This is a genomic window from Chryseobacterium sp. TB1-D10 (genome assembly GCF_059803555.1).
This window is the reverse complement of sequence record NZ_JAPFHB010000014.1, coordinates 1-57,671: the sequence shown is the minus strand read 5'-3', so window position 1 is coordinate 57,671 and position 57,671 is coordinate 1. Positions and strand designations below refer to the sequence as shown.

The following is a 57,671-nucleotide window of genomic DNA, read 5'->3' as shown; positions in this document are numbered from 1 at the left end:
TGCAAGAACTGATAAGCAGGTTTATATAGACGGAGACAGCAACAAAGCGATCTGTATCAGAAAAGGAAGCCTGAAATCTTCTACTATTTCCGGTGGAATCGGTTCTTTGACAGTTAAAACTTATCTTCCTTTTTCAGATGCATCAGGTAACTATACTTTGAAAGTCAACGGCGTTGCGAAAGGACAGATTCCTTACTCTAAAACAGCTGCAACTGTTACAATTAATGACATTAATGTTTCAGGAAACATCGTAATAGAATTGGTGGATGATACCACAAGCAACCGTGTATCGTTTGATAATCTTTCCTGGACTTGCTATTCGAAACTGGCAACAGAAGACAGCAGTGCAAAAAATCAGAAACTGTCCATCTATCCAAACCCTGTGAAAAACAACCAGTTTTACATCAGCGGCATCGATAAAAACGAAACAGTGAAGATCTACAGTCTGAACGGACAATTGGTTCAAACCATCGATAAAGTTGAGGACAAAGGAAAAGTGAACCTTCATAAATTACCAAAAGGTGTTTACGTGGTGAAAACTAAAAACCAGTCTTCTAAAATTATTGTTGAGTAGTTTTTGACGAGCACTATTTTAAATAATAAAAACCCGGGAGATTCGTCTTTCGGGTTTTTGTTTGTTAAAATATTTTGGGCAGTTTTATGCGTCTTCCGCTCCCAAACCTAACGAAGTGGTTCGACGAAGTCAATCTTTTTGCCGTAACTTTTCCCTCAGCAAAAAGGATTTCCGCTCAAACCTAACGAAATGGTTCATCGATTCAAATAAAGAAAATATAAAACTGAGATAAGCCGGGCTGCAGATCAGTATAATAAATGTATTATAATTAACACGAAGGGTTCAATATCAGTAGCTGTAGGTGAAACCTATAGGAATAATTGGCAGACAAAAATACAAAAGCCTGAGAAATTCTCAGGCTTTTGCGATCTGGTATTATAATTAAAATAATGAATTTACTTCAAAGTAAACTTCACTTTAGTTTTGATGTTATCAGAAGAATTTCCAATCAGCGCTTCAAAATCCCCGGATTCAGCAACCCAAGCGTGCTTATCAGCATCGAAGAAGCTTAAAGCGGCTTTGTCAACCGTAATGCTTACTTCTTTTTCTTCACCAGGATTCAGGAACACTTTTTCAAATCCTTTCAGTTCTTTTGTTGGTCTTGGAAGAGAGGATTTCAAATCAGAAATATAAAGCTGAACTACTTCTGCACCAGCTTTTTTACCAGTGTTTTTCACTGTAAATGTAAAAGTAATTTTATCATCCTGACCAATTGTCGTCTTATCTGCTTTTGCTTTTCCAAACTCAAAAGTTGTATAGCTCAACCCATGTCCGAAACTGAAAAGCGGTTTGATATTCTTCGTATCGTGCCAACGGTAACCTACGAAGATTCCTTCATTATAAGTAATGTTGATCGGATTTTTCTGATCTGCACCTTTTCCGGCCGCCAGTTCTTCTTTGTTTCCAGGATATTCACCCAACTGATGTGCAGAATTATCTTCCAATTTCACAGGAAAAGTAAATGGCAATTTTCCGGAAGGATTCGCATCGCCTGCTAAAATTGCTGCTAATGAATTTCCGGCTTCAGAACCCAAATACCAGGATTCTACGATTGCAGGAACATCTTTGATCCAAGGCATGGCCACTGCATTACCCGAAACCAGAACAACAGCGAAATTCTTATTCGCTTTTGCCAATGTTGCAATGACTTTGTCCTGATCGTAAGGCAAACCGTAGCTTGTTCTGTCAACGCCTTCTGCATCCTGATGATCCGCTTTGTTCAGTCCGCCAACGAAGATGACGAAGTCGGATTTTTTAGCTAATTCAACCGCTTCATTTAGAATGACATCTGCAGGACGGTCGTCTTTCAGGTCTTGTCCGGATTTCACGCCGTTGTATTCGCCGCCCGGATCACCGACATAACCTCTGGCATATTTCACTTCAGCTTGTTTTCCGAAACGTGATTTGATACCGTCTAAAGGTAAAGTTTCGTATTTCGCTTTAAGAGAAGAAGAACCACCGCCGACAGTCATCATTTTGATGGCATTTTCACCAATGACTGCGATGGTTTTAACTTTGTTAAGATCAATAGGTAAAACATTGTTCTGATTTTTTAAAAGAACAATGCCTTCTTCACCCACTTGTTTTGCAACCGCTTTATGATCTTCAGAAGCCACGTTTCCGAAAGGCTTGTTCTTGTTCATTGTGGTTTTGTAAGCCAGATTCAGAAGTCTTGTAACTTTGTCGTCCAGTTCTTTGGTGCTTACTTTTCCTGATTTAATCAAATTAAGATAAGGCTGAGCCAGATAATAATTGTCATAAGCATTTTTAGTTCCGGCAGAAAGTCCGTTGGTCCAGCTTCCGAATTCCAGATCCAGTCCGTTTTTGATGGCCTGCTCTGTGTTATTCACTGCACCCCAATCGGAAACCACAACACCTTTGTAGTTCCATTCACCTTTCAGGATGTCATTCAAAAGATATTGATTCTGGCTGGCGTATTGTCCTTTGTACATATCATATGCACCCATAATTGTCCAGGAATCGCCTTCTGTAACAGCTGCTTTGAATGGTGGAAGGTAAAGTTCGTATAATGCTCTGTCATCTACTTTTACATTACTGCTATGTCGGAACATTTCCTGATTGTTCAAAGCATAATGTTTTACCGAAGTCGCAACACCATTAGACTGAACACCCTGAATGTAAGGCACTACCATTTTGGAAGTCAGGAAAGGATCTTCTCCCATATATTCGAAGTTTCTTCCATTAAGCGGTGTTCTGTAGATATTAACACCTGGCCCAAGAAGAATATTTTTTTTTCTGTATCTCGCTTCTTCTCCAAGTGCTTTTCCGTAATTCCAGGACATTTTCTTGTTCCAGGTTGCGGATAAAGCGGTCAAAGCGGGGTAGGCGATGATGGAGTCATTTGTCCAGCCGGCCTGATCCCATTCGTCCCATTTCACTTCAGCACGTACGCCGTGAGGGCCGTCTGTTGTCCAGAATTCAGGGATTCCCAGTCTTGGAACACCGGAAGAACTGAACTTGGACTGTGCGTGCAGCATGGCCACTTTTTCCTCCAGAGTCATTCTGGAAAGTGCATCTTTTACCCGTTGTTCAACAGGTTTTGATTCATCAAGATAAACCGGAATTGTTTTGGTTTGGGCTGTGGAAGCCGTATATGAAAGTGTTATAAGACTAAGAAATACAATTTTCTTTAACATAAAATATATTTAGTGGTTGTTGACAAATGTAATAAAATCTTTATTATCCCACTATGAGAAAATAAAGATATTTGAATTAAATCAAAACTTTACAGTGTTTTTTGATTTTACAAAAGTATGATTTGTTCATATTTAATTCATCCAAAACCATAAAAAAAGACCCGAATAATTCAGGTCTTAAATATATAGTAGTATCGATTTGAAGTTCAAATTAAATCCTGCTTATTGTATGATTCTGATTGTGTCGGGATCGTTAACGTCCAGTTTATCAATCAGTTTCTGGATGTTTTCTAGGTCTTTAAGTACTTTTTGATAAGAAGATCTGGCATAGTCTGAAAATGATGCGGTCGTATTCATATCATCTACACTTTTGAACACATTAATCTCAGGATTCTCAACCGTATCATCTCTGTAATTATCCAGACATTCATCAATAGCTTTTCTTTTTTTCTTGCAAATAACTTTGCTTCGTAATTTCTGAAGAGAACTGATCAGGTAAGGACTGTCATTATAAGGATTGACGAAATCTGCGTTTCCAGACTCTTCCTGGTAAACATGGTACGAGTTCTCACTAGTTGGTTTTAGAAAATTTTTGTCGAATATCATAGCAATGCAGATTTAGAATTGTGAATCAATAATGAAGTTTGTTTGAATTTTCATTATCAATTTTAAGACCATAATTCTATTTTGATGATAAATTGATTTTAATAAATGGAAATCAGTGTCATTTTCTATTTTACAAGATCAAGGTCGGGCTGCGCATATTTATGAACTTTCATATAAAGTGTAGTTTTGGTCTGGAATACGCCTTCTATTTTCGCAATTTTCTGATTGACCAATTGATGAAGCTGTTCATTATTCTTACTCATAATATCGACTTCTATATCGAATTCCCCGGCCGTATTCGCAAGGAAACTGACTTCCGGCATTTTCATCAAAGTTTCGATAACATCAGGAATCAAATTAGCAGGACGCACAGATACGGCAATATTGGCGTAAGCGTTGAAGCCGACATTCTGCGGATTGATTCTCCCGACAATCTGTATGGTCTTTTCTTCAATCAATTTGGTTATCCTTGTTCTCACATTACTTATAGAAACCTTGAGTTTATCCGCAATCTCCGTAAAAGAAGCACGCCCATCTTTCTGAAGTTCTTTCAAAATCAGGTAATCCAAATCGTCCAGTTTGTTTTCCATTTAAAAATAAATTTTACACAAAACTATTAAATTTCTGCAAATTTTCTTAGAATTATTATAAATTAAAGTCAATATTGCATTATTTAAAAATTATTTATTAGCTTAGCTTTTATTAAAAACATTATTAAATAAATAATAAAAATGTCAAATAAGTACGGAAAAGTTAAAAATTATATTAATGGAGCCTTAGTCGATACAATTACAGACCGCTGGTTGGACGTAGAATCACCATTGACAGGCGAAGTGATTGCGAAAGTTGCTGTTTCTTCAAAAGAAGATTTGGATAATGCAGTTGCCGCAGCAAAGGAAGCTTTCAAAACCTGGTCAAAGACGCCGATTAAAGATAGAGTACAAGTCTTTTTCAGATACAAAACCTTACTGGAACAAAATATACTTGAACTCTCTGAACTGATTCAGGAAGAAAACGGAAAAACCCTTGGCGAGTCGAGAGCAGAAATAGAAAAAAGCATAGAACTCACCGAATTTGCAACGTCACTTCCACAATTGACACAGGGCGAAATTCTTGAAGTCAGCAGCGGAGTAGAATGCAGAACAGAGAAAGTTGCTTTAGGCGTTGTCGCTTCTATTGTTCCGTTCAATTTTCCGTCTATGGTTCCGAATTGGACGATTCCGAATGCGCTTGTTCTTGGGAATACAATGATTCTTAAAACCTCAGAATTGGTTCCGCTCAGCGCCATGAAAATTGCTGAACTTCTTAAACAAGCCGGACTTCCTGATGGTGTTTTCAATATCGTTCACGGTGAAAAAGAAATCGTAGAAGCTATTTGCGACCATCCCGATATCGAAGCCGTTTCGTTTGTAGGTTCTACGAAAGTGGCGAAGATTGTTTATCAACGCTCAACTTCTAATCTTAAAAGATGCCTTGCGCTTGGTGGTGCAAAAAATCACTTGTTGGTTTTACCGGACGCTAATCCGGATATGACCGCAGCTAATGTTACAGCTTCGATGTCAGGTTGTGCCGGACAACGTTGTATGGCTGCGTCTGCGATGCTTGCGGTGGGACAGACCGACCATATTATTGATAAAATAGTAGCGGAAGCTAAGACTGTAATTCCGGGAAAAAATTTAGGTTCTGTTATTTCCAAAGCAGCTAAAGAAAGAATTGAAAATTATATTTCCCAAGCCGAAAAAGATGGTGCTAAAATCCTTTTGGACGGTCGGAATTATAAGGTAGAAGGCAAAGAAAATGGCTATTATGTCGGCCCAACGGTTATAGATTTTGTAACACCGGAGATGTCCGTGGCTACGGAAGAGATTTTCGGACCAGTGGTTTCCATTATCAGAAGTAGAACTCTTGAAGATGCTATCAAAATAGAAAATGCAAATCCTTACGGCAACGCCGCATCCGTTTTCACGCAGAGTGGCGGTTTGGCAAGATATGTTATGGAGCACGCTTCGGCCGGAATGATTGGTGTCAACATCGGCGTTCCCGTTCCGAGAGAGCCTTTCTCGTTCGGAGGTTGGAATGAATCGAGATTTGGAGTCGGCGATATTACCGGAAAAAGTTCCATAGAATTCTGGACAAAACTCAAAAAAATGACCACGAAATGGAATCCCGAAGCGGGCATCAACTGGATGAGTTAGAATTTGAAAAATAATTTGGGCAGCTTAATCCGCCTTCCGCTCCCAATCTTTTTTGCAGAAAGTTTCAGTTTAGTTGAACCCGAAGACCACGCAAAAAAGGATTTCCGCTCAAGTCGGGCTGCGGAGATTCAACCTTTTTAGAAATTTAAAACTACAAAAATGTCAGAAACAGTCACAAATAAAATCAGCAGACAAGAAGTCGTAGATAACAGTCTGAACTACACGATAATGTCCTGGTCCAAACAAAAAGGCATTGACCCTTTTGCCATAGAAAGAGCAGAAGGTGTTTACTTATACGATTACAGCGGGCAAAAAGTCATTGATTTTTCTTCCGGTTTAATGAATTCCAACATCGGTTATGGCGACCAGCGTGTAACAGCAGCGGTTGTTAAACAGATGCAGGAAGTGGCATTTATTTCGCCAAGCTGTGTTTCCAAAGTTCGTGGAGATTTGGGAAAGAAATTAGCGGAGATCTGTCCCGGAGATTTGAATCGTGCATTCTTCACAGTCTGTGGCGCGACTTCTAATGAGAATGCGATTAAGCTGGCAAGACTTTACACAGGTCGTCACAAGATTTTCACAAGATATCAATCCTATCACGGTGCAACCATTGGCGCAATCTCAGCGGGTGGCGACCCAAGAAAAATCCCTGTAGATGGGCAGCAAGCGCCTAATTTTATTCATTTTGATTTGCCTTATGCTTACCGATACGAATATGGCGAAGAAAATCTTCTCAAAGACTCAATTGCTTCATTAGAAAGACAAATTGAATATGAAGGACCAAACACTATCGCAGCTATCCTCCTCGAGGGTGAATCCGGAACTTCCGGTTGTTTGCAGTATCCAAAAGGCTATCTGAAAAAAGTAAGAGAAATCTGTGACAAGCACGGTATTTTATTAATAATGGATGAAGTAATGTCAGGTTTCGGAAGAACGGGCAAATGGTTCGGATTCCAGAATCACGATATCGTTCCTGATATGATTGTAATGGCGAAAGGTCTTACCTGTGGCTATTTACCGTTAGGCTGTGTAATGATTTCTGAGAAAATCGCCAGCAAATATGATGATGCGGTTCTTCCGCTGGGTCTCACATATTCAGCTCACGCTGTTTCCTGCGCTGCCGCTTTGGAAGTTTTGAAAATCTATGAAGAAGACAATCTGATACAAAGGGCTGCCGAAATGGGAAAATACATCGAAGGCAGAATTGAAGAGATGAAAGCAATTCATCCATCTATCGGAGAGTTCAGAAATACGGGATTGCTTGGTTGTCTTGAATTGGTTAAAAATCGAGAAACCAAAGAACCAATGGCGCCTTTCAATGCAAAACCTGATGAAATGGCGGTGATGAATAAAGTAGCTGCAAAAATCAAAGAACTGGGAATGTACACTTTCGTAAGATGGGGTTATATTTTCATTGCGCCACCATTGATTATTACCAAAGAAGAAGTAGAAGAAGGTCTTGCTATTATTTCCGAAGCGCTTAAGATTGCAGATGAAGCGACTTATTAATTTAAAAACAAAAAATGTCCGAAATAAATACATCAACAGAAAATCCAAATCTTTATAACGAAGATTTAGCACCGATTCCCGTAAGCAAAAGAACTTGGGGAACCTGGAACTATGCGTCTTTATGGATTAGTATGTCGATGTGTATTCCGACTTATATGCTGGCCAGTTCCCTGATAGAAGGCGGGATGAACTGGTGGCAATCGGTTTTGACAATCTTTTTAGGAAATCTTATCGTTCTGATTCCAATGATTCTCAACGGTCACGCCGGAACTAAATATGGTATTCCGTTTCCTGTGTTTGCAAGAGCAAGTTTTGGAACAACGGGTGCAAATATCCCTGCGTTATTAAGAGCGATTGTCGCTTGCGGCTGGTTCGGGATTCAGACCTGGATTGGCGGTGTTTCGCTTTATCAGATTTTGAGAGTTTGGATCCCTTCGCTTTCTGAGCCTGCAGTGGTTGGATTTTTTCCACCGGTTTTGGAACTGATTTGCTTTTTGATTTTCCTGTTAATCAATATGGTTGTGGTTTATTTTGGTGTTGAAAGTATTCGTAAATTATTGGTTTTCAAAGCGGTGTTTTTGCCTGTTGCGGCTTTTGCTTTGTTGTTTTGGGCGATATATTCCACACAAGGTTTAGGCGAAATCCTTAATCAGCCATCAAAGTTTCAAAACATTTCCGAATTCTGGACTTTCTTTTTTCCTGCTTTGACGGGAATGGTCGGATTCTGGGCAACTTTATCACTTAATATTCCCGATTTTACAAGATATGCGACGTCTCAAAAAGCACAGATTAATGGACAAATGATTGGCTTACCCCCTTCGATGGCGGTTTTTTCTTTCATTGGTGTGGTAGTAACTTCTGCAACGGTCATTATTTACGGAACAACTATTTGGGACCCGGTGATTCTCGCTGGTAAATTTGAAAATAAAATATTGGTAACAATTGCGATGTTGGCCATTGCCATTTCTACATTAGCAACCAACATTGCTGCAAATATCGTAAGTCCTGCCAACGATTTTGCAAACCTTAATCCTCAGAAAATAAGCTTCAGAACTGGCGGTTACATTACCGGAATTATTGGTATTTTAATTTGTCCTTGGAAATTGATTGCAGACCCATCAGGCTATATTTTTACCTGGCTGGTTGGCTATTCCAGCTTGCTTGGACCGATTGGCGGAATTATGATTGCGGATTATTATTTCATCAGAAAAAAAGAATTAATTGTAGAAGACCTTTATCAACAAGGGAAAAGTTATTTCTACAAAAATGGATATAATTTGAAAGCCATCATTGCATTGTTGCTCGGTATTTTACCAAATATTCCAGGCTTTCTGGTTACCATAAAAGCGATTTCTACGGCCGCAGTTCCAGATTGGCTGACCAATCTTTACCATTACGGCTGGTTTGTAGGATTTTTTATCAGCGCTTTGGTTTATTTCATTTTAATGAAGAACAAAAAATCGTAATTAATAATTTTTAATTTGTAATTCAACATATGAGCATTTTAATCAAAAACGGAAACATCGTTACAGCTTCAGAGAATTTCATCGGCGATATTTTTATCGAAGGCGAAACCATTTCTGCAATCGGAAAGAATCTGAAATATGAAGCAGATAAGACCATTGATGCTTCCGGAAAACTGATTTTCCCTGGCGGAATCGACCCGCACGTTCATCTCGATATGCCTTTTATGGGAACATTTTCCAGCGATTCCTACGAAACAGGAACGCGCGCCGCATTGTTTGGCGGAACAACGATGGTTATTGATTTTATCCTTCAGACTCAAGGAAAATCCTTACGAAATGCTTTAGATGAATGGAAAGGCAGAAGCGATGGAAATGCTGTTGGAGATTATAGTTTTCATATGGCGGTGACCGATTTTAATGAAAATACAAAACCCGAAATCAAGGAAATTATAGAAGAAGGTATCACATCTTTCAAAACATTTATGGCTTATAAAGGTGCATTGATGGTGGATGACAGACAAATGATTGGTTTGATGGAAGAAGTTAAAGAGCAAGGCGGACTCATCAATGTTCACGCCACCAACGGCGATATGATAGATTATCTGGTTCAGAAAAACAGGAATGAAGGAAACAGAGCTCCGATTTACCATTATTTATCCCAACCGGAAGTTACGGAAGCTGAAGCCAGTGAACGTTTTGTGGATATGACGAATTTTACAGGTTGTCCCGGCTATATTGTTCACCTTACTTGCGAAGGCGCTTTGAATGCAGTCCGAAATGCAACCAAAAGAAATCAGCACGTTTTTGTGGAAACCTGTATTCAGTATTTGATTCTTGATGCAAGTTTGTATGAGCAGGATTTTGAAGGTGCAAAATGGGTGATGTCACCACCATTGCGGGAAAAGAAAGATCAGGAAACGCTTTGGGCAGGAATCAATCAAGGGTTGGTAAATGTAGTTGCAACAGACCATTGTCCGTTTTTCTGGGAACAGAAATTAATGGGAATTGATGATTTCTCCAAAATCCCCAATGGACATCCAGCTGTAGAAAACCGAATGGAATTGCTCTATTCCGAAGGCGTTAATAAAGGAAGAATTACATTAAGCAAATTCGTTGAAGTAGCTTGTACAAATCCTGCAAAAATTTTCGGAATGTACCCGAAAAAGGGAACAATTTCTATTGGTTCAGATGCAGATTTGGTCATTTTTGACCCAAATGAAAAACATACGCTTTCAGCCAAGACCCACCATATGAATGTGGATTATAGCGGCTATGAGGGTTGGGAAGTTACAGGAAAAGTAAAAACGGTTGTGCTTCGTGGGAAAGTCGCCATTGACAATAATGAATGTCTTGTAGAAAAAGGTTACGGACAATTTATTAAGCGAAATAAAGTATTAGACAAGATTTGAATCAATTAAAAATTAAAAATTACGAATTACATTCTTTTTGAGATGAAAACTGATAACGTTATTCAACAGAAAAGCTTTGAGTTTGCAATTAAGATTGTGAATTTGTACAAATTTTTAAAAATAGAAAAGAAAGAATTTGTTCTATCAAAACAAATTTTAAGGAGTGGAACTTCAATTGGGGCAAATGTAGAGGAGGCAATTGGTGGACAAAGTAAAGCAGATTTTTTATCAAAACTTTCTATTGCCTACAAAGAAGCTAGGGAAACGGTTTATTGGTTGAAGTTATTATTTGCAACAGATTTTATTACAAAAGAATATTTTGAAAATCTGATAATCGATGCGGAAACAATATGTAGAATAATTGGAAAAATTCAATTGACCATAAAGTCGCAATTATAATCGTAATTCATAATTATTAATTTGAAATTAAATGAAAATAAAATCAGGATTAATTCAAATGTCTCTAGCCAAAACAGAAGGCGAAGGAACAATTGACGAAATAAAGCGGGCGATGTTGGAAAAACATTTGCCTTTTATAGATGAAGCTGGCGAAAAAGGTGTTCAGATTCTTTGTTTTCAGGAGATTTTCAATACACCATATTTTTGTCCCGGTCAGGATTCCAAATGGTATGAATCTGCTGAATCTGTTCCGGGTCCGACTACAGATTTGATGTCGGAATATGCCAAAAAATACCAAATGGTCATCATAGTTCCGATTTATGAGAAAGATGGTGTGGGAATTCTATATAACACTGCTGCTGTTATCGATGCAGACGGAGAATATCTTGGGAAGTACCGCAAAAACCACATTCCTCAAACAGGCGGTTTTTGTGAAAAATATTTTTTCAAACCAGGAAATCTAGGTTATCCCGTTTTTCAGACTAAATATGCGAAAATTGGTGTTTACATCTGTTACGACCGTCATTTTCCGGAAGGTGCAAGAGCTTTAGGAATCAACGGTGCTGAGATAGTTTATAATCCGTCCGCAACTACAGTTGGACAATCTCAATATCTATGGAAATTGGAACAGCCTTCTCACGCCGTTGCCAACGGATATTTTATGGGATGTATCAATCGTGTTGGCATCGAAAAACCCTGGAATCTTGGCAAATTCTACGGAACATCTTATTTCGTAAATCCTTTGGGTGAAATTTTCGCCTGCGCTTCAGAAGATAACGATGAACTACTCATTGCAGAATTCGATTTGGATTTAATAGACCAGGTCCCTTCCAAATGGCAGTTTTATAGAGACAGACGACCGGAAACCTACGATGATTTGACCAAGCTTTAAAGCAATCATCAATCAATAATATTTTAAAATATAATAATGACTATCAACTAACAACTAAACTTATGATAGAAAATAATCGTTTGACTTTAGAACAATATCAACATAATTTCACAGATATCCATCCACCTTTTGAGAATAAAGACGGTGCGATAATAGAAGCCAACCGTTGCATTATGTGTTATGACGCGCCTTGCACAAAGATGTGTCCTACGCATATCAACATTCCAAAATTTATAAAACAGATTGCCACAGACAATGTAAAAGGTTCTGCTCATACTATTTTTACGGATAACATTATGGGAGCCAGCTGTTCCAAAGTTTGCCCTGTTGAGAAACTTTGCGAAGGTTCTTGTGTCTATAATTTGCTTCACGAGGAACCGATTCAGATTGCCCGTTTGCAAAGATATTCTACAGAAAAAGCGATGTACAACAATTGGCAGCTGTTTGAAAGAAAACCATCTTTAGGGAGAAAAGTTGCCGTTGTAGGAGCTGGTCCTGCAGGATTAGCCTGTGCATTTTATCTTGCGAAAGAAGGCGTGGATGTTACCATTTTTGAGAAAGAAGGAAAAGGTGGCGGATTGATGACTTATGGTATTGCAGCTTATAAAGTTACACCGGAGTTTTGCGAAGAAGAAGTGCAGTATATTATTTCCATTGGCGGAATTGATATCAGATATAATCAGGAATTAGGAAAAAATTTCGAACTGAAGGATTTGCAGAAAAACTTCGATGCGGTTTTTCTGGGAATCGGTGTTGGTGTTGCGAGACAATTGGATATCAATGGCGAGAATTCCTCTGGAGTAGAAGATGCCATTTCTTACATCTATAATCTTAGAACCAATGATTTTTCGACGATTCCGGTTGGAGAAAAAGTAGCAGTTATCGGTTTGGGAATGACAGCAATTGACGCTGCAACTCAAGCGAAAAGATTGGGTGCAAAAGACGTTACAATCGTTTACAGACGAACAGAAAAAGAAAAACCTTGTACAGATGTAGAACTGGATATTGCAAAATTAGATGGCTGCAATCTGGAATATCTTGCAGCACCAAAAGAAATTATCTCTGAAAACGGAAACGTAAAATCTTTGGTTTGCAGCAGAATGAGATTGGGCGAAGCCGATACTTCAGGAAGAAGAAGTCCTGTTGACACGGGCGAAACTTTCACCATCGATTGCGATATGATTATCAAAGCAGCCGGACAAACGCCTTTCGAAGATTTGATAACATCCAGCAAACTAGAAAACAAATACGGAAAAGTCTCTGTTAATTCACAATATAAAACCAACTGGAATGGCGTATTTGCCGGCGGCGATTGCATCAATGGCGGTAAAGAAGTCGTCAATGCAGCTCAGGATGGCAAATTAGCCGCACGTTCCATTTTAGAATATATTTTAAATTAATAAAAACACTAAATGAGTAAGATTAACAAAATTAAAACGCTTTCTATTTTTTGTACAACATTTTTATTTCAGTTGATTTTTGCTCAGGCTCCCATTATTCAATGGAAAAAATCCTTCGGCGGGACAGAGTTTGACGATGCTTTTTGTATTGAAAAAACCTTAGACGGAGGCTATATTGTTGCAGGACAATCAAATTCCAACAATGGTGATGTTACAGGTAATCACGGTTATGGAGATTACTGGATTGTGAAATTAAATAATAACGGCTCTATACAATGGCAAAAATCTTATGGAGGAAGCAATTACGATTTTATTAATTCTATTCAGCAAACATCTGACGGCGGTTTTATAACAGCGGGAAATTCTTATTCTAAAAATGGTGACGTTGATGGAAATAAAGGAAGTGATGATGCTTGGATAGTTAAATTAGGTTCTACAGGTAATATTCAGTGGAAAAAATCTATCGGAGGAAGTGGAAGTGATTCTGCTAATTCTATTCAACAAACATCAGACGGCGGCTATATTATTGCCGGATTTTCAAATTCTAACGATGGTGATGTTAGCGGAAATCATGGTAAAGGTGACTTTTGGATTATAAAACTAAGTACAACAGGAATCATAGAGTGGCAAAAAATGTTAGGTGGAAGTGATGATGATTTCGTTAGTTCTATTAAAACAACTTCTGACGGAGGTTATATTGCAGTAGGACAATCAATTTCTAATAATGGTAATGTCACCGGAAATCATGGTGATTTTGACATTTGGGCCGTAAAACTAGCTGGCAATGGCAATATTGAATGGCAAAAATCTATTGGAGGAAGTGAATATGAAGATGCGTATTCTGTTCAGCAGACAACAGATGGAGGCTTTATCATAGCAGGATACTCTAATTCTAACGATGGGGACGTAAGTGGTAATCATGGAGATTTTGATGCATGTATTGTGAAGCTAACAAGTAATGGTGTAATTCAATGGCAAAAATCTATCGGAGGAAATGCTTATGAAGAAATCGGATCCGTCATATGCACCTCAGATGGAGATTATGTCATAGCCGGATTTTCTAATTCCAATAACGGTGACCTAACGCAAAATTATGGGAGCTATGATGGTTGGATTGTTAAATTAGGTGACAATGGTAATCTTCTATGGCAAAAATCTTTTGGAGGAAGCAAATATGATAATATTTCTTCTATTCTGGAAACAGCAGACGGAGGCTATGTTTTTGCGGGAGGTTCTTATTCGAACGATGGTGATGCTACTGGAAACCACGGAAATTATGATTATTGGGTCGTGAAATTAGATTCAGATAAACTAAGTACAGTTGAAAATTACAACAATAAAATTCTCGTAGAAAATCCTGTTAGAGATAAATTTAATATTCAAACCACAGAAACTATTATTTCATTACAGTTATATACTACAGATGGTAAATTAATCAAGATTTCTGATAATAAAAATATGTCTGTTGCAAGTCTTTTAAAAGGAATTTATCTGTTGAAAATACAATTTAAAAATGGCAAAATTTACACAGAAAAAATAATAAAAGACTAAGTAATCAATAACCAAAATTCAATTTAAAATAAAAAAAATTATGGCAAATATTTCTTGTAATTTTTTAGGTATAAAATCTCCAAATCCTTTCTGGCTGGCTTCAGCGCCACCAACGGATAAAAAAATAAATGTAATGCGTGCTTTCGAAGCAGGCTGGGGTGGTGTTGTGTGGAAAACTTTGGGTTCTCAGGTAAAGAACGTTTCTTCCAGATATTCCGCAATCAATTTCAATGGCCAGCGTGTTGCAGGTTTCAATAATATCGAATTGATTTCCGACAGACCTTTAGATATTAATTTAAAGGAAATCGTGGAAGTGGTAAAAGAATTCCCTGACAGGGCAATGATTATTTCATTAATGGCTGATAATAGGAGGGAAGCCTGGCACGAAATGGTAAAACGTTGCGAACAAACCGGAGCGCACGGTTTCGAACTCAATTTCGGATGTCCGCACGGAATGACAGAACGAGGAATGGGAGCTGCAGTCGGACAAGACCCGGAAATTGCAGGCAGAATTGTAGAATGGGTGATGGAAGTCGCAACTCTTCCCGTAATTACAAAGCTCACGCCCAATGTTCATTCAGTAGTTCCGACAGGACGAGCCGCTGTAAATGCAGGGACTAATGCATTATCACTTATTAATACCATTCAGTCCGTTACAGGAATAGATTTGGACAGCTTTGTTCCGAACCCAAATGTCGGTGGCAAGTCCGTTTTTGGTGGTTATTGCGGACCAGCTGTAAAACCGATTGCGCTAAAAATGCTGACAACCATTTCTCAGGATTCAGTGACCAATAAAGTTCCTATTTCGGGTATTGGCGGCGTTTCCACTTGGCAGGATGCAGTGGAATTTATGTTGCTTGGTTCGACTTCCGTTCAGGTTTGCACCGCTGCGATGAAATATGGTTTCCGGATTGTAGAAGATCTGAATGAAGGTCTCAGCAATTGGATGGACGAAAAAGGCTTTGAAAAAATTACTGATTTTATTGGAAAATCTGTCCCGACAATGACAGAATGGGAAAAACTCGACCTCAATTTCCACATCGTTGCCAATATCGACCAAGACAAGTGTATTCATTGCGGTTTATGTCACATTGCCTGCGAAGATACTTCTCACCAAGCGATTTTCAAAACAGATGGTATGCCTTACAACGATTACACGATAAACGAACCCGAATGTGTGGGCTGCAACCTTTGCAAACTCGTTTGTCCGGTTGATGACTGCATAACAATGGTAGAACATCGTGTTGCCCCGGAATATCTCAACTGGGTTCAGTTTCAGGAACAGAGATTACCATTGAATAATCATTAGAAATATTTGGGCGCCTATTTCCGCCCTCCGTTCCCGCTATTTTTTGCCAAGCTTTTCCAGCCACAAAAAAATGAGCTCCACTCAGGTCGGGGCGCGGATTCATCCTAAAATGAAAATTTGTAGAAAGTAGAACTATTATGAACGTTAGTAATCTCTAATTTTTTTAATCATTTAATCCTTTAATTAAAAAATGAACATCAACTCCTCACGTCTCGAAAATTCCTTCTCAGAAATGAGCAAAATCGGAAAGATTGGCAAAACCGGGACCAACAGACCAGCGCATTCTCCAGATGAGAAAAAAGCTTTCGAGCTCGCTTCTTCCTGGATGAAACAAGCCGGAATGACAACCCGAATCGACAACTTCGGGAATCTCATCGGAAGATTAGAAGGGAAAAATCCTGATTTACCGGTTTTGATGGTTGGTTCACATCTGGATTCTCAACCTTACGGCGGAAGATATGATGGCGTTGCAGGCGTTCTTTGCGCAATAGAAGCTGCAATCACAATGCAGGAAAATGGAATAAAACCGGAGCGAACCTTAGAAATTATTTCTTTTGCAGATGAAGAAGGCTGGCGTTTTAATAAAGGTTTATTCGGTTCTCGAGGAATTTTAGGAAAACTGGAAGAAGGCGAACTCCAAAGAGCAGATGCAAACGGAGTCACAAGAGAACAGGCTCTCAAAGATTTCGGTTGCGATATTACAAAATTCAAAGAATCGGAATATAAAGAAGGTAGCATTTATTGCTATCTCGAACTTCACATCGAGCAAGGTCCTGTTTTGGATATTCAGGAAAAACCAATTGCTGTAGTTTCCGGGATTTCCGGACCAATTTGGCTGACAGTGAAATTGAAAGGAATGGCTGGTCACGCAGGTTCCGTTCCTATGCCAATGCGAAAAGATGCATTAGTCGGAGCTGCTGAAATCATTGTAGCTTTGAATGAAATTGCGAATCAGGTTCCGGGAAATCCAACCGTTGGAACTTGCGGCACAATCAAAGTTTTTCCCGCTTCCAGAAATATCATTCCTGAAGAAGTAGAGTTCACACTCGATTTGAGAGATATCGATCTGGAAAGAAGAAGCCGCTACGAAAAACAATTGCTAGAGAAGATAGATGAGGTTTCCAAAAAACACGGATTAACTTATGAAATTTCAGAAGACTGGAAATCAGAACCTCGATATTGCGCAGATTGGATAAAAAATATTATCCGAGAAAATTGCGAAAAAACAGGTTTGAGAGATACACCTGAAATTATGAGCGGTCCTTTTCACGATGCAATGGCGATTTCCTATGCCTGCGATTACGGGATGATTTTCGTGCGTTGTAAAGACGGAATCAGTCACAATCCTTTGGAATATTCGTCTCCGGAAGATTTGGCAATCGGGGCAGAAGTCCTGTATGGGACGATTTTAGATTTATTAGAAATCAAAAAATAACTATCCTACATCAATTCATTTGAATTTTAAAGTCAATACATTTGCTACTTTAAATTTAAACAATGAAAATATTAGCCTTTGCTGGAAGCAATTCCAGAGAATCAATTAATAAAACATTCGCTGAATACGCAGCAAAACAATTTGACGGAGCAGAAGTAGAAGTTCTTGATTTGAACGATTACGAAATGCCCATCTTCAGTGTAGACAGAGAAAAGCACGACGGCATCCCGACTTTAGCTTTGAGATTTGCTGAAAAAATAGATGTTTCTGATTTGCTGATCATCTCTCTTGCAGAATATAACAGCACCTACACAACAGCCTTCAAAAACGTTTTTGATTGGATATCAAGAATCAAAGATCGTAAGCACTTTGGTGAAAAACCAGTTTTTCTTTTAGCAACAGCGCCAGGGCCTGGTGGCGGAAAAAATGTGGTGGCAGCTTTCGAAGCGAGAGCACCTTTCAGCGGCGCAAACATTCTGCAAAGCTTTATTTTACCGAAATTCAAAGAAACTTTCGATCTTGAAACAGGTATTGTAAATGAGGAGAAAAAGACTGAGTTTGAGGAGAAATTATCTATTGTTAAAAACTTTTTTGGATAAGATTTTGGAATGTTATGTTAAGAATGCGTAACTTTGTCATCAAATAAGGACAATGAAAATTCAACAAGTTCATTTTGAGAAATATCCTAATTCTTGCCAAGAGAATTACAAAAACACCTCCGAACTTGTGGACTAAAATAACGGCCGATAATCTAAAAGATTGTCGGCTTTTTTATTTAAAAAATCTGAAGAAGTAAGTTTGAAATAAATCCAGTAAATTCTGATATTCTTTCAGGCCTCAAAAACCTGAAAGAGTTGATGAATGAGAATTTAAAATCTAAAAATGAGCAATACCTATAAATCCGCAGGAGTCGATAAGGAAGAAGGCTACAAAACCGTAGATAAAATCAAATCTGCCGTTGCCGAAACCCATAACAAAAATGTTCTCAACAATCTTGGAAGCTTTGGTGCTTTCTATGAAATTGCTGGTTACAAAAATCCGGTTTTGGTTTCAGGCACGGATGGTGTTGGAACCAAGCTGAAAATAGCTTTGGACACAAAACAATATGCTTCCATCGGGATCGACTGTTTCGCAATGTGTGCGAACGACATTCTTTGCCACGGTGCAAAACCATTGTTTTTTCTTGATTATCTAGCTTGCGGAAAACTCGATTCTGAGATTGCAGCTGAGATTGTTCTCGGAATGGTAAAAGCCTGTAAAGACAACAACTGCGCATTGATTGGCGGCGAAACTGCCGAGATGCCGGGAATGTATCAGCCAGGAGATTATGATGTGGCAGGTTTCTGTGTCGGAATCGTAGAAAAAGACCAAATTATCGACGGTTCCAAAATCAGAACAGGAAACAAAATCATTGTCATTCCAAGTTCAGGATTTCATTCCAATGGATTTTCATTGGTAAGAAAAATATTTCCGGATTTCGAAGAGCAATTTGAAGGAAAACCTTTGTATGAAACACTTTTGGTGCCTACAAGATTGTATTATCAGGACATTCACAAAGTGTTGGAAGAAGCACCGCTTTACGGTATCGCACACATTACAGGAGGTGGATTGTACGAGAATGTACCAAGAATTATCCCGGAAGGACTTTGCGCAACAATCGATGCTTCAAAAATCCAAATTCCAACTGTAATGCTGGAATTGGAGAAACGTGGCAATATCGCAAGAGAAGAGATGTTCGGAACTTTCAATATGGGCGTTGGAATGGTTCTAGTAACCGACGAAAATCACGTTGATAAAATCCTTGACCTTCTGGAAGACGCTTATGTAGTTGGAGAAATCACGGAAGGTAGTGAGAAAATCAATTTAATTGTATAAATGTATTCACGTAAAAAGTATTTACGATTTTAAAGAATCATTAATACATTAATACTTTTTACATTTTACAAAAAATGAAAAACATCACCATCTTAATTTCAGGTTCAGGAACCAATCTTCAAAGGATTATCGACTGTATTGACAACGGAGAAATCCGGAATGCAAGAATCATCCAGGTCATTGCTGACAGAGAATGCTACGGATTGGAAAGAGCACAGAAACATCAAATCCCGAATGAATTGATCAGACGTGGAAAAGACTTTGCCGAAAATCTCGAACAGGCCATTCCTGAGAATACAGATTTGATTGTTTTAGCGGGTTTTCTATCCATCTTGAAACCGGAATTCTGTGAGAAATGGGAAGGGAAGATTATTAATATTCATCCAGCATTACTTCCAAAATTTGGTGGAAAGGGAATGTGGGGACATCACGTTCATAATGCAGTCATAGAAGCTGGTGAAAAAGAAAGTGGAGCAAGTGTTCATTATGTAACCTCAGGAATTGATGAAGGCGAAGTGATTCTGCAAGAGAAATTTGAAATTGATGAAACTGACACCGTCGAAAAAATAGCTGAAAAAGTCCATCTTGTAGAGTACGATATTTTTCCAAAAGCCATTGATTTGGTTTTGAATAAATGATATTAATTGGTTAAAGTAAAAATTAATTAAATTACTTTAAGTATTTATTATATAAATATTTATAAATTTTAATTAAAACTGACTTTAATAAGGTAAATATAAAATCTAAGTAAAATAAAAAGTAAATCCGGAGGTGAAAGAACCGGTAAATCACAGTTTGGATAAAACTGTAAAAAGTAAAATTTGAAAGAGAAGGTATGAACAAAAAGAGAGCACTTATCAGCGTATCTGATAAAAGCGGTTTGGTGGATTTCGCAAGATTTCTGGAAGAACAGAACTACGAATTGATTTCCACCGGCGGAACATTCAAACATTTGAAAGACGCCGGATTGAATCCAATTCAAATCGATGAAGTGACAGATTTCCCGGAAATGCTGGACGGCAGAGTGAAAACACTGCACCCGAAAGTTCACGGCGGATTGCTGGCGGTTCGTTCCAACGAGGAACATATGAAAACCGTTCAGGAGTACGAAATCGGACTGATTGATATGGTCATCGTGAATCTTTATCCGTTTTTCGAGAACGTGAACAAAGAAATTTCTCTTGACGAAAAAGTAGAATTCATCGACATTGGTGGACCTTCTATGTTGCGTTCTGCGGCTAAGAATTTTAATTCGGTTGTGGTTTTGACAGACGTAAATGACTACGAAATCATCAAAAATGAAATTTCAGCAAATGGTGATTCGACCATCGAAACCAGAAAGAAATTGGCTGGAAAGGTATTCAATCTGACTTCCGCTTATGACGCCGCGATTTCCAGAATGCTTTTGGATGAAGAATATCCGACTTACCTGAACGCTTCTTACAAAAAGGTTTCAGATTTGCGTTATGGCGAAAATCCACATCAATCGGCGGCTTATTACACTTCGACTTTCGAAAACGGTGCGATGAAAGATTTTGAGATTTTGGGAGGCAAAGAATTGTCTTTCAATAATCTGAGAGATATGGATTTGTGTTGGAAAGTCGTGAATGAGTTCAAAGATGAATTGGCTTGTTGCGCTGTAAAACACTCAACGCCTTGTGGTGTTGCAGTTGGAACTTCAGCTTTGGAAACTTATACCAAAACATTCGAATGCGACCCGGTTTCCATCTTCGGCGGCATCATCGGAATGAATTATAAAGTAGATGCAGCAACGGCTGAGGAACTGAACAAAACTTTCCTCGAAATCGTGATGGCAACAGACTTTGACGAAGATGCTTTGGAAATCCTTAGAAAAAAGAAAAACCTTAGAATCATCAAAATCAAAAACCAAGTGACAGACAAACAAGCTTGGGTGAAAATAGATGGTGGGATGTTGGTTCAAAGCGCCGACGACCAATTCTCAGAAGATATAAAATTAGTGACAGAAACCGCTCCAACGGACGAACAAAGAAAAGCATTGTTGTTCTCTCAAAGAGTGGTGAAATATGTAAAATCCAACGCAATCGTAGTTTCAAATGGTGTTCAAGCCATCGGAATCGGTGGAGGGCAAGTGAACAGGATTTGGGCAACACAACAAGCGATTGAAAGAGCCAAAGAGAAATTCGATGGCGAGTTGGTTTTGGCTTCGGATGCGTTTTTCCCTTTCCGCGATGTGGTGGATTTCTGTGCTCAGGAAGGTATTAAGGCGATTATTCAGCCAGGTGGAAGTATGAGAGATAATGATTCTATCGAAGCGGCGAATGAGCATCAAATCCCAATGTTGTTTACGGGAATGAGACATTTTCTGCATTGATAAATTGCTTTTATTTTAATCATAAAAAATAACCCCCGACTGATATTCAATCGGGGGTATTTATTGTAATTATTTGAGTTTTCTTACTTCTTTATCACTTTGAATGATTTCACATTGGAGGATGTTCTTACATTCACTATATAAACACCGGAAGGTAAATTTCTCATATCAATGTTTGCCATTTTAGCTTTGGTATTTTCAGATTTTACCACGCTTCCTGCAAAATTGTAGATTGTAATATTATCAATCGTGTCGCCATTCATTTTTACTGTTAGGTTATCAACAACTGGATTCGGATAATATTGAAGTCCATTATCTTTCGTATTGTCTGCGGTTCCAAGTTTCTCTTCTACTTTCACAACAAAGCTGCAAGTATCAATAACCTCTCCGTTGAAAATAAGGTTATGCTTCACCGTTGTTTCTCCTACAGGGAAAATTGCGCCTGAAGGCAAACCTTCTGTCAATACTGAAAATACGCCTGTGGAGGATAATTCGCATGCAAAGCTTAAAGTATAGTTAACCACTGCACCAATATTACCAGGATTTGTATAAACAGTCTTATTTTCCGGGCAAGTGTATTCACATTCCGGTGCATCTGGCAAGCCTACGGTGTATACCTGAATGTCATCTATAAGCGCCGTTGTTCCCTTAGTTGCCAATGAATTGAATCCTAAGTAATAAACACCCGATGTTGGCGGCGTGAAAGATAAAATAGCTTCCTCGTACCTGTCGTTGCTTACGTTTTTGCTCCAGATAATGTTGTCTTTCTGAACAAACGCATAAGCTTTATTGGCAATGCTTAAACTCAATGGAACGTTGCTTCCTATAGATCTGTATTTGAATTTGATAAGAATTTCTTTTCCACCCTGCAGATTTAGTCCTCTGGAGAAATACCATGAATTAGCATCAAAATAATAATTAAAATTTTGAGTGCCGGCAAATTCCCCAGTAGCAGGATATGATTGGCCTATCATCCACTGATTGTTTCTTGATATGGATTGTGTGATCCACTGGTCATCGGTTTCAAATCCGTAATTGTAAGGTAAATTAACGGCTGATCCCGGATTTGGCAACGTCGTGAAATAAACCGGACCTGACCAAGAACTGAAAGTGTTCTCTCCACAATTGGATCTTACATAAACTTCGTAAGCTGTTTCCGGAGACAAACCTTCTACGTGAGTCAAATTAGTGCTTACAGCTATTCCTGATGATGGTGTTCCGGTGCCGACAGGTTGTACGACATACTCGTATCCACTTGCCGGTTGTGTAAGGAACTCCCAAGTCAAATCTACCGTCGTCTGTCCGTAGTTTGCTACTACCTTAGATGGTTTTGCGCAGTTCGGGCACGAAGCAATGATTGGTGTATTGATGTTTTGCTGGCTTTCACTTCCTACCACTTGACCATTTGAATCCAAAATTTCGTAACTGGTTTGATACCCGCTGTGGCTTCCGCCGTTCCAGACAGTCGTAATAGCGTCACCGGAATTTATTTTGAAAGGAAAATCCAATACGTCACCAATAGGTAATGTAAGGTCTGTAAAAACAGCATCACCGTTCACGTAAAGATTCATTGTATTGTTGTTCCAGCCGTCGCCCTCAGAATCTTTTAGACGAAGAATATACTCACAAGGAGAAGATTCTTTGTCTGAAACTTTGACATTGTCAAACATCAGATAACCGTAGTTTGCATCTGAATAGGCTTGATAGCCCAAGTAATAAACACCATTTTCCGGAACGGTAAATGTTACAGTAGCAGTCGTGTAATTTGAATTCTGGATAAAATTGTTATCCCAAATCTCGACCGCATTTCCAGATGGGAAAGCATCCTTGCTTACCACCACTTTCATTTTTTGAGGATAATACTCATCCTGACTCGATTTGTAATCAAACTGCAACGTAATTTCTTTCCCCGCCGGAAGATTGATTCCTCTGGAGATCACCCAGGAATTTGAATTATTATCGATGTCATCATGTCTCAGGTAATAATCGCCGTCTGATGGTCCATAAAGACCGCCAGCATCGGAATCACTTCTTACCCATTGATTTCCAACTACCGGTTCCAGAAGTGTCCACCGGCTTTCCCCTTCAAAGCTTTCATTGTAAGGTAAATTTGCAGGAATGGATGTTGTTGCCGGATAGGTTTTAAATGTCACAGGACCGGACCAATTTCCATACACTGAACCTGCACAAACAGATCTCAGGTAAAGCTCATATTGTGTTTGCGGCTGCAAATTCTGAGCAACTGCAGATGAACCTTGAACCGGAGTTCCAGATCCTGTAGGAATACCAGTTCCGGGACTTTGTATCACATATTCAAATCCGGCATCAGGCACAGAAGCGGATTCCCAAGAGATGTTTGCGCTGGTCTGGCCGGGAAGTGATTTGATATTAATTGGCTTTGGACACAATTCTTCATACAAATTGATATTGTCCAGACTTAAATAGCCCAGATTCGGATCCGGATAAAAGTAAAAAGCCAAATAATAAGTACCTGTCTGAGGAACTTCAAAAGTTTTGTGTACGTTTTGATACGTATTGATCTGGATCTCTTCATTCACCCATAATTCGGTAGAATTTTCCAAAGTAGGAATGGGTTGCTGTTTCAATACTACTTTTAATTTTACAGGAAAAGTAGTACTCAAACTGGAGCGGTAATCAAAATCAAGCGCAATATTGTGCCCTGCTTCGATCTTGATACCTTTGGAAATCAGCCATGCCGATCCTCCGTTTTCATAATCACTTTGTGCCCGGGCATAGTATTGACCCTGAGAAGGCTGGTAAACGGTACTCGTTTCATCGGTAATCACCCAGGGAGTGCCTGCGCCTGTGTTGATGTTGTACCAGTAATTTTGTTCAGCTGTTGTTTCAAAACCATTGGAGTACGGAAGAGAGACCGGATCCGTCTGTCCAAAGGTGAATAGAAAGCTGAGCAAAGAGAAAAAAGTTAATGCTTTGTTCATATAATTCATTTTGCAACAAACATAGAACGGAAGCCCTGTAATTCCTATTTTTATACTTTAAAAATGAAGAAATATTCACTGTTTTTGAAAGAACTTTGCGATTATATTATCTTGTAGAGCTGTCTTCGTCTTCGGAAATCTGTTTTTTCAGTTTTCGGATCTTGCTTCTGGTTTGGAATATCTGATAAAGAACCAAAGCTATCAAAATACAAAGAATGATGATGATCCAATATTTGCCGCTGTTGCCATTTATAGAATTTTCCTCAGCTGTTTTTTTTACAATAATTTGGTTGACGGATTTTTTTTTGGCGCTGATATCGGTATTCGTTTTTTGCTTATAAAGATTCAGATAGAAGGTGTGATTATCGATATCATTCAGGGCGTAATAATTTTCGGAAATATATTTGTAGACATCCGGGTTGGCATTTTCTACTTTGTTGGACTTTAAGATCAGGATGGCTTTATCAAATTCTTGTTTTGCTTTCGCATAATCTTTTTGCAAATAAAGAATTCTGCCCAGTCCCGCCAGACTCTCTGCGTTAAGAAGTGCAAAATCTCCGTTCACAGCATAATTCAGCGAATTTTCAAAGGATGTTTTTGCAGCTTCAAACTTGTTCTCTTCCAAATAACAGCCTCCAATTTCGTTATAAATGTCCGCTATTGAAAATCGCAGCATTTCCCGGTCTTTCATCGCCGGTATATAAACTTCAAGCGCTTTGTTGTAATAGGTTTTGGCAAAATCGCATCCCAGTTCGTCGCGATAAATTAGCGCTTTTAAAAAAAGAATGTTGCCTTTATAAAACTTCAGGGATTTGGGCAGAGGATGTTTTTCTATCAGTTCATAAGCCTCATCAGCGTAGTATTTTGCTTTGCTGTAGATGTTGAGATTGTGGTATTTTTCCCCAATGAATCCTGCTACCTGTATCTGCGTGGGATAATCATTAATTTTCTGGGAGATCTCTCTTGTTTTAAAGGCATATTCTATCGCTTTTTCATAATCCTTTTTCACAGAATAGCTGCTGCCGATAATTGTGAGGATAGAGATTTCCATTTTTGGATTTCCCTTATATTTTTTATAAAGCTCTTTCCCAAGAATGATCACCTTGTCAGGATTCGAGTTCATCATCAGAAACAGGGAGTCCAAATGTGGTTCTTTCGTCTTTTGTGCTGAGAGCGGCTGTGAATTAATGATCAAAAGAACACCTACGGCTATTAATACATTTTTATTTTATGAATAAAAATTTTCATGATCAATGGGCTGTGGAAAGTTCTTTTTTGATAAAGTTGATGAATTCTTTAGGAGGAATTCCTGTTACGGTTTTAAAAACGGTGGAAAACGAAGTATGGGAAGAAAATCCGCTTTCCTCTGCAAGATAACTTATTTTATAGTTTAGAAAAGAAGGTTCATAACGGAGCTTATTGATAATATAATTGATTCTCAATTCATTGATATACAAATTGAAGTTTTTCTGTTTGTGTTTATTTACAATTTCCGAAAGATATCTTGTATTGGTATCCAGTTCTTTTGCCATAGATTGTAAGGTAAGATTTTTTTTGGTAAAATCTTTTCCTTTCTCGAAGGCGAGCAGTTTTTCCAAGATAATCTGCTCGGTTTTTTCAGGAATAAACTGCGGGACTTTGGAGATTTCCTCTGCAGGTTCGTCACTTGGAATCATTATTTCCGCTTCTTTCTGAGTTTTTTTCAGCTTGCTGATATATTCTTTGTAGTAATTATAGTTTTGCCGCGTTCTGAGCCTAAACCAAAATACCAGACCAAGTATAACTACAGCGAGTCCGATCACCCAGATTAAAATATGATTGGTTTTGTACTGCTTATCGTCCTTTGTCTTCAGGTCGCTCTCCGTAAGCGAAAGTATGAGGTCACTGGCTTTTTGCTGAGCCGAATTGATGGATTCATTAAGTGAAAGATATTTCAAGTTATGTAACTGATAATTGGTATTATTACCTTCAGATAAGTAAACATCTGCCAAAAACTGGTGAATGTTTTTCTTCAAAACGATGTCATTCACTTTTTCAGACAAAATGAGAAGTTTTGGAATCTTAGCAAGATATTGCTGTCTGTTTTTTTTAATAAAATTTGCTTTTGCAACATCTAACTTGGCATAAGCGATAAAGTTTTCTTCCAAACCAGATTTTTCAGAAAGTTGCAAGGCTTTTTCGGCAAAATGTAAAGACTTGTCCCACTGCCGATTCATCCAATAAGCCTTCGCCAGTTGACTGTAAGATTGGGAAACTTGATAGGGAAATTGGTTTGCAAACTTTTTCAGCAGATCAATATCCAGGATTTTTACAGCGTCACTATACTTTTTTTGTTCACAAAGCAATATCGATTTTGTCGTAAGAAAATCAATGTAAAATCTGATTTTTTCAGGAATGTCATTCAGATTATAATTAATTTTTTTTTCAACCAGATTCAGTCGTTCTTCCGCTTTTGGTATAATTCCTAATTTTCTGTAAAGGTCACTGAGAATCAGATTGGTTCGCAAAAGCTCTGTAGAATCTTCATTTAAGGTATTTAAATGAAGGGATTCCAAAAGTGCGTTTAGTGCGACAATGTAATTTCCCTGCAAGATCTGGGCTTCAGCTTTTAGGTTCAAAGCCTTGGATCGTTCTTCGTCAGAATCTGCATTGATTGAAAGATATTCGGAAACTGTAATCGTCTTTTCCGGTTGAGTGTACAGATTTTCCAACGCATTTTTATAAATATCTTCAGTTTCCGACTGTTTTTGAGAAAACATAACACTTCCACAAGTCAGCATCAGCAGAAAAATAAACTTGTTGGCAAATAGAATCCTTTGTTTTAAAAACGCATTCCTCAATCTCATCTCAGCAAAGATATAATTTACAAAGATAAGATCAGAAATAATATTTTTTCACAGGATCAAAGTGATATTTTTGTTAATTCTGAAAGATTGGATTTTATAAATCAAATTTTATGTAATTTTCAAAAATAGAGTCGGACGTTTAAAGATTAAATGATGACAAAATTTAGCTTTAAAATTCATTTTCAAAACGAAATAATATTTACTTTTGGGACAAATTCTAAGAATGAGTATTTTCAACGATACAAAGCTCGCATTTGCCGATAAAACGGATGCTCAGCTGAGAAAAGCGTATTGGATGTTCAAGGCCATCGAACAACCTGCATTGACGAATATTGGCGTTTCACTGCTTAATTTCACAGTTAAGAACAACTTCCCGTTCGTGGACGGCATCGTGAAGCAAACTTTGTTCGAGCAGTTTTGTGGTGGTGAAACGCGGGAAGAAAGTATGTCTGTCGTAAAACAGATGTTCAAACGTGGCGTTGGAAGCATTTTCGATTACTCGATAGAAGGAAAAGAAGAAGAGGAAGTTTTTGATGCGGTTTGCAAGGAAATCAAAGATATCATCAGATTTTCAGTAGGAAATCCAGCGATTCCGTTTATCGTTTTCAAACCGACAGCTTTTGGAAGAATTAATATTTATGAAGAGGTAGGAAAAGGCAAAGAACTCACCACCAGCCAAAAAGAAGAATGGAATAGGGTAGTGACGCGTTTCGACGAAGTCTGCAAACTCTGTTTCGAGAACAACAAAAAAGTAATGGTTGACGCCGAAGAATCCTGGATGCAAGACGCCGCCGACCAACTTTGTGAAGAAATGATGGAAAAGTACAACCAGGAAAAACCCATCGTTTGGAACACCATCCAAATGTACAGAACCCGCCGTTTGGAATATATGAACGCACATCTTGAAAGAGCTAAAGAAAAAGGCTATTTCATTGGTTATAAGATTGTTCGTGGCGCTTATATGGAGAAGGAAAGAAAACGCGCCGAGGAGCAAAATTACCCAGACCCAATCCAACCAACCAAGCAAGCTTCCGATGATAATTACAACGCGGGAATTGATTTTGTGATGGCAAATCTGGATAAAGTTTCAGCCTTCTTCGGAACGCATAACGAGAAATCCTCCGAGTTGGTGATGGATAAAATGCAGGCTAACAATTTGGAGCACAACAATCCGCACATCTATTTTGGCCAGCTTTATGGGATGAGTGACAACATTACTTATTATCTTGCCGACAAACATTACAATGTCGCGAAATATCTGCCTTATGGACCTGTAAAAGATGTGGTTCCGTATCTTACGAGACGTGCTCAGGAAAATACCTCAGTTGCCGGACAAACCGGACGGGAATTGGGACTAATTGATAAAGAGTTGAAAAGAAGAAAATCGAAATAGAAAAATCCGCTGTGAGGCGGATTTTTTTGAATGGTTATAATCATTTATAAGTTATTTGATTGCATCAGAAAAATTTGGTCTTTTTTCTTTTTTTAAAATTACATTTTCAATTTTCTGTTTAATGCTTTTATTGATTTTATCTTCTGGATTTAATAATAGAGCTTTTTTTATTATCTCTTTAGCTTCATCATCAAATTCAGCAACTAGTAAATTCATCGCATGATTTCCAAGTAATGCAAAATTTTCAGGATTTATTTTAATTGACAATTTTGAATATTCGATAGCCTTTTCTATTTGATGCAAATGCATACAAACTAGTGACGCTTCTTGAGGAAGTACGTAATTTTCAGTCTCATATAACATCGCTTTTTCAAGAAATAGTAAAGATTTTTCATAATCTTTCAATCTCTGATAAATTTTGCCAATAAAAAATAATGATTGCCAACTTATTGGATAAATTTCTAGGGCTTTTTCAAAATTATTAATTGCTTTTTTGGCTCTTAATTTCGAAAAAAAACCAAGACTTTTTGGTCTGTAACCATCAAGTAAAATTATTCCTTTTTGTAATGAACAACCCTTACTATAAAAATTATTAAATTCTGAAATCTGCTTTTCTGTTAAATCCATTTTTATTTAAATCATTACGATAAATTACTTCTTCTCATTCTTCACAGCCTGCCTCGCCAACAATTTCCACCCACTTTTAGTCTTGTACCAAACATATAAAATATCCAGACTCACTTCGCTGGGTTCTTTTCCAAGATCTGCAGTTTTGGCGAACAAATGATTTCTAACAATTGCTGTATTATCAACAATTTGGATGAATTGATTTGTGTTTTCGATAGTCAGGAAATTGGATTGTTTGCTGACCAGTTTTTCTACGAATTCTTTTGCATTATCAATGTGACCGTTGGAATGTCCGTAAGTGAGTTCGGGGAGAATTAGAGATTCTAAAACGGTTTTGTCGCCACTTATCATTGCTAGTCTCAATTTTTCTGAAGCGTCGGAAATAGCCTTTTGGTCATTGTTTTTTTGTGAAAACATAAGTGATACGGTTAAAAAACTTAATGCTATTAATAATTTCTTGATCATAATTATAATATTAATTTCTAATTCAAAGATAATGAAGTTTCGTATGAATTCTTATTGAACTTATTTTCTATCTTTAATTAATAAATTTTTTAACCTTGGATCCAATTCTTGACATCGTTGTTCGTTCGCTTGCTGTTTACTTTTTTATGGTAATTGCTGTAAGAGTTTTTGGTAAAAATCAATTATCACAGCTTAATGCGGGCGATGTCATTCTTTTATTACTGATAAGTAATGCTGTCCAAAATGCGATGGTTGGCTCGAACAGCAGTCTACAAGGCGCAATTGTTGCTGCTTTGGTTTTGTTTGTAGCTAATTTTATTGTCAAAAAATTTATCTTTAAAAGTAAGTTTGTCAAAGAATTGATAGAAGATCAGCCTTACATTTTAGTTAAAGATGGTAAACTGGTTTTATTTAATCTGAAGAAAGTACAGATTTCGGAAGATGAAATTCTTGAGTCGGTTCACGAACACGGAATGGAAAATATCTCGGATGTAAAGCTTGCAATTCTGGAAGTTGATGGAAATATCAGTGTGATTTCGGTAGATAAAAATACCGAACAAACTCATTATTCAAGACATAAAACTAGAATTAAACGGAAATTTAATCCATAAAAAAAGACTGGAAATTTCCAGTCTTACCATTAAAATATTTTCCTGAAGAAAGCCAAAGTCATTTCTATTGATAGTTGTAAAAAATTAGTATCACCTACAATTTTCAAATCTCTATAACCTTTTCTTCTATTCTTAAATTTTTTGCTTTTCAAATTTCGTTCTATATTGAAGAGTTCAAACACAGAAAAGCCAAATCCAATTATAAAAATTATAATTAATAAGAAAGTTTGTAATGTCTCATTCATAATATTTCATCCAGATTCCAGGCTCGCAAATGTTTAATTTTAAAATTTAAGCTAAAATAGTGATTCCTTTCTCAACCAAATCGTAAATCGTATTTTTCGCACTGTCTGGTCTTACGTTCACCGCTTTTGTCCCATTAAAATGTAAACAAGTGATAAATCCAGCATTGAAAGCATCAATCGCAGTGAATTTCACGCAATAATCCAAAGCCAAACCAACAATTTCGACCAACTGAATGTCGTGGTATTTCAAATAATCCTCCAATCCTGTTTTCATAAAATGATTGTTATCCTGGAAACCGCTGTAGCTGTCTATCTCGACATTTTTTCCTTTCTGAATAATGTGTGTTACCTTTTCACGATTAAGATCCGGATGGAATTCTGCACCAAAAGTTCCCTGAACGCAATGATCCGGCCACATAAATTGAGAGACACCATTTAGATTGATAGTTTCGCCAACGTTTTTTCCGTTGTTGGATGCGAAACTTTTGTGATTTGCGGGATGCCAATCCTGCGTCAGGATGATTTCATCGTATTGATTGTCCTCCGTCAGACCGTTGATATATGGAATGATGTTATTGGCTTCTGGAACGGCTAAAGCACCACCTTCGCAAAAATCATTTTGAACGTCAACTATTATTAATGCCTTTTTCATTTGTTATTAATTTTGTTTATAAATACAAATTGCCATTCTGAAAGAATCTTGCCAATTAGAAAATTAACGTTTAGATTCCTGCGGAATGACAATTTGACTTGATTTATTTTAAAATTACCCTAAATATGGATATTTATAATCTTTTGGAGAAACAAAAGTTTCTTTGATACTTCTAACGGAAACCCAACGCGTCAAGTTCATTTTGGAACCTGCTTTGTCATTGGTTCCTGATGCTCTAGAACCTCCAAATGGCTGCTGACCAACTACTGCACCCGTAGGTTTGTCGTTGATATAGAAATTCCCGGAAGCATTTTCCAAAGCTTTGTAAGCCTCATCAATTGCATATCTATCTTGTGCAAAAATAGATCCTGTCAAAGAATATTGAGTTGAAGTGTCAACCAACTTCAAAGTATCTTCCCAGTTTTCGTCTTCGTAAACAAAAACAGTCAGAATTGGTCCGAAGATTTCCTCAACAATACTTTCGTAATAAGGATTGATGGTTTCGATAACTGTTGGATGTACAAACCAGCCTTTTTTGTCGTCGTATTTTCCACCGATTACGACGGTCGCATCACTTGCAAGTTCTGCTCTGTCGATGTAACCTTTGCATTTTTCAAAGGAATTTTTGTCGATCACAGCATTCACGAAGTTGGAAGGATCTTCAGGAGAACCGATTTTAATCGTTTTCATTTGAGCTTCCATCGCCGCTTTTACTTCATTCCAAATGGATTTTGGAACGTAAGCTCTGGAAGCTGCAGAACATTTTTGACCTTGATATTCGAAAGCACCTCTTACCAAACCAGTTGCAACCGCTTCGATGTTTGCAGACGGATGCACCATTACAAAGTCTTTTCCGCCAGTTTCTCCAACGATTCTTGGGTAAGATTTGTAGTTGTGAATATTGTCACCTATCATTTTCCACATTCCCTGGAAGACTTTTGTAGAGCCTGTGAAGTGTAATCCTGCAAATTCTTTATGCGCCAAAACTTTCTCAGCAGTTTCTTTGCCATCAGTAAAGATCATATTAATCACGCCATCCGGAAGTCCTGCTTCTTTCAAAACGTCCATAATTACTTTTGCAGAATAGATTTGCTTGTCAGATGGTTTCCAAACCACAACATTTCCCATCATTGCCATACAAGCTGGCAAGTTTCCGGAGATTGCTGTAAAGTTGAAAGGCGTTACGGCGAAACAGAAACCTTCCAAAGGTCTGTATTCTACACGATTCCAGATTCCAGCGTCAGAAACTGGCTGCTCGGAATATAGATCTGTCATAAACTCTACATTGAAACGCAAGAAATCTATGAATTCACAAGCTGCGTCGATCTCTGCCTGATGTACATTTTTGGATTGCCCAATCATCGTCGCAGCGTTGATTACATCTCTGTAAGGTCCAGCCAAAAGATCAGCTGCTTTTAAGAAAATTGCAGCTCTGTGCTCCCAGCCTAAAGCATTCCATTTTGATTTTGCTGCCAAAGCAGATTCAATCGCCTGATCTACGTGTGACATATTGCCTTCATAATAGAATCCGAAATCGTGCTGATGATCCTGAGGCGAGCTCAGTTTTATTTTTTTGTCTGTTTTGATATCTTTTCCACCGATTACCATTGGGATTTCGGTTTTTTCTTTCCACATCTTTTTGTAAGTAGAAATAAGGCTTTTTACCTCGTCGGAACCTGGAACATAAGAATTTACGGGTTCGTTTTGTGCAAAAGGCACTTGAGAAATGGCTTTAGACATAAATTTAAATTTTTAATTTCCCCAAATTTACAACCTAAAAAATTAATACTAAAATTAATAAGATTGTTATTTGCAGATTTGCAAGAATGTTAAAGTTTCGTCATTACTAAATAATTATCCCTATTTTTGAGGCAATAAAATAAATTTATTATGATTAAAAAATTACTTTTTGCTAGTGCTTTAGCATTGGCTTTCAATTCAATGAACGCACAAACTGTTATTTTCGAAGATAGTTTTGAGACTTACACAGATTTTGCGTACACAAATGGTACTATGGGAAACTGGACGGTAAGAGATATAGATTTGAAAAATTCCTATACAATTAACGGATCTCAATTTCCGAATCAAGCTGTTCCAAAAGCATTTATTGTTTTTAATAAGCAAGGAATTACGCCTACTGTACCAACAAGTGCGCAATTTGATGCTTATTCTGGAAATAAAGTGATGGCATGTTTCAACGCAACTTCGGCGCCTTGGAATAATGACTGGCTAATTAGTCCACAAGTTAAATTAGGAACTTCAGCTAATGTCGTATCGTTCTGGGCAAAACCAATTAATGAATTATATGGTGAGGAAAAATTCAATGTATTAGTTTCTACAACAGATACTAATATTGCAAGTTTTACTAAAGTAAATACAGCATTAGTCGTGACTGAGCCTTTGGTTGAATATGTACAATATAGCTTTAACTTGGATGCATACGCAGGAAAAGATGTTTATATCGCTATTCAATGTGTTTCTGATGACCAGTTTGCATTACTTGTAGATGATTTCAAAGTTGTAGGTATTGTTCCAACTCAATCGGTTTCTGATGTAACTAAAAAAGCAGTTTCAATCTATCCAAACCCAACTGCGGAGGTGTTGAATATCGATGTTAATGCTACAATCAATTCTGCTGATATCTACGATCTTTCAGGTAAATTGGTAAGAAACGTAGCTGTATCTTCTGATAACAAAGTAAACGTTCAGGATCTTCAAAAAGGAACTTATGTGTTGAAAGTGAGTACCGAAACAGGTTCCACCACTCACAAATTCATTAAAAAATAGTATTCATAAAATATTTATTTTAAAACCTTTCATATATATGAAAGGTTTTTTTTATCAAAATAAATTCAAGAACAAGTCGATCCTCTACAAACTCAAAAGATTATTTAAATGATACATTTCAATATTGGCAAACAAGATAGTTTTAAAATAAATATATTATTATATATTTTAATACCTATATTTCTTTATAGTTGTACAGAACCAACAGACAGGGGAGAAATTTCTTATGGCACTATGATTTATCAAAATGACACCTCATTGCCAATAAAAAATAATTAATTACAGAGGGGGAAATAGATTTGAAAGAATCATTCGAACTTCTAAATCTTTGAATCAAAAAGTTTCAACACTTGAAGTGCCTGCTGACAGTGTAATTTATATAGCAGATTCCGTAAAAGTGATCTTTGGAAATGAGAAATATAACATTTTTGATAGATCAATCAATTCAAAATATAATTTTTTGGACGATAAAAATCTGATGACTACATTTCCGGAAAAAAATTATTCTGAAAAAAAATATATCTTCACATCCCAAGATGTGAATGACGCCATTCTTTGTAATGGTAATTGTGATTAAATCTAAGGAAGAATAAAAAAGAATATCGCACAAAAATGCATAATGCTGCCCCCTAAAACGAACAAGTGCCAAATGGGATGGTAAAATGGCTTCCTATCTTTAGCATAAAAATAAATCCCGAAAGTGTAGCACAATCCACCAAGAATAATGAATGATAATGCGCCGGTAGAAAGATTCTCAATCATCGGTTTGATAGCAATAATGGACGCCCAACCCATCAACGCGTAAAGCGAAAGTGATATCTTCTCATTGTTTCGGAGCGGAGAAAATTTGAAGATAAATCCAATCAAGGCCATTCCCCAGATCAGTCCAAACATACTCCAGCCCCAAACGCCCTTCAAACCTAATAAAGCAATAGGCGTATAAGTTCCGGCGATAAGAAGATAAATACTGAGATGATCTATTTTTTGCCAGATCTTTTTCCATTTTAGTTTGTAAACAGCGTGATAGATGGTGGAAGCAGAGTAGAGCAGAATTAAGCTAATTCCAAAAACTAATGATGAAGCAATAGCAATTACATTTTCACTAATAACAGAATAATAAATCATCAGAATCAAAGCAACAAGCGACAAGACCATGCCGAAACCGTGTGTGATGACATTGTACAGTTCTTCTTTTTTTCGATTCTTCTTCGGCATGTTTTGATTTTTATCAAAGTTAATTAATAAACTTTTTGTAGTGAAAGTTGATTCTGGTTTTAACATGAATTTAATTGTTTAGAGTTGATAAACTTGAAGTTTTAATCTTGACTTCAAGCTTAAAAATCATTAGTTTTGATGAAAAATCAGAATGAAGTATTTCCTTTTAATTCCATTTATTATTTCACAAACGTATTTTTCACAATCCGTTTCTGCTGATCTGGACAAATCTGTCAAAGAAATGCTGTCAACTTCCAACGCTTTGTCAGCCAATCTTTCTTTTTATGTGTCGGATGAAAATGGAAATCTGATTTATGAATATAATGGGAACAAAGGACATTCTACAGCCAGTACGCAAAAGATTTTTACTTCAGCTGCAGCATTGGAAACGCTTGGGAAGAATTATCAGTTCAAAACTACAGCTTCATACTCCGGGAAAATATCAAATGGAACTTTGGATGGCGATTTTTACATCACTTCCAATGGTGATCCAACTTTGGGAACTTGGCGTTACGAGAACTACAAACCGGAGAATTTCAAACAACAATTATTGGCAGCCATCAACAAATCTGGAATCAAGAAAATATCAGGCAACCTAATCGTTGATGACTCTTATTTCGATTTTCAAAGTACGCCCGGCGGTTGGCCTTGGAATGATCTCGGGAATTATTATGGGGCAGGAACTTTTGGTGTGAATTGGAGAGAGAATCAGTTTGATATTAATATCAATGGAAATCAAATCATGACTTATTCTTATGATCTTGAAAATGTCGATTGGATCAATGAACTGAAAACCGGCGGAAGCTCTGACCAAAGTCTGATCTTCACGGCGCCGCATTCCGAAACAGCGATGATTAATGGAACTTTACCTTCGGGAAAAGTTACGACTGTTTCGGGCGCAACGCCAAATCCACCAATGCAGCTGGCAGTTGAAATTAAAAAATTGCTGGACGAAAACGGAATTTCTGTTTCCGGGAAGGTGACCACTTATTACAATGAAAAACTGGAAGGGAAATCAGTTTCAAAAGCGCCGACAACAAATGTCATTCTTGAATACAAATCGCCAACTTTAGATAAAATCGTTTATTGGCTGATGCGGAAAAGTATCAATCTTTACGCAGAAACTATGATCAAAACCATGGCAAAAGAAAAGCGCAACAATCCAAGTTTTGAAACCGGCATTGACTTTCTTAAAGACTTTTGGAAATCGAAAGGAATCAATCCAAATATGATCAATTTCGCTGATGGAAGCGGACTTTCGCCACAGAATTATGTTTCTGCAAAAGCGCAGGTTCAGGCTTTGTTATATTCCAAAAAACAAAATTGGTTTGACGCTTTTTATGAAGGATTCCCTACACAAAACGGCATCAAAATGAAAAGCGGAACCATCAAGGACAGCAAGTCTTTTGCGGGTTATCAGACTTCTAAAAGTGGGAAAAACTATGTGTTTTCTGTTATTCTTAATAATTATCAGGGCGGTAACATCAGCAATGCTTTGTTTAAGATTTTAGATAATTTGAAATAAATGAACAGAATTAATTCCTTTCCGCCAATTGTAGATGCGAATTCCGGAATATTGATTCTTGGATCAATGCCTGGCGCAAAATCTTTGCAAATGCAGCAATATTATGCGTTTCCGCAGAACCAATTTTGGAGAATTATGTTTCAGCTTTTTGATGAGGAATTTTCTGATGATTATAAAACCAGAATTAATCTAATAAAAGATAATAATATTGCACTTTGGGATGTCATAGAAAGTTGTGAACGAAAAGGTAGTAGTGACACTGAAATTAAGGCTGAAATCGACAATAACATTTCCGAATTAATTGAAAATCATCCAAAAATTAAAGTGATATTTTGCAACGGACAAAAGTCTTATAAAAATCTCACAAAAATCCTTGGTAAAAATTTTAAAATTCCGATTATAGTTTTGCCTTCTACAAGCCCGCTTCATACGGTTAAGTTTGAGGCGAAACTGGAGAGTTGGAAGGTGATTAAGGATTATTTATAAATTAACTCTTCCAAATCGTCCAAGCTTTCTCAGCCTGTTGCTCCAGCATATAAAAACCGTTCAAAGTTGTTGCGCCTTTTTCTGCGGATTTTCTAAGGAAAGCCGTTTCTGATGGGTTATAAATCAGATCGATCACATAATGTTGATCCGTAATTGCGTCAAACGGAAACGGAACACAATCATCTACATTCGGGAAAGTTCCGACCGGCGTAGTTTGGATAATTAATAATGAATCTCTCACCAAATCTTCTGAAAGATTTTCAAAATTGATTTCGGATTTTCTGGATACGGTTTTGTGTCCAATATTATGCTTATCAAGAATATATCTCACAGCTTTTGCAGCGCCGCCATCTCCCAGAACGAGTGCTTTTTTATGATGGTCTTTCTTATTAATAAGCAGCGTCTTTTCAAAACCGAAAGCATCTGTATTGTGACCCACCTTTTTACCGTTTTGTAAACTTACACAATTCACAGCGCCGATTTGTGCAGCTTCTTCGCTCAATTCATCAAGGAACGGAATAATTGTCTGTTTGTAAGGAATCGTGACATTCATCCCGACAAGATTCTGATTTTCTATTATTGATTTCAAACCTTCAATTTCAGAAATATCAAAAAAGTTGTATGAATGGTTTTTTAAAAATAGTTTTTTGAATTTTTCCTCAAAGTACTTTTTTGAAAATGAGTAAGAAATATTCTTTCCCAGCAATCCGAATTCCTGTTTTTCCATAGTTCAAATTTATAAAATATCGGTATAATTATCATCATTATTTTTTGATTCTTGCATCAGTTGAATTATTTTAATATCTGTTTCTCATGGCGTAATTTTGGCTTTCAGAAATAAAAATTATATAAAATGAAACAAGTCATTCTAAATAACGGAACCGAAATCCCTGAAATTGGTTTTGGAACCTGGCAAACGACGGAGAGCGTTCAGAAAACTTTAAAATTGGCTTTAGAAGCCGGATACACGCATATTGACACCGCAGATATCTACGGAAACGAAGCCGAAATAGGTGAAGCGATAGAAAAATCTGGGATCGACAGAAAAAATCTTTACATTACAACTAAGATTTGGAACAGCAACAGAAGTACTCAGGGCGTAAAAAAGTCTTTAGAACAATCCCTAAAAAAGCTAAGAACAGATTATCTCGATCTTCTTCTGATTCATTGGCCGGCAAATGCGAAACAATTTGATAACTGGAAAGAGATCAATGCGGAAACGTGGATAGCGATGGAAGAATTATACAAATCTGGCGTTGTGAAGACTATTGGTGTTTGCAATTTTACTAAGTCTCAGTTGGAAGCACTTTTGGAAACAGCAGAAGTCATTCCGGCAGTTAACCAAATCGAATTCCATCCTGGATATACTCAGGAAGAGACGGTAAATTATTCTAAAGAGAATGGGATTGTAATCGAAGCTTGGAGCCCAATTGGTTCCGGAAGATTATTGAAAGATCAGGATCTTAAAAATGTTGCAGATCATTATGGTGTTTCACCTGCTATTTTATGCATTCAGTTTTGTCTGCAATCGGGTGTTGTTGTTTTACCAAAATCAGAAAATCCTGAAAATATTAAAAACAATCTTCATTTTGAAAGATTTAAAATTTCTGAAGATGATATGAAAGCTTTAAAAAATTTAGAACAAACAGGTTTTTCCGGTTTGAATCCAGAAACGGTTGATTTTTAAATCAATTAAATTAAAAAAGAGCAGCTTAAAATTAAACTGCTCTTTTTATTTATTATACAGCTTTTTCTGAATAATATCTTATCTTTTCTACGATTTCTCCAAGGTCAAAAGGTTTTGGAATAAAATCTATGGCGCCGCTTTCTATTGCAGTGTCTCCCAAACCACGGCTGGCAGACATTATCACAACAGGAATATTTTTAAATTCAGCGTGTTGCTTTATCATTTTACATATATCTCGGCCATCTTCTCCGGAAAGCCACATATCCATCAGTATGACATCTGGTTTGGAAGAAGTTGAAAGTGCATTAAACATTTCAGAACCTCTTTCGTAATTGTCCACCTCATAACCTTCCATATTCAGCATCAGTTTAACTGAATCCAAAATGGCTGGGCTATCATCTACGACTACTATTTTTTTTGACATTTGTATATTTTTGTAATAATTAAACAGGTTTATTGATTTTAGGAATCTCGAAACAAAAATCAGATCCTTTACCTTCTACTGAATTTACAAAAATCCTGCCACCAGTTCTTTTTATGATCTCTGATGAAATATAAAGTCCCAGACCAAGTCCCGGAAAGGTATGTTCTTTACTGCCGCTGACTCTGTAGTATTGCTCGAAAACCTTATCTTTTTTGCTTTCAGGAATCCCAATTCCGAAATCTTTCACGGAGAAAAGTATGGTGTTGTTTTCTGTTAACTCGCTTGATATTAGTATTTTATCTGAGTTTGGAGAATATTTTATAGCATTATTGATAAGATTGCTCATTACTTGAGAGATGCGGTGCCTGTCAGTATAAATTTTACCAATAGAATGATCAGAATTTACTTCAATTTTATGTCTTGTACTCATCTGCTGTTCTTCCACTACTTCATTTACCAAGTGCTGAAAATCAAACTCAGAATCATTAAGAAGGATTTTCCCATTCTGGATTTTCGTCACATCCAAAAGGTCATTAATCAGATTATTCAGTTTGTTGATTTGCTCATCCATCTTCAGTGCAACCGTTGCATTGTTATCATCTTCTTTCTTTCTGAGGTTTTTCTCAAGAAATTGCGAATAGAGTTTGAGACTTGTAAGCGGCGTTTTAAGCTCGTGACTCGCAATACCAAGAAAATTATCTTTCTGCTGCTGGAATTGCTTGAATTCATCAATATCTGTACAAGTACCAATCCATTGTATCACTTCGCCATCTTTGTCTTTGATAGGAATTGCTCTGCCCAGATGCCATCTGTAAGCACCATCTTTTGACCGGTCTTTGAATTGATATTCTATCTCATAAGCGCTTTTGGTCTGTCTGCTGGTTTGCCAGATGTCAATTGCTTTTTGCAAATCATCGGGATGAAGGATTTTTTTTGCAGCATTTTCCCGGCTGTCCAGACCTTCGAATCCTGTATAATCATACCATCTTTTGTTGTAGTAATTTATGAAGCCTTCTTTGTCAGCAGTCCATACAATATTAGGGAGACTATCTGCAAGATTTCTGTATTTTTCTTCGTTTTCCTCGATTTGTTTTTTGGCAAGCACAAGATCTGTAACATTCACCGCAAAATTGAGAATTGCATAGACTTCACCTTCTTTATTCCTCAAGGGTTTATAAGAGAAATTATAATAGAAAGTTTCCAGTTTTCCGTCTATTGAAAGCATGACTTGGTCTTCCGTTGCAGAATAAGTTTCTCCGGTTTCAAACACATTTTTCAAGATATGTAAAAATGGCTGACCTTTGAGCTCTGGCAAGGCATCTTCTAATTTTTTTCCGATGACATCCTTTGTTTTACCCCAGGTTTTTAACATAGAATCATTGGCTATATCCACGATGAGATCTATGCCTTTGTACAATCCGATAGAGTAGTCCGATTCTTTAATAAGAGTCTCAAATTTATACTCAGTTTCTGCAAGATTTTTTTCGGCTAAGACCGTTTCTGTAGCATCAGTTGCTACAATGCTTACGCCGAGGATTTCAGTTTCGTCATCGTTGTAAATTGGTGAGTAGATGAAATCAAAATAGCAAGCGGTTTTCTCTCCATTTTTGATAAGATAAGCCAATTCTTTATAGCCTTTGTAGGGAATTCCTGTTTTCTTAACTTCCTTTAAAATATTCAAAAATGGCTGATCTTTGATCTCCGGCAAAGCTTCGATAAGTTTAAGACCAATTACTTCTGGCTCTCTTCCCCAGAGTTCCAATATCTGCGGGTTTGCAACTTTGATTACAAAATCATCCCCCATCAACATAGATAATGCAATGGGAGCCTGAGTAAGTAAAAGAGCAAGAGAGTCTTGAGAAATATTACTTTTGATAAAATTTTTCATTGAGATTAACTTAAAAACTAATTTATTTCAAGAATTTAAATTTATACTATTTACTGAGTTTGCTGTTTCTATAACCGTAAGAAAAATAAACTACCAAGCCTATTACAAGCCAAATGCCAAACCATTTCCAGTTGGAAACTGCCATTCCGGTAAGAAGATAACAGCAGGAAACTAATCCAAGCAAAGGAATTAATGAAAGATTTTTTATAAAAGCCAGACCACTCATCACGATACAAAGAATAAAGAACACAACCATAGAAATATTGGTGGCAAAATGTTCTTTGGAAAATCTAAAAGTATCTGAAAAAAATGACGGAAACAAATATTGAATCACTCCTGCGGAAACTATTACCAAGGCAGGAAAAATGAATTTTGAATTGATGTAAGGGATTCTGAATTTCCCTTTCGTAGCACGTTCTGCTAATTCGGCTTCGCTTTGTGGAGACAGCATCAAAACGCCACCGCAAACGAGTACAAATGCAAACAAAGTCCCAATGCTTGTAAAGTCCAAAACCAAATTTTCATTCGTGAAAAATATAGGCAGTCCAACAACAAGTCCAGTCACAATTGTTGCAAACCCAGGCGTTTTGAATTTAGGATGGATTTCAGCAAATTTCTTAGGCATCAGACCATCTCTTGCCATTGTCATCCAGATTCTTGGCTGTCCCAGTTGGAAAACCAGCATCACACTTGTCATCGCCACAACTGCAGCAATAGATACGATGAAAAGCATCCATTTCACACCTTTCAAAGCGAAAATTTCGGCTAAAGGATCGCTCACGCCAAGCAATTGATAAGAAACCATTCCGGTCAAAACTAAGGCTAAAATGATATAAACAACCGTACAAATTACCAATGAATAAATCATTCCTTTTGGCAGATCACGCTGAGGATTTTTGCTTTCTTCTGCCAAAGTAGAAACAGCATCGAAACCGATATAAGCGAAGAAAACAGCTGAAACGCCGCCCATCACACCGCCGAAACCATTCGGCATAAATGGCGTCCAGTTTTCAATATCCACATAAAAAGCACCAACGATGATGACTAAAACAATAATAGCTAACTTAATGTAAACCATTATATTACTGAAATTTCTGGATTCTTTAGCACCTCTGTAAACCAAATAAGTAATCAAAACATTGATGATAACAGCTGGCAAATCAAAGATAATTCTCAAATTCCCAATTATAGGAGCATTCTTCCACGCCGCAAGTCCTTCATCTCCTTTGCTGCTTGTAAAAGCTTCGTTAGCAGAGAGATAATTAATGGTGAGCCATTCGGGAAGATGAATATGGAATGTTTCAAGCAAATTTGTAAAATAACCACTCCAGGAAAACGCAATGTAAATATTACCAATAGAATATTCCATAATCAAAGCCCAGCCGATGATCCACGCAAAAATTTCTCCGAAAGACACATAAGCATAAGTGTATGCACTCCCCGAAACCGGAACCCTGGATGCAAATTCTGCATAACACATAGCAGTAAATCCACAGGCAATTGCACAAATTACATACAAAATCACCACGCCAGGACCACCGGAAAAACAAGCATTTCCAATCGCGCTGAATGTTCCGCCGCCAATAATAGCTGCAATCCCGAAGAACGTTAAATCCTTGACTGTTAGAACTTTGTTCAGGCTAGAGTGTTCACCATCACCGCCTTGGTTAATAATTGTATTTGTAGATTTCCTTCTGAAAAGTGAGTTTATCAAAGCTTAAATTTTTATGAAAGTAACAAATATAAAGAAAATTTGATGTTTCTGTTAAGAATTTGTTAAATGAAAATTGATTTTAATTAAAAACTTTATAATCGGTTTGAGTTATAATAAAACTTCTGAATTTTAAAAAAAGCGTTTTAAATTCCCCTTAAATAATATCTTTTCCCTATTTTCGTTGAAAATGAATAAACTTTGTTGAAGCCGTTCTTCGACAAACTCAGAATGACATTAATTTTGAAAATCTATATGAATTCAAAAAAAATAATAATCGCTTCGATGTTATCTCTTTACGGGATTTCCGAGGCGCAACAATCTCAATATTTTACAAAGAACGAAGATTATCATTTCGGTTTGGCAGATAATCTCTACCAGACCAAGATCTACAACGCTTCGCAATACGAATATTCCAAACAATATTTTTACAACAAGAATCTCAGCAATTCCAAAAAAGAAGCTTCAGCGTTTTTCAGCAATGTGATCGGCGTGATCCTCCAACAACAATATGCGGAAGAAGGCCTGAACGCTTTTATGAAAGAATATCCGAATTCTGCATATTTTGCGCAGGCCAATGGACCTTTGGCGGATTATTATTTGGCTAAAAAGGATTTTGAGAAAGCGTTGGAAACTTTGCAGAAAGTCAATCAATACCAATTGAGCAAGGAGGAAAACACGCAACATATTATGAAGTTGGGTTACGCCAAGTTTATGACTGGCGATTCTGCCGGCGCGATCGAGGCTTTGGAAGAATCTTTCAAATCGGCAGATGAAACCAGCAAACCTGCGATTTCTTATATGCTCGGACATTTGTATTATGCTGACAAACAGAATGATAATGCCTTCATCTATTTTGACCAGATCAAAAATAATGAAGAATATGCGCATCTCGTGAAGCCGTATTATGTTCAGATGTACTACAACCAGAAGAATTATGACCTTGCGATTTCGGAAGGAAATGAACTTCTTAATAATGGAAAATCAACAAGTTACGATACGGAAATTCATAAGATAGTTGGAGAAAGTTATTTTATGAAAGGTGATTATCAATCAGCTTATCCGCATTTGAAATTATTTTTGGATAAAGAACAAACGCCTTCAGAATCTGACCTTTACGAGATGGGATTTGTTTCCGCTCAGTTAAAGAAAAATGACGAAGCGGTTGGCTATTACAACCAATTGATCAACAGCAATTCTCCGTTGGCGCAAAACGCTTACTACCAATTGGGAAATGCGTATTTGGAAACCGGGAAAAAACAGGAAGCTTTGTCGGCGTATCGTAATTCTTCACAAATGAATTATGACCCGAAAGTTCAGCAATTGGCTTTGGAACAATATGCGAAACTGAGTTACGAACTGGGAAATCCATTTGAAAATTCATCAAAAGTAATCCAAAGATATATTGATAAATATCCGAGCGGTGCAAAAACTCAGGAAATGAGATCGCTTCTCGTGAAATCTTATCTGTATTCCGGAGATTACAAAGCGACTTTAGAAGCGCTCGGGAAGCTCAACCAGAAAACGAACGAGACCAAGAAAATAGAGCAGGAGGTTTCCTATCTTTTGGGTTCTGAGGAATTCAACAAAGGGAATTTTGATGTTGCTGAAACTTATTTCAAACAAAGTCTTCAATCTAATCTCAATAAAGAATTTTACAAGAAAGCGCAATATTGGTTGGGTCAGACTTACTATCAAAAAGGCGATTACAAATCAGCGATTTCGACTTACACAAAACTCGAAAACGAAACGGCAGAAGGTTTCCCGGAACGTGAACAGTTGGATTACGATTTAGGTTACGCTTATTTCAAAGCTAAGGATTTTGCTTCGGCTCAGGAATATTTTAAGGAATATCTGAGATTCCCGAAACAGGAATTCAAAGCGGATGCAGAATTGCGTTTGGCTGATACTTATTATGCTAACAATCAGTTGAATGAAGCTTTGGAGATCTATAATAAAACGGAGAATGCGAGTGATTATACCTTATATCAAAAATCTTTAGCTCTTGGTTTCAAAGGTGATACGGTTGCGAAAATTGCGGAGCTAAAAACCTTAATTTCAAAATATCCAAACTCTGAATATGTTGATGATGCGAACTATGAAATCGGAACGGCTTATGCGCAGAATGACGATTTCAATAATTCAAATTCTTACTTCGATAAAGTAATTCAATCAAGTCCAGACAAAGATCTGGTAGCGAATTCCCAGATTTACAGAGCTCAGAATTACATCGATCAGGATCAAACGGATAAAGCAATCGCTGAATTCCAGCTTTTAGCAAATCAATATAAAAATACAGCGTTTGCAGAGAAAATCGTTTTGGCTTCCAAACCTGCTTTCGTGAAAAAAGGCGACGTTGCCGGTTACGAACAATTTGCAAAAGGTCTTAATGTGAAAGTGGACAGTTCAGAAATCAATGAAATTAATTTTAATCTGGCGCAGGAAAGTTTCAGCAAGAAAGATTACACGAAAGCTGTTTCTTATTACGAGAAATATCTGGATCAAAGTCCAAGTGGCGACAATCTTTTCAAATCTCAATATGAGTTGGGTGAAAGTTATTATCAATTAAAACAAATTGACAAAGCGATGTTGCCGTTGCAAAATGTTGCCGATTTCCAGAATGATTTTCAGCAAGATGCGCAGGTTCGATTGGCTCAGATCTATATTTCGCAGGACAAAATTGCAGATGCGAAAAAATATCTGGAACAAGTTGCCAACTCCACGAATGTGAATATCAAAAACTTCGCTTCGATTGAATTAATGAAAATCTACGCGGACGAAAAGAACTTTGCCGAAGCTGAAAAATACGCGGATGCCGTCATCTCAAATTCTAAAAATTCTGCAGCCACATTGGAACAGGCGAAAGTCATCAAAGCGAGAAGTCTGATGCAACAATCGAAAGATAAAGAGGCGCAAACAGCTTACACAGCTTTAGAAAAATCCTCCAATACAGAAGTTGCGGCGGAAGCTCTTTACGCAAAAGCCCTCTATCAAAACAAAGGAAAAGCCTTCAAATCGTCCAATGAAACGATTTTCAAACTGGCAAACAATTATGCTTCCGAAGAATATTGGGGTGCAAAAGCTTTGGTGATTATGGCGAAAAATTATTTGGCTTTGAAGGACAATTACCAGGCGAGTTACACTTTGGACGAGATCATCAATAATTACGGTGACTTCCCAGAAGTTGTGGCGGAAGCGAAGGAAGTGAAGGCGCAGATCAAGAAGTAAAATAGAATTAAAAAATTAAATGATTAAAAGATTCAAAAATTACTACTGCTAATATTATAATTTTTTAATCATTAAATATAAAAAAATGAACAAACTGAAATATATCGCCGTTCTGGCATTTTTAGGAACTTTCGGAATTTCGGAAATCGGAGCTCAGATCAAAGAAGAGCAACTAATCCTGAACAGAAAACGTGAACCTGAAGTTAAGAAGATCGAGAAGAAGAAAACGTCTGTCATTCAGGAAAAAAATTATCCGCCGGAAAACAAAGAGAAGGAAGATTCTCTCAATCTGAAATACGATATTGTGAATGTTCCGCCGGTTTCTGATTTCAAAACGACCGAAATCCAAAGCGAAGATATTTCTCCAAAATTCAACAATGATTTTCAGTCCAACTATTTCAGATTGGGTTACGGAAATTATGGAAAATTCTTAGCAGATGCGAATATTTCCGGAAAAGTTCAGGAAAATGTAGAAGTAGGAGCGGATGTTCATTATTTATCCACGTCTGGACTTAAGAAAGATTACGATTGGGATTCCAAAAGCAGTCAAGCAAAGATTGGTGCTTATGCGAACATCTATGCGGAAAAAGGCAAGTACAATCTGGACGCGAATTATGGTTTTAATAATTACAATTACTACGGAATCTATGCTTTGACGTCTGAAAATTCTGATTTGGATTTACAGCAAAAAGTCAATAAGTTCAGCGTGAATGCCTCTTATGACCATTATTCCAACGAGATTTTGAATAATGTGAAAGTGAGATCGTATTTCCTTAGCGACCATTTTAATGCGAAAGAAAGTTATGCGAATGTTGAACTTAATTTGTCGAAACACGATTTTGAAATTAGCAATGAAATCATTGCAAACGCAGATTTGGGCATAGATTTGGAAACCGTGAATTCTAAATTTGAATTGCTCAATCAAAATAATTCGAATCAACTGAATTTCACTTTATCGCCAAAAGTCACTTTCTACAAAGGCGAATCTTATTTGTTGATCGGGTCGGATTTCAGTTTTCTTAATTCTAAATTATCAGATATTAATACTCAAAATAAAGGAAGCAAATTCTATTGGTTTCCGCGAGCAGAAGTTTTGGTTGTGGCAGCTGACGAATTCAAATTCTATGGAGGAATCGACGGTGGTTTGAAGCTGAATACCTACGGAAATCTGTTGGAAGAAAATCCATTTTTGATCTCAGATCTGCTTTTGACACCAACTGAAAACAAATACCATTTCTATTTCGGTTTGAAAGGCGACATCAGCCAAATGTTCAAATACGATGTAAACGCAGGTTTCAGCAAAGTGATTAATGCGCAGTTTTTTGTTAATAATGGTTTGTTTGATAACACAATTTCTGTCGAAAGATCAGGATTTGATTACGCAAATACATTTAGTTCAGTTTATGACAGTGGAAATCTGATGGAAATCAAAGGAGATTTGCAGGCTTTCCCGATGGAAAATCTGACTGTGGATGCAGGTTTGCATTTTATGAAATACAAATTGGATAATCTGGAGGAAGTTTATTATAAGCCTTTATTACAATTTAATCTTGGTGCAAAATATACGATGCTGGAGAAAAAACTGGCACTTGGCTTCAAGGGATATTTTGTAACTGACAGAACTTCAAATTCTTATCAGGTGACTCCGAGCGACATTATTTTCAACGGCTATACTTCTACAGAAAATACAAATGAAAAAGTTGGTGGTTATGCTGATATTAATCTTTCGGCAGAGTACAAACTTCACAAAAATTTCAGTATTTTCGCACTCGGAAATAATCTTCTTGGCGCCAAATATCAGAATTACTTGGGCTACAAAGTTTTGGGAGCACAGGTTTTGGCCGGCGTGAAGATTACTTTCTAAACATAATTGCTAAATGATAAATGGATCACTTATCATTTATAAAAGTAGGCTGCGTAGTTCAACTGGATAGAATATCAGATTTCGGCTCTGAGGGTTGGGGGTTCGAATCCCTTCGCGGTCACTCTAAGGGAAAAGTCACTTTTATCAGTGATTTTTCCTTTTTTTTTACTTTGTAAAATGTTGTTAATTAGTAAGATAGATGATAGTGCGGAGTTGAGCTGGGGTGTTCGAAACGTATTTTCTGCAAATTCGAGTTTTTCACTAAAAATCGAACACATTAGTGTTTTTTTTGTGTCATCATCACCTTTAGTATAGATTTGAGAGAGATTTGGTAAAATTTGTAGGGTCTGATGAAGTTTGTTTTTGATGTCAGTATTTGTACGGTTTAACTTTTGATTTTGCAAGTCAATTTCTAGTACGTCAATCTTTTTTTTACTTTCGTTTTTAATTATCTGATAATCTTCAAAATCTAATTTATCCTCCAAGTATTTTTCACGAGCACTTTCTAAACGATTAGTCAAATTTGTAATTTTAGTAGAGATTTCTCTTTTCTGCGCATTGAGATTTTGCTCAATATTTTTAAAATTACTTAGAAGAATTTCTTTTATTAAATTACTAAATCCGACATTAAATTCGAATTTTTTCAACTCTCTTTCGAACGTACAATTAACTAAATCAGAATTGTGTCTGTAACCACATTTAGAATTGCAATGATAATAGTAATAAATATTTTTCTTTCCTTTTGATCCGCTACCTGTAATGTGCCCTCCGCATTTTGGACATTTCAAAAAACCTCTTAAGGGAAAATGATTGTTGGCAATTACTTTTCCTTGTGGTCTTTCTTCCCAAGTTTTTTCACTTAGAACTCTTTGAACTTTGTCGAATAAAGCCTCAGAAATTAAACTTTCGTGCGTCGCATCTACAAGGCAAGCTTCTTCATCTTTATAAGCTTTAATAAATATTTTGCCACAATACATTGGATTTTTGATTGCCCTGTAAAATGATGTACTACTAATGTTTGCTCCTTCCAAAGCATTCATCTTTAACCTGATTTGATTCGTAGTATATTTACCCTTAGCAATCTCATTAAATGCCCAGAGCATATTTGATGCTTCTGGTTCCTTAAGTCCAACATATTTTCTCCCGTCTTCAGTACACTTATTGACGTAGCCATAAGACGCAGTTCCCATTAATCTGCCTTCTTTCTGTGCCCTTCTCATCCCGTAAAAAGTATTCAGAGCTCTGCGGTCATTTTCAACTTCGGGAGCGGCCAGGTAAATTGCTAACATCATCTTATTTTCTGGGACAGACATGTCTAAAGGTTGCTCAATAGCTTGAGGAGATATATTGTTTTTGTTCAGCAACTTAATCATTTGGTAAGCATCGCCAGCATTTCTGCTAAAGCGATCCCACTTTGTAAATAAAACTAAATTTGATTTTAGACCTCTTTTTTTTAGATAATTAATATATTTTGTCCACTCAGGTCTGTTAAAGTTTTTTGCCGAATGATCTTCAAATATTATTTGCCCAATCGTTATTTGATTTTGATTGCAATATTTTTCTAATCTTTCGTGCTGATCTCTTTGTGAATAACCTTTGTCTGCTTGTTCATCGGTTGATACTCTTATATATAAATCTGCTATTAGCATAATGATAGTTTTTACATTAATGTTTTGATTTTTAGGTGAATATAGTATAATTTATCTTAAATTCCAATTAATATTTGGTATAATTCCAATTGGTAAGTAAATCGCACACATATTTTAGTTCAAGTTTGTTATATCGCCATTTATAAACAGATATATTTAGCTTAAATAGAAATTTTATGTGCATATTCAAAGCATTACAAAGCCTTTGGAAAATTTAAAACCAATTATAGAAATATTACAAGCTCTAAATAAAGAACAAGAATTAAATGTTTTACCACGTTGGCTTGGTAGAAATAGGAACATAACTTATAAAAATCAATGGGCTTCTTTTGCGGGCTTAGTAAAAACAACTCAGAAGAAGTTTTTGATAAAATAATTCAAATGAATTTGTACAAATACTTATTAAGTAAAGATAAAGAATGGCTAAAAGAAAATAAAAAATTTCTTAGTGGGGATGCGATTAATTTTCTTGAAGTTATGAGTGACAAGTTTCCCAATGGAGTGTTGGATTTAAATAATTTTGAGTTATCAGATGATAATATTAAAATAATAGAATTTATGTTTGATGAATTAGAAAACCTCATTAATGAACAGAAAAATGAATTAATGAAAATTAAGCAGAGCTACATTAAAGATGAAACATAAAGTTCTAATATATAAAATACTTGATTTATCATTTCATATGTTTACAAATATTAATCTTGCAGATCAAGCAAAAAATATATTCCTCTCACCATTATCAAGATGGTTGTAGCAATAGGATTAAGCAATTTAACATAATAATTTTTATAAACTTCAACCTTCTCTAATTATTCTAATAACAATTTTTATAGTTCGATTTCCGCTCAAGTTTTATCATAGATAGAACTTGATTATAAAAACATATTTTATTGAAATTATTAAAATTCGGCCAGAATATTACATTTTAAATCGCGGAATTTTCAGATGAATGTCGGTGCCTTTTCCTTTATTTGATTGTACGTCGATCTGTATACCTAGTAATAAGCTAATCTTCTTTACAATAGAAAGTCCTAGTCCGCTACCTTTGATATGACGATGATCATTGGCTTCGGATCTGTAAAATTGATCGTAGATTTTATCCAAATCATCAGACAAAATTCCGATACCATGGTCACTCAGCGTACAATAAATCCAATCTCCTTTATTTTCAAGCTGAATGTTTATCTCACCATTATTATTTGAATATTTAACAGCGTTTGAAATGATATTGTCAAAGATAATTGAAAGCATTGATTCATGTGATAAGACAAAATATTCTTTCATGTTTGAATTGTTTATTTTGATGCTTTTGGTATTTATTTTTTCTTTGCTCCTAGTTATTGCTCTGTCAATCAATTGGTTGATTGCGATAGGGAGGAGTTGGAAATTTGTGTCAAAATTTTCGAATCTTGCAAGCATCAGCAACTGACTCACCATCCCATTTATTCTATTAACTTCTTCAATACAAGATTTTATTTTCAAGACATATTCTTCAGTTTCTCGCGGTTTACGAACAAGCAACTCAAGTGTTGTCTGTATAATTGCCAATGGTGTTCGAAGCTCATGAGAGGCATCAGTTGTAAACTGTTGTTCACGAAGAACTGCGTTTTCAATTCTATTGAGAAGTTCGTTAATATTATCAGATAATATATATAGTTCATCTCTATTAGCAGGAAGAGTGATTCTATCTTTAAGATTGTGAGCAGTGATATTTTTGGTTGTCTGCATAATGACAAGGGCTGGACTTATACTTCGACCGGCGATATAACGAGTCAGAAAAAATAGAATGAGCAGGAAGAGAATGTAGGTTATCACTAAAATATACTGTAAACTATTCAAAACACGGTATTGTGGTTTTATCGACATTGCAATAACGGTGTGTCCGAAACTTTGTCCATCCTCTTCAAGTTTGATCTGTATTTGTCTGATTGGCACCGAATCCAATTGAGAATCTATAAATTTTTCTTCGGTAGCCTCTGGATGTAGTATAAGATCTTTTTGCTCAAGATTGGGAGACTTATCAATACTTTTACCATTTTCATTGAATATTTGAATGAACACAGGATTCATATCCATCGTGTTGTGTTCTGATTGCTGCCATTCTTCTTTATGAACGAGTGTTATCTTACCGTTTACCTTCGCACTTTTTTCCCGGTGGACATTTACCTCACGAGTCAGTTCCTCATTAATATCATAATTAACAGTAAAAGCTACTGTAATATAAATTGCAGAGAATATAAGTAGTGTCAAAACGGCAACACCAAATAGATTATAAAGTGATATTCGGTCTTTAAATGATAGATTCAGCATAAATTATTCGTCTTTCGCAATGAAGCCTCGTCCTCTTATTGTTTTTATTCTCTCATCACTTGGGGTAATGCCAAGTTTCTTTCTAATTCCGTTAATAAAAACATCAATAATATTGGCATCATATTCATAATTGATACCCCAAACATGGTGGAGAATTTCTGTACGTGATTTGACAAGCCCTTTATTTTTAACCAAAAATTTTAAGAGTTCATATTCAGTCTGTGTCAGAGGAATTTCAGTTTTATTCCTGAAAACCTGAAACTTTTCAGAAAAGATGGTTATATCACCTAAGTAATAATCTTCTTGTTCTATTGTTCTTGAATACACATTAATTCGCGCAACGAGCTCTTCGAAACTAAAAGGTTTTTTAATGTAATCGTTTGCTCCAGATTCTAAACCATCAATAATATCTCCCAAGGTGTCTCGAGATGTCAGGAAAATGATAGGTGTCTTTTGATTATTTTTTCTAATTCTTTTACAAACCTGCAAGCCCGAAATTTCAGGAAGCATCCAATCCAAAAGGATCAGGTCGAATCTTTTGTTGACTGCTTTAATTAAACCATTATTTCCGTCTTTTGCAGTTTCTATCTGATGACCTTCTTCCGACAGACCTTCCTTAAGAAGTTGCAGCAATTTTTCCTCATCTTCTATTATCAAAATTTTCATTCCTTTATGTATAGCCTATTAAAGAGATATGCTTTTGAAATAAACCTAATTCCTTTGACGTTCATGACAAAAATAATAAATTCTAACACTTCAAAGTTAATTAGTGGTCTGTTTTTAAAATATTATTATCTAAGGTAATCTTGAGTTTGGAATATAAAGCTCCATTTAAAATCCAATGTTTTTAGCTTACATACGATATTATCTATAGTTTTTAAAGAGTATTAAATAAAATGAGTTCCATTATTCATTTTAAAATTATTTTTAGAGCCAAAAGGAATATTACTTTCGATTCTTTGATTTTATGAGAAGTATTATACTGATCGAACGAATAAATAAAATATGCAATTGAATTATTTTCATGCTTTCTTAAGATTTCCTTAAGAATACGACTCTTGTTATTTTGGACGAGTCGAATATGTTAGTTTTGCAGCAGATAAATCGATTTAGTACAGGATTTTATCTAGATAAGTTAAAATTCTATTTGTTTGAGTAGAAAAACAACTCATAAAATGATCATATCTGTTAACTTTTTTTATTTAAAATTTTCTCAGCATGCCTTTAAAACAAGAATTGGAAGACCAGGGAAATTGTCTGTTTAAAAACAGAAGTTTTTTGCCTATTGGTATTTTACTGATAGGGCTGGTTGTTTTTATACAAACTGTATTACTTCAGGAAGAGGCTCAATGTACTATTGATTATGAAATTTTTTGTCTTTCAGTAAGTTTATTAGGTTTAGCTGTCAGAATATATACAGTTGGTTTTACTCCAAACAATACATCAGGAAGAAATACAAAGCAAGGACAGGTCGCAGATCAGCTCAATACATCCGGAATATATAGTATAGTGAGAAATCCTTTATATCTGGGGAATTTTTTCATGTGGCTAGGTTTAGCACTGATGACCACAGAAGTTTGGTTTATTATCTCATTTATTCTTTTTTATTGGATTTATTATGAAAGGATTGTTTTTGCGGAAGAGCAATTTTTAGAAAGAAAATTTGGAGCACAATATACTAACTGGGCAACTGAAGTTCCCGCATTTATTCCTAATTTTTCTCTATTTAAAAATAATGATTTGACTTTCAGTACTAAAAAAGTTCTTTTAAAAGAAAAGAATGGATTATTCGCAATCTTTTTAATTTTTACTGTTTTTGAATTGTTCTCTGAAACGATAAAACAACATGAGCATTACAATATGATTTTTATCGGAGGTTTTATAGTAACTATGTTACTATATGTAGTAATTAAAGTTATTAAAAAAAATCCCTTTACCGATAAAATAAAATCGAATTAGTTTAAAGTACAAACGTTATGCATCAAGAATAAGAGATCAGTTCAGTATTTCTGATCAAATGTTATTCTTCTAAAACTACATTTCTATTAAGCGATTATACACTTCTTAATAAGTCATTTTTTATTGTTGCTTCCGGGAAATATTATCGGTTTGGAGCTTTTGTTAGTGCTTAAAGAATTATGATTAAGAGATAACCTAAGATTATAAAAAAGAAAATATTATTTAGTTCACATTCTGTAGGAGATTAAAAACAATCAACCAATTTTCATTGCTGTTTTAGCTACAATCACAATTCATAGTATACATGTGCCAAATTTTGAATAAAGTTGAAAATTACGTCAACGAATTACTTGATCATTCAGCAAGCAGAAATCTATTGTTTCATAGTTTGGGTCATACAAAAGAAGTAGTAAATGCTGTAAATGAAATTTGCAAGCATTCTAATGTGACTGAAAATGAACTCAATGTTTTAATAGTTGCGGCGTGGTTTCATGATTGCGGATATGTAAAATATTACATTGGACACGAAGAGGAGAGTAGTAGGATTGCAGAATTTTTTCTTACTGGTCTTAACTGTGATAGAGAATTTATCAAACAGGTAATCAAATGTATCAACGCTACAAAATATTCTCACATACCCTCAACGTTGGCAGAAAAAATAATTCGTGACGCAGATATGTATCATCTATGCAAACCTAATTATCATATTTACGAAGAATTATTGAGAAGAGAGCTTGAACTTCATCAGGGTTTTTCTCTAAGTGATAAAGAATGGCAAGTGCAGAACTATGAGTTTTTAAAAAATCATCAGTACCATACAGAATATGGACAAAAAGTATTGAATCACTCCAAAGAAATTAATATGCAAATTGTTAAGGAAAACATTTAACTAAAAACTCCATTTTATAATTATTAACTCATTCATTATTTATACACTACATTAAAATGAAAAAATCAATTTTCGCTTTCTTTTTGAGCTTCACATTTTCTTCAATTTTTGCTCAGTTACCACCAAATTATTACAGCAGTGCCACGGGCCTTACCGGGGCAGCACTTAAAAGTCAATTAAAATCAATTATAACCAATGGTCATATCGATAAAGGATACAATTCATTATTAAATGGTTTTCAAAGTTCAGATAAAGATTATTTTTATGAAAACGACGGAACAGTTTTAGATATGTATTCGGAAAATCCTACCGGTTCAGATCCTTATAACTTTAATCACGGAACTAATACTTGTGGATCCTATTCAAATGAAGGAGATTGTTATAATAGAGAGCACATTATACCGCAAAGCCTTTTCAATCAAAATTTACCGATGAGATCTGATATACATTTTGTAACACCTACAGACGGCAAGGTCAATGGGATGAGATCAAATTATCCTTTTGGAAAGGTTGGCACTGCCTCATTTACCTCTTTAAACGGATCTAAGTTAGGAAGTTCTGTTTCATCAGGATATTCAGGAACTGTTTTTGAACCTATAGATGAATTTAAGGGCGATGTTGCGAGAATGATTTTTTACTTTGTGACCAGATATGAAACACAAATTGCAGGATTCTCCAGTGGGAATATTTTGGGAAACTCTGCATATCCAGGTCTTCAGGTTTGGGAACTAAATCAGTTACTATCGTGGAATACCTTAGATCCAGTCTCATCATTTGAGATTGCAAGAAACAACGCATCCTATGTTTATCAGGGCAATAGAAATCCATACATTGACAATCCCGGTTTTGTAAACTTAGTTTGGGGATCAACGACTATAGATACCCAAGCACCTTCAGCTCCTCTAAATTTGGTGGCAAGTAATCCAACTGCTAACACGATAGCATTGGGTTGGACTGCATCTACTGATAATATTAGTGTTACCGGATATGATGTCTACGTAAATGGAGTCTTAAAAGCTACTGTTTCAGGAATTAACACTACTATACAAAACTTAAATCCAGCAACAACTTACAATTTCTATATTATTGCTAAAGATGCTGCCGGTAATCTTTCAACTCAAAGTAATGTAGCTACAGGAACAACATTAGAAGGATCAACTGGAGGAACAGTAACTTGTGGAACCGAAGATTTTTCAAATATTCCATCTACAAGTACTTCCACATACTCCACACAAACATGGACAAGTAATAATATCATGTGGACTGCGACCGACGCTCGAATTGACGAAACGATTACAGGTAAGGCAATAACCGTTAAGGATGGCAGTTTAACAAGTTCTGCAGTTTCTGGAGGAATTCAAAGCCTTACGGTAAAGACACAATTAAAATATTCAGGAACAGCAAATAACCTAAATGTAGAAATAAACGGAGTGTTGATCGGGACAATTCCTTACAGTAGTACAGTGGCTACAACAACAATTAACAACATTAATATTTTAGGAAGTGTTGTTATCAAATTAATTAATCCTATTTCTGGGAATAGGGTAGCAATTGATGACCTTTCTTGGACTTGTGCAGCATTGTCAGCTGAAGAATCTTCAAAAACTAATATATTTACTATTTATCCAAATCCAGCTAAGAATCAAGAATTATTTATAAGAGGTGAAAATCTTAAGAAATTTACAAATGCAAAGATTTATGATTTTTCAGGTAAACTAATTTTAAATATTCTTAACCCATTTAAATCGTCTAACAAAATTGACATCACAGGTTTTGCAAAAGGCACTTATATGTTGATATTAGATGGTAATTATTCAAAATTTATTGTAGATTAATAACTTCACTACTTTATGACAAAGACCGATTTTATTCGGTCTTTGTCAATTATAGTTCACTTGTAGAGATTCAATATTGGCCTGTTAGCATGTCTTAAATTATATATTGTTATCCTTAAAAACTAATATCAACATGATTTTAAATAACCCAGATCAAAATGTCTTAAAATTATGTAAAGTAAATTTTAAGTGTTAAAAAAAGTTGTTGGTTTAATATTTTCGCTGCATTTATCAGATCTTATTAATTTGTGTTTCGATAAAGAAAAAAAGCTTTGTATGTATCATTCAGCTTTAAATTTTAAATAAACCCAATCTTAAATGTTATGTCAACTTGCGATTCTAATGTTTTTTAAAATTTTAGTAATCTTTTAACTAAAACTCCAATATTATTATTCCTTATTAATACATTTGTTAAAGTAAATTATTTATCTTTGTAACATGAATTTTCTAAGATTGCTTTTTACAGTCTATTTCATGGCATTGTCATTAATGCCATGCATGGATGGTGCAAAGGCGCAGTCAAAAACAGAAAATATATCATATTCCTACACAAAATCTGAGCAAAACGATGCTCATTCAAAAACAGATTCTTGTTCTCCTTTTTGTTATTGTAACTGCTGCAGAATCAGCGTTACTTCCATTAAAATAAAACCTGTTTTAGAATATCGTAAGCAAATAAAAGAGTACTATTCTAAAAAAATTCTTTTTAAAAAGAATGACTTTGCATATTTGGTGTACGATCAGATATGGCAACCCCCTAAAATATAATTTTTATTGAGCAGACG

Annotated in this window: 48 protein-coding genes and 1 tRNA gene (1 of these 49 running past the window's edge); 31 read left to right on the top strand and 18 right to left on the bottom strand. The window is 36.2% G+C overall.

The window, feature by feature from the left end; translation table 11 throughout:
- Nucleotides 1–574, top strand: partial view of an endonuclease gene (locus OPU68_RS16660; protein WP_498475078.1) — the final stretch only. The gene continues 1,184 nt to the left of window position 1, outside the view; 574 of the gene's 1,758 nt are visible here — the last part of the coding sequence; its start codon lies off the left edge, out of view; the stop codon is at nucleotides 572–574.
- Nucleotides 575–969: 395 nt separating this feature from the next.
- Here the strand turns inward: OPU68_RS16660 and OPU68_RS16655 are convergent, their stop codons facing one another.
- From OPU68_RS16655 to OPU68_RS16645, 3 genes are all read right to left on the bottom strand, one after another.
- Nucleotides 970–3,231, bottom strand: coding sequence for a glycoside hydrolase family 3 C-terminal domain-containing protein (locus OPU68_RS16655; protein ID WP_498475077.1), 2,262 nt, complete (start codon nucleotides 3,229–3,231; stop codon nucleotides 970–972).
- Between the two features lie 222 nt (nucleotides 3,232–3,453).
- On the bottom strand, nucleotides 3,454–3,837 hold the full coding sequence (locus tag OPU68_RS16650; protein WP_498475076.1) for a hypothetical protein: 384 nt from the start codon (nucleotides 3,835–3,837) through the stop codon (nucleotides 3,454–3,456).
- 125 nt (nucleotides 3,838–3,962) lie between these two features.
- Nucleotides 3,963–4,427, bottom strand: coding sequence for an Lrp/AsnC family transcriptional regulator (locus OPU68_RS16645; RefSeq protein WP_498475075.1), 465 nt, complete (start codon nucleotides 4,425–4,427; stop codon nucleotides 3,963–3,965).
- 141 nt (nucleotides 4,428–4,568) lie between these two features.
- Between OPU68_RS16645 and OPU68_RS16640 the strand changes: the two genes are divergently transcribed.
- The 14 genes from OPU68_RS16640 (at nucleotide 4,569) to purH (ending at nucleotide 21,630) form a co-directional block, all read left to right on the top strand.
- On the top strand, nucleotides 4,569–6,032 hold the full coding sequence (locus OPU68_RS16640) for a CoA-acylating methylmalonate-semialdehyde dehydrogenase (protein WP_498475074.1): 1,464 nt from the start codon (nucleotides 4,569–4,571) through the stop codon (nucleotides 6,030–6,032).
- Between the two features lie 159 nt (nucleotides 6,033–6,191).
- Nucleotides 6,192–7,541: an aminotransferase class III-fold pyridoxal phosphate-dependent enzyme gene (locus tag OPU68_RS16635; RefSeq protein WP_498475073.1), complete on the top strand. Its 1,350-nt coding sequence runs from the start codon at nucleotides 6,192–6,194 to the stop codon at nucleotides 7,539–7,541.
- A gap of 14 nt (nucleotides 7,542–7,555) precedes the next feature.
- Nucleotides 7,556–9,007, top strand: a complete 1,452-nt coding sequence (locus tag OPU68_RS16630; protein WP_498475072.1) for an NCS1 family nucleobase:cation symporter-1 — start codon at nucleotides 7,556–7,558, stop codon at nucleotides 9,005–9,007.
- 29 nt (nucleotides 9,008–9,036) lie between these two features.
- Nucleotides 9,037–10,416: a dihydropyrimidinase gene (gene hydA / locus OPU68_RS16625; protein ID WP_498475071.1), complete on the top strand. Its 1,380-nt coding sequence runs from the start codon at nucleotides 9,037–9,039 to the stop codon at nucleotides 10,414–10,416.
- A 42-nt stretch (nucleotides 10,417–10,458) separates the two neighbouring features.
- Nucleotides 10,459–10,815, top strand: coding sequence for a four helix bundle protein (locus OPU68_RS16620; protein ID WP_498475070.1), 357 nt, complete (start codon nucleotides 10,459–10,461; stop codon nucleotides 10,813–10,815).
- A gap of 31 nt (nucleotides 10,816–10,846) precedes the next feature.
- Complete coding sequence (locus OPU68_RS16615) at nucleotides 10,847–11,707, top strand: nitrilase-related carbon-nitrogen hydrolase (RefSeq protein WP_498475069.1); 861 nt, start codon at nucleotides 10,847–10,849, stop codon at nucleotides 11,705–11,707.
- A gap of 62 nt (nucleotides 11,708–11,769) precedes the next feature.
- Complete coding sequence (locus OPU68_RS16610) at nucleotides 11,770–13,107, top strand: NAD(P)-dependent oxidoreductase (RefSeq protein ID WP_498475068.1); 1,338 nt, start codon at nucleotides 11,770–11,772, stop codon at nucleotides 13,105–13,107.
- Between the two features lie 12 nt (nucleotides 13,108–13,119).
- Nucleotides 13,120–14,658, top strand: coding sequence for a T9SS type A sorting domain-containing protein (locus tag OPU68_RS16605; protein WP_498475067.1), 1,539 nt, complete (start codon nucleotides 13,120–13,122; stop codon nucleotides 14,656–14,658).
- A 40-nt stretch (nucleotides 14,659–14,698) separates the two neighbouring features.
- The gene (gene preA, locus OPU68_RS16600; protein ID WP_498475066.1) at nucleotides 14,699–15,967 is read left to right on the top strand and encodes an NAD-dependent dihydropyrimidine dehydrogenase subunit PreA; all 1,269 of its coding nucleotides are present in this window, start codon (nucleotides 14,699–14,701) and stop codon (nucleotides 15,965–15,967) included.
- Between the two features lie 190 nt (nucleotides 15,968–16,157).
- Nucleotides 16,158–17,402 carry a M20 family metallo-hydrolase gene (locus OPU68_RS16595; RefSeq protein ID WP_498475065.1) on the top strand — a complete coding sequence of 415 codons (1,245 nt, stop codon included), beginning with the start codon at nucleotides 16,158–16,160 and terminating at the stop codon, nucleotides 17,400–17,402.
- Between the two features lie 62 nt (nucleotides 17,403–17,464).
- Complete coding sequence (locus OPU68_RS16590; RefSeq protein ID WP_498475064.1) at nucleotides 17,465–18,001, top strand: NADPH-dependent FMN reductase; 537 nt, start codon at nucleotides 17,465–17,467, stop codon at nucleotides 17,999–18,001.
- A gap of 283 nt (nucleotides 18,002–18,284) precedes the next feature.
- On the top strand, nucleotides 18,285–19,277 hold the full coding sequence (purM, locus tag OPU68_RS16585) for a phosphoribosylformylglycinamidine cyclo-ligase (RefSeq protein WP_498475063.1): 993 nt from the start codon (nucleotides 18,285–18,287) through the stop codon (nucleotides 19,275–19,277).
- Nucleotides 19,278–19,351: 74 nt separating this feature from the next.
- Complete coding sequence (purN, locus tag OPU68_RS16580; protein WP_498475062.1) at nucleotides 19,352–19,915, top strand: phosphoribosylglycinamide formyltransferase; 564 nt, start codon at nucleotides 19,352–19,354, stop codon at nucleotides 19,913–19,915.
- Between the two features lie 197 nt (nucleotides 19,916–20,112).
- Nucleotides 20,113–21,630 carry a bifunctional phosphoribosylaminoimidazolecarboxamide formyltransferase/IMP cyclohydrolase gene (gene purH / locus OPU68_RS16575; RefSeq protein ID WP_498475061.1) on the top strand — a complete coding sequence of 506 codons (1,518 nt, stop codon included), beginning with the start codon at nucleotides 20,113–20,115 and terminating at the stop codon, nucleotides 21,628–21,630.
- A gap of 83 nt (nucleotides 21,631–21,713) precedes the next feature.
- On the opposite strand, the gene OPU68_RS16570 is transcribed toward purH, so the two are convergent.
- The 3 genes from OPU68_RS16570 to OPU68_RS16560 all read right to left on the bottom strand — a co-directional run bounded on the left by OPU68_RS16570 (nucleotide 21,714) and on the right by OPU68_RS16560 (nucleotide 27,436).
- A complete protein-coding gene (locus OPU68_RS16570) occupies nucleotides 21,714–24,590 on the bottom strand; it encodes a choice-of-anchor J domain-containing protein (protein ID WP_498475060.1) in 2,877 nt (958 codons plus the stop codon).
- Nucleotides 24,591–24,696: 106 nt separating this feature from the next.
- The gene (locus OPU68_RS16565; RefSeq protein WP_498475059.1) at nucleotides 24,697–25,716 is read right to left on the bottom strand and encodes a tetratricopeptide repeat protein; all 1,020 of its coding nucleotides are present in this window, start codon (nucleotides 25,714–25,716) and stop codon (nucleotides 24,697–24,699) included.
- 124 nt (nucleotides 25,717–25,840) lie between these two features.
- Nucleotides 25,841–27,436, bottom strand: coding sequence for a helix-turn-helix domain-containing protein (locus OPU68_RS16560; RefSeq protein ID WP_498475058.1), 1,596 nt, complete (start codon nucleotides 27,434–27,436; stop codon nucleotides 25,841–25,843).
- A 223-nt stretch (nucleotides 27,437–27,659) separates the two neighbouring features.
- Here OPU68_RS16560 and OPU68_RS16555 point away from each other — a divergent pair, with 223 nt between their 5' ends.
- Nucleotides 27,660–28,829, top strand: a complete 1,170-nt coding sequence (locus OPU68_RS16555; RefSeq protein WP_498475057.1) for a proline dehydrogenase family protein — start codon at nucleotides 27,660–27,662, stop codon at nucleotides 28,827–28,829.
- A gap of 51 nt (nucleotides 28,830–28,880) precedes the next feature.
- On the opposite strand, the gene OPU68_RS16550 is transcribed toward OPU68_RS16555, so the two are convergent.
- Nucleotides 28,881–29,456, bottom strand: coding sequence for a tetratricopeptide repeat protein (locus OPU68_RS16550; RefSeq protein WP_498475056.1), 576 nt, complete (start codon nucleotides 29,454–29,456; stop codon nucleotides 28,881–28,883).
- Nucleotides 29,457–29,480: 24 nt separating this feature from the next.
- Entirely contained in the window at nucleotides 29,481–29,873 is a 393-nt protein-coding gene (locus OPU68_RS16545) for a nuclear transport factor 2 family protein (protein WP_498475055.1), read from the bottom strand.
- A 143-nt stretch (nucleotides 29,874–30,016) separates the two neighbouring features.
- On the opposite strand from OPU68_RS16545, the gene OPU68_RS16540 reads away from it, so the two are divergent.
- On the top strand, nucleotides 30,017–30,532 hold the full coding sequence (locus OPU68_RS16540; protein WP_498475054.1) for a DUF421 domain-containing protein: 516 nt from the start codon (nucleotides 30,017–30,019) through the stop codon (nucleotides 30,530–30,532).
- Nucleotides 30,533–30,823: 291 nt separating this feature from the next.
- Here the strand turns inward: OPU68_RS16540 and pncA are convergent, their stop codons facing one another.
- Both pncA and pruA read right to left on the bottom strand, forming a co-directional pair.
- Nucleotides 30,824–31,429, bottom strand: a complete 606-nt coding sequence (pncA, locus tag OPU68_RS16535; RefSeq protein ID WP_498475053.1) for a bifunctional nicotinamidase/pyrazinamidase — start codon at nucleotides 31,427–31,429, stop codon at nucleotides 30,824–30,826.
- A 114-nt stretch (nucleotides 31,430–31,543) separates the two neighbouring features.
- Nucleotides 31,544–33,169, bottom strand: a complete 1,626-nt coding sequence (gene pruA / locus OPU68_RS16530; protein WP_498475052.1) for an L-glutamate gamma-semialdehyde dehydrogenase — start codon at nucleotides 33,167–33,169, stop codon at nucleotides 31,544–31,546.
- Between the two features lie 150 nt (nucleotides 33,170–33,319).
- Here pruA and OPU68_RS16525 point away from each other — a divergent pair, with 150 nt between their 5' ends.
- Both OPU68_RS16525 and OPU68_RS16520 read left to right on the top strand, forming a co-directional pair.
- Complete coding sequence (locus OPU68_RS16525; RefSeq protein ID WP_498475051.1) at nucleotides 33,320–34,216, top strand: choice-of-anchor J domain-containing protein; 897 nt, start codon at nucleotides 33,320–33,322, stop codon at nucleotides 34,214–34,216.
- A 328-nt stretch (nucleotides 34,217–34,544) separates the two neighbouring features.
- A complete protein-coding gene (locus OPU68_RS16520) occupies nucleotides 34,545–34,793 on the top strand; it encodes a hypothetical protein (protein WP_498475050.1) in 249 nt (82 codons plus the stop codon).
- A 2-nt stretch (nucleotides 34,794–34,795) separates the two neighbouring features.
- On the opposite strand, the gene trhA is transcribed toward OPU68_RS16520, so the two are convergent.
- Complete coding sequence (trhA, locus tag OPU68_RS16515; RefSeq protein WP_498475049.1) at nucleotides 34,796–35,497, bottom strand: PAQR family membrane homeostasis protein TrhA; 702 nt, start codon at nucleotides 35,495–35,497, stop codon at nucleotides 34,796–34,798.
- A gap of 85 nt (nucleotides 35,498–35,582) precedes the next feature.
- On the opposite strand from trhA, the gene dacB reads away from it, so the two are divergent.
- Together dacB and OPU68_RS16505 are read left to right on the top strand one after the other, a co-directional pair.
- Nucleotides 35,583–36,956: a D-alanyl-D-alanine carboxypeptidase/D-alanyl-D-alanine endopeptidase gene (gene dacB / locus OPU68_RS16510; protein ID WP_498475048.1), complete on the top strand. Its 1,374-nt coding sequence runs from the start codon at nucleotides 35,583–35,585 to the stop codon at nucleotides 36,954–36,956.
- Nucleotides 36,957–37,442, top strand: coding sequence for a DNA-deoxyinosine glycosylase (locus OPU68_RS16505; RefSeq protein WP_498475047.1), 486 nt, complete (start codon nucleotides 36,957–36,959; stop codon nucleotides 37,440–37,442). It begins immediately after the preceding gene.
- 1 nt (nucleotide 37,443) lies between these two features.
- Here the strand turns inward: OPU68_RS16505 and OPU68_RS16500 are convergent, their stop codons facing one another.
- Nucleotides 37,444–38,169, bottom strand: a complete 726-nt coding sequence (locus OPU68_RS16500) for a shikimate dehydrogenase family protein (protein WP_498475046.1) — start codon at nucleotides 38,167–38,169, stop codon at nucleotides 37,444–37,446.
- A gap of 126 nt (nucleotides 38,170–38,295) precedes the next feature.
- Here OPU68_RS16500 and OPU68_RS16495 point away from each other — a divergent pair, with 126 nt between their 5' ends.
- Nucleotides 38,296–39,129, top strand: coding sequence for an aldo/keto reductase (locus OPU68_RS16495; protein WP_498475045.1), 834 nt, complete (start codon nucleotides 38,296–38,298; stop codon nucleotides 39,127–39,129).
- A gap of 52 nt (nucleotides 39,130–39,181) precedes the next feature.
- Here the strand turns inward: OPU68_RS16495 and OPU68_RS16490 are convergent, their stop codons facing one another.
- The 3 genes from OPU68_RS16490 to OPU68_RS16480 are packed head-to-tail and all read right to left on the bottom strand — an operon-like array spanning nucleotide 39,182 to nucleotide 43,152.
- The gene (locus OPU68_RS16490; protein WP_498475044.1) at nucleotides 39,182–39,553 is read right to left on the bottom strand and encodes a response regulator transcription factor; all 372 of its coding nucleotides are present in this window, start codon (nucleotides 39,551–39,553) and stop codon (nucleotides 39,182–39,184) included.
- Between the two features lie 19 nt (nucleotides 39,554–39,572).
- A complete protein-coding gene (locus OPU68_RS16485; RefSeq protein ID WP_498475043.1) occupies nucleotides 39,573–41,441 on the bottom strand; it encodes a PAS domain S-box protein in 1,869 nt (622 codons plus the stop codon).
- Between the two features lie 46 nt (nucleotides 41,442–41,487).
- Nucleotides 41,488–43,152 carry an amino acid permease gene (locus OPU68_RS16480; protein WP_498475097.1) on the bottom strand — a complete coding sequence of 555 codons (1,665 nt, stop codon included), beginning with the start codon at nucleotides 43,150–43,152 and terminating at the stop codon, nucleotides 41,488–41,490.
- A 255-nt stretch (nucleotides 43,153–43,407) separates the two neighbouring features.
- On the opposite strand from OPU68_RS16480, the gene OPU68_RS16475 reads away from it, so the two are divergent.
- From OPU68_RS16475 to OPU68_RS16465, 3 genes are all read left to right on the top strand, one after another.
- Nucleotides 43,408–46,380, top strand: a complete 2,973-nt coding sequence (locus OPU68_RS16475; RefSeq protein WP_498475042.1) for a tetratricopeptide repeat protein — start codon at nucleotides 43,408–43,410, stop codon at nucleotides 46,378–46,380.
- Between the two features lie 85 nt (nucleotides 46,381–46,465).
- Nucleotides 46,466–48,244, top strand: a complete 1,779-nt coding sequence (locus OPU68_RS16470; RefSeq protein WP_498475041.1) for a TonB-dependent receptor — start codon at nucleotides 46,466–46,468, stop codon at nucleotides 48,242–48,244.
- Between the two features lie 47 nt (nucleotides 48,245–48,291).
- A tRNA-Arg gene (locus tag OPU68_RS16465) sits at nucleotides 48,292–48,365 on the top strand.
- On the opposite strand, the gene OPU68_RS16460 is transcribed toward OPU68_RS16465, so the two are convergent.
- Nucleotides 48,319–49,893, bottom strand: coding sequence for a recombinase family protein (locus OPU68_RS16460; protein WP_086048187.1), 1,575 nt, complete (start codon nucleotides 49,891–49,893; stop codon nucleotides 48,319–48,321). The genes OPU68_RS16465 and OPU68_RS16460 overlap by 47 nt on opposite strands.
- A gap of 205 nt (nucleotides 49,894–50,098) precedes the next feature.
- On the opposite strand from OPU68_RS16460, the gene OPU68_RS16455 reads away from it, so the two are divergent.
- Both OPU68_RS16455 and OPU68_RS16450 read left to right on the top strand, forming a co-directional pair.
- On the top strand, nucleotides 50,099–50,269 hold the full coding sequence (locus tag OPU68_RS16455; protein WP_165596598.1) for a hypothetical protein: 171 nt from the start codon (nucleotides 50,099–50,101) through the stop codon (nucleotides 50,267–50,269).
- 5 nt (nucleotides 50,270–50,274) lie between these two features.
- Nucleotides 50,275–50,538, top strand: a complete 264-nt coding sequence (locus OPU68_RS16450; protein WP_063970316.1) for a hypothetical protein — start codon at nucleotides 50,275–50,277, stop codon at nucleotides 50,536–50,538.
- A 273-nt stretch (nucleotides 50,539–50,811) separates the two neighbouring features.
- Here OPU68_RS16450 and OPU68_RS16445 read toward each other — a convergent pair whose 3' ends face one another.
- On the bottom strand, nucleotides 50,812–52,203 hold the full coding sequence (locus tag OPU68_RS16445) for a sensor histidine kinase (protein ID WP_063970317.1): 1,392 nt from the start codon (nucleotides 52,201–52,203) through the stop codon (nucleotides 50,812–50,814).
- Nucleotides 52,204–52,206: 3 nt separating this feature from the next.
- A complete protein-coding gene (locus OPU68_RS16440; protein WP_063970318.1) occupies nucleotides 52,207–52,869 on the bottom strand; it encodes a response regulator transcription factor in 663 nt (220 codons plus the stop codon).
- Between the two features lie 552 nt (nucleotides 52,870–53,421).
- Here OPU68_RS16440 and OPU68_RS16435 point away from each other — a divergent pair.
- The 4 genes from OPU68_RS16435 (at nucleotide 53,422) to OPU68_RS16420 (ending at nucleotide 57,654) form a co-directional block, all read left to right on the top strand.
- Nucleotides 53,422–54,162 carry a methyltransferase family protein gene (locus OPU68_RS16435; RefSeq protein ID WP_498475040.1) on the top strand — a complete coding sequence of 247 codons (741 nt, stop codon included), beginning with the start codon at nucleotides 53,422–53,424 and terminating at the stop codon, nucleotides 54,160–54,162.
- 316 nt (nucleotides 54,163–54,478) lie between these two features.
- A complete protein-coding gene (locus OPU68_RS16430) occupies nucleotides 54,479–55,051 on the top strand; it encodes an HD domain-containing protein (protein ID WP_165596599.1) in 573 nt (190 codons plus the stop codon).
- 56 nt (nucleotides 55,052–55,107) lie between these two features.
- On the top strand, nucleotides 55,108–56,886 hold the full coding sequence (locus OPU68_RS16425; protein ID WP_028123470.1) for an endonuclease: 1,779 nt from the start codon (nucleotides 55,108–55,110) through the stop codon (nucleotides 56,884–56,886).
- A gap of 438 nt (nucleotides 56,887–57,324) precedes the next feature.
- On the top strand, nucleotides 57,325–57,654 hold the full coding sequence (locus OPU68_RS16420; RefSeq protein ID WP_051259706.1) for a DUF6660 family protein: 330 nt from the start codon (nucleotides 57,325–57,327) through the stop codon (nucleotides 57,652–57,654).
- The last annotated feature ends 17 nt before the right edge of the window (nucleotides 57,655–57,671 follow it).

Bases quoted from the DNA above. Each gene is read 5' to 3' on its own strand.
- OPU68_RS16435 (WP_498475040.1), top strand. From the start codon at position 53,422: ATGCCTTTAAAACAAGAATTGGAAGACCAGGGAAATTGTCTGTTTAAA.
- OPU68_RS16635 (WP_498475073.1), top strand. From the start codon at position 6,192: ATGTCAGAAACAGTCACAAATAAAATCAGCAGACAAGAAGTCGTAGAT.
- pruA (WP_498475052.1), bottom strand. From the start codon at position 33,169: ATGTCTAAAGCCATTTCTCAAGTGCCTTTTGCACAAAACGAACCCGTA.
- OPU68_RS16590 (WP_498475064.1), top strand. From the start codon at position 17,465: ATGAAAATATTAGCCTTTGCTGGAAGCAATTCCAGAGAATCAATTAAT.
- OPU68_RS16485 (WP_498475043.1), bottom strand. From the start codon at position 41,441: ATGAAAAATTTTATCAAAAGTAATATTTCTCAAGACTCTCTTGCTCTT.
- OPU68_RS16450 (WP_063970316.1), top strand. From the start codon at position 50,275: ATGAATTTGTACAAATACTTATTAAGTAAAGATAAAGAATGGCTAAAA.
- OPU68_RS16460 (WP_086048187.1), bottom strand. From the start codon at position 49,893: ATGCTAATAGCAGATTTATATATAAGAGTATCAACCGATGAACAAGCA.
- purM (WP_498475063.1), top strand. From the start codon at position 18,285: ATGAGCAATACCTATAAATCCGCAGGAGTCGATAAGGAAGAAGGCTAC.
- pncA (WP_498475053.1), bottom strand. From the start codon at position 31,429: ATGAAAAAGGCATTAATAATAGTTGACGTTCAAAATGATTTTTGCGAA.
- OPU68_RS16650 (WP_498475076.1), bottom strand. From the start codon at position 3,837: ATGATATTCGACAAAAATTTTCTAAAACCAACTAGTGAGAACTCGTAC.
- OPU68_RS16610 (WP_498475068.1), top strand. From the start codon at position 11,770: ATGATAGAAAATAATCGTTTGACTTTAGAACAATATCAACATAATTTC.
- OPU68_RS16470 (WP_498475041.1), top strand. From the start codon at position 46,466: ATGAACAAACTGAAATATATCGCCGTTCTGGCATTTTTAGGAACTTTC.
- purN (WP_498475062.1), top strand. From the start codon at position 19,352: ATGAAAAACATCACCATCTTAATTTCAGGTTCAGGAACCAATCTTCAA.
- OPU68_RS16440 (WP_063970318.1), bottom strand. From the start codon at position 52,869: ATGAAAATTTTGATAATAGAAGATGAGGAAAAATTGCTGCAACTTCTT.
- OPU68_RS16505 (WP_498475047.1), top strand. From the start codon at position 36,957: ATGAACAGAATTAATTCCTTTCCGCCAATTGTAGATGCGAATTCCGGA.
- OPU68_RS16620 (WP_498475070.1), top strand. From the start codon at position 10,459: ATGAAAACTGATAACGTTATTCAACAGAAAAGCTTTGAGTTTGCAATT.
- OPU68_RS16500 (WP_498475046.1), bottom strand. From the start codon at position 38,169: ATGGAAAAACAGGAATTCGGATTGCTGGGAAAGAATATTTCTTACTCA.
- dacB (WP_498475048.1), top strand. From the start codon at position 35,583: ATGAAGTATTTCCTTTTAATTCCATTTATTATTTCACAAACGTATTTT.
- OPU68_RS16555 (WP_498475057.1), top strand. From the start codon at position 27,660: ATGAGTATTTTCAACGATACAAAGCTCGCATTTGCCGATAAAACGGAT.
- OPU68_RS16550 (WP_498475056.1), bottom strand. From the start codon at position 29,456: ATGGATTTAACAGAAAAGCAGATTTCAGAATTTAATAATTTTTATAGT.
- hydA (WP_498475071.1), top strand. From the start codon at position 9,037: ATGAGCATTTTAATCAAAAACGGAAACATCGTTACAGCTTCAGAGAAT.
- OPU68_RS16645 (WP_498475075.1), bottom strand. From the start codon at position 4,427: ATGGAAAACAAACTGGACGATTTGGATTACCTGATTTTGAAAGAACTT.
- OPU68_RS16570 (WP_498475060.1), bottom strand. From the start codon at position 24,590: ATGAACAAAGCATTAACTTTTTTCTCTTTGCTCAGCTTTCTATTCACC.
- OPU68_RS16475 (WP_498475042.1), top strand. From the start codon at position 43,408: ATGAATTCAAAAAAAATAATAATCGCTTCGATGTTATCTCTTTACGGG.
- trhA (WP_498475049.1), bottom strand. From the start codon at position 35,497: ATGTTAAAACCAGAATCAACTTTCACTACAAAAAGTTTATTAATTAAC.
- purH (WP_498475061.1), top strand. From the start codon at position 20,113: ATGAACAAAAAGAGAGCACTTATCAGCGTATCTGATAAAAGCGGTTTG.
- OPU68_RS16525 (WP_498475051.1), top strand. From the start codon at position 33,320: ATGATTAAAAAATTACTTTTTGCTAGTGCTTTAGCATTGGCTTTCAAT.
- OPU68_RS16630 (WP_498475072.1), top strand. From the start codon at position 7,556: ATGTCCGAAATAAATACATCAACAGAAAATCCAAATCTTTATAACGAA.
- OPU68_RS16445 (WP_063970317.1), bottom strand. From the start codon at position 52,203: ATGCTGAATCTATCATTTAAAGACCGAATATCACTTTATAATCTATTT.
- preA (WP_498475066.1), top strand. From the start codon at position 14,699: ATGGCAAATATTTCTTGTAATTTTTTAGGTATAAAATCTCCAAATCCT.
- OPU68_RS16640 (WP_498475074.1), top strand. From the start codon at position 4,569: ATGTCAAATAAGTACGGAAAAGTTAAAAATTATATTAATGGAGCCTTA.
- OPU68_RS16495 (WP_498475045.1), top strand. From the start codon at position 38,296: ATGAAACAAGTCATTCTAAATAACGGAACCGAAATCCCTGAAATTGGT.
- OPU68_RS16560 (WP_498475058.1), bottom strand. From the start codon at position 27,436: ATGAGATTGAGGAATGCGTTTTTAAAACAAAGGATTCTATTTGCCAAC.
- OPU68_RS16425 (WP_028123470.1), top strand. From the start codon at position 55,108: ATGAAAAAATCAATTTTCGCTTTCTTTTTGAGCTTCACATTTTCTTCA.
- OPU68_RS16595 (WP_498475065.1), top strand. From the start codon at position 16,158: ATGAACATCAACTCCTCACGTCTCGAAAATTCCTTCTCAGAAATGAGC.
- OPU68_RS16545 (WP_498475055.1), bottom strand. From the start codon at position 29,873: ATGTTTTCACAAAAAAACAATGACCAAAAGGCTATTTCCGACGCTTCA.
- OPU68_RS16615 (WP_498475069.1), top strand. From the start codon at position 10,847: ATGAAAATAAAATCAGGATTAATTCAAATGTCTCTAGCCAAAACAGAA.
- OPU68_RS16565 (WP_498475059.1), bottom strand. From the start codon at position 25,716: ATGATGAACTCGAATCCTGACAAGGTGATCATTCTTGGGAAAGAGCTT.
- OPU68_RS16490 (WP_498475044.1), bottom strand. From the start codon at position 39,553: ATGTCAAAAAAAATAGTAGTCGTAGATGATAGCCCAGCCATTTTGGAT.
- OPU68_RS16605 (WP_498475067.1), top strand. From the start codon at position 13,120: ATGAGTAAGATTAACAAAATTAAAACGCTTTCTATTTTTTGTACAACA.
- OPU68_RS16420 (WP_051259706.1), top strand. From the start codon at position 57,325: ATGAATTTTCTAAGATTGCTTTTTACAGTCTATTTCATGGCATTGTCA.
- OPU68_RS16655 (WP_498475077.1), bottom strand. From the start codon at position 3,231: ATGTTAAAGAAAATTGTATTTCTTAGTCTTATAACACTTTCATATACG.